This is a genomic window from Azospira sp. I09 (genome assembly GCF_009177135.1).
Classification (GTDB): Bacteria; Pseudomonadota; Gammaproteobacteria; order Burkholderiales; family Rhodocyclaceae; genus Azospira; species Azospira oryzae.
Window position 1 is genome coordinate 1 of sequence record NZ_AP021844.1, and the last position, 54,495, is coordinate 54,495.

At 67.0% G+C, this 54,495-nt stretch carries 57 protein-coding genes and 1 other RNA gene (1 of these 58 only partly in view); 34 read left to right on the forward strand and 24 right to left on the reverse strand.

What is annotated here, in order from left to right:
- The first annotated feature begins 246 nt into the window (after positions 1–246).
- From ffs to ybiB, 11 genes are all read left to right on the forward strand, one after another.
- Positions 247–345: signal recognition particle sRNA small type (gene ffs, locus AZSP09_RS00005), an RNA gene on the forward strand.
- A gap of 59 nt (positions 346–404) precedes the next feature.
- On the forward strand, positions 405–2,051 hold the full coding sequence (gene dnaX, locus AZSP09_RS00010) for a DNA polymerase III subunit gamma/tau (protein WP_152088795.1): 1,647 nt from the start codon (positions 405–407) through the stop codon (positions 2,049–2,051).
- A 15-nt stretch (positions 2,052–2,066) separates the two neighbouring features.
- Complete coding sequence (locus tag AZSP09_RS00015; RefSeq protein WP_014236884.1) at positions 2,067–2,390, forward strand: YbaB/EbfC family nucleoid-associated protein; 324 nt, start codon at positions 2,067–2,069, stop codon at positions 2,388–2,390.
- Positions 2,390–2,992 (forward strand): recombination mediator RecR, encoded by a 603-nt coding sequence (gene recR / locus AZSP09_RS00020; protein WP_152088796.1) that lies wholly within the window; start codon positions 2,390–2,392, stop codon positions 2,990–2,992. The genes AZSP09_RS00015 and recR overlap by 1 nt, the downstream gene beginning before the upstream one ends.
- Before the next feature lie 209 nt (positions 2,993–3,201).
- Positions 3,202–3,798: a ubiquinol-cytochrome c reductase iron-sulfur subunit gene (petA, locus tag AZSP09_RS00025; RefSeq protein WP_014236886.1), complete on the forward strand. Its 597-nt coding sequence runs from the start codon at positions 3,202–3,204 to the stop codon at positions 3,796–3,798.
- A 3-nt stretch (positions 3,799–3,801) separates the two neighbouring features.
- A complete protein-coding gene (locus AZSP09_RS00030) occupies positions 3,802–5,106 on the forward strand; it encodes a cytochrome b (protein ID WP_014236887.1) in 1,305 nt (434 codons plus the stop codon).
- Between the two features lie 13 nt (positions 5,107–5,119).
- The gene (locus tag AZSP09_RS00035; RefSeq protein ID WP_014236888.1) at positions 5,120–5,833 is read left to right on the forward strand and encodes a cytochrome c1; all 714 of its coding nucleotides are present in this window, start codon (positions 5,120–5,122) and stop codon (positions 5,831–5,833) included.
- A gap of 82 nt (positions 5,834–5,915) precedes the next feature.
- A complete protein-coding gene (locus AZSP09_RS00040; protein WP_014236889.1) occupies positions 5,916–6,512 on the forward strand; it encodes a glutathione S-transferase N-terminal domain-containing protein in 597 nt (198 codons plus the stop codon).
- Positions 6,513–6,620: 108 nt separating this feature from the next.
- Positions 6,621–7,040 (forward strand): ClpXP protease specificity-enhancing factor, encoded by a 420-nt coding sequence (locus tag AZSP09_RS00045; protein WP_152088797.1) that lies wholly within the window; start codon positions 6,621–6,623, stop codon positions 7,038–7,040.
- Between the two features lie 222 nt (positions 7,041–7,262).
- Entirely contained in the window at positions 7,263–10,028 is a 2,766-nt protein-coding gene (locus AZSP09_RS00050) for a nitrate reductase (RefSeq protein ID WP_152088798.1), read from the forward strand.
- 31 nt (positions 10,029–10,059) lie between these two features.
- Entirely contained in the window at positions 10,060–11,043 is a 984-nt protein-coding gene (ybiB, locus tag AZSP09_RS00055) for a DNA-binding protein YbiB (protein WP_014236892.1), read from the forward strand.
- Positions 11,044–11,143: 100 nt separating this feature from the next.
- Here ybiB and AZSP09_RS20715 read toward each other — a convergent pair whose 3' ends face one another.
- Positions 11,144–11,566 carry a tautomerase family protein gene (locus AZSP09_RS20715; protein WP_332066712.1) on the reverse strand — a complete coding sequence of 141 codons (423 nt, stop codon included), beginning with the start codon at positions 11,564–11,566 and terminating at the stop codon, positions 11,144–11,146.
- A gap of 46 nt (positions 11,567–11,612) precedes the next feature.
- On the opposite strand from AZSP09_RS20715, the gene AZSP09_RS00065 reads away from it, so the two are divergent.
- On the forward strand, positions 11,613–12,746 hold the full coding sequence (locus AZSP09_RS00065; protein WP_152088799.1) for an ABC transporter substrate-binding protein: 1,134 nt from the start codon (positions 11,613–11,615) through the stop codon (positions 12,744–12,746).
- Between the two features lie 93 nt (positions 12,747–12,839).
- On the opposite strand, the gene AZSP09_RS00070 is transcribed toward AZSP09_RS00065, so the two are convergent.
- A complete protein-coding gene (locus tag AZSP09_RS00070; protein WP_152088800.1) occupies positions 12,840–13,757 on the reverse strand; it encodes an alpha/beta hydrolase in 918 nt (305 codons plus the stop codon).
- Positions 13,758–13,887: 130 nt separating this feature from the next.
- On the opposite strand from AZSP09_RS00070, the gene AZSP09_RS00075 reads away from it, so the two are divergent.
- On the forward strand, positions 13,888–14,223 hold the full coding sequence (locus tag AZSP09_RS00075) for a DUF1294 domain-containing protein (protein WP_152088801.1): 336 nt from the start codon (positions 13,888–13,890) through the stop codon (positions 14,221–14,223).
- A 30-nt stretch (positions 14,224–14,253) separates the two neighbouring features.
- Entirely contained in the window at positions 14,254–15,144 is an 891-nt protein-coding gene (gene blaOXA / locus AZSP09_RS00080; RefSeq protein ID WP_232058824.1) for a class D beta-lactamase, read from the forward strand.
- A 118-nt stretch (positions 15,145–15,262) separates the two neighbouring features.
- On the opposite strand, the gene AZSP09_RS00085 is transcribed toward blaOXA, so the two are convergent.
- A complete protein-coding gene (locus AZSP09_RS00085) occupies positions 15,263–17,194 on the reverse strand; it encodes a sensor domain-containing diguanylate cyclase (protein ID WP_172974660.1) in 1,932 nt (643 codons plus the stop codon).
- 455 nt (positions 17,195–17,649) lie between these two features.
- On the opposite strand from AZSP09_RS00085, the gene nirB reads away from it, so the two are divergent.
- The 5 genes from nirB to AZSP09_RS00110 all read left to right on the forward strand — a co-directional run bounded on the left by nirB (position 17,650) and on the right by AZSP09_RS00110 (position 22,168).
- Positions 17,650–20,088 carry a nitrite reductase large subunit NirB gene (gene nirB / locus AZSP09_RS00090; RefSeq protein WP_152088804.1) on the forward strand — a complete coding sequence of 813 codons (2,439 nt, stop codon included), beginning with the start codon at positions 17,650–17,652 and terminating at the stop codon, positions 20,086–20,088.
- A gap of 73 nt (positions 20,089–20,161) precedes the next feature.
- Positions 20,162–20,470, forward strand: a complete 309-nt coding sequence (gene nirD / locus AZSP09_RS00095) for a nitrite reductase small subunit NirD (RefSeq protein ID WP_014236900.1) — start codon at positions 20,162–20,164, stop codon at positions 20,468–20,470.
- A 211-nt stretch (positions 20,471–20,681) separates the two neighbouring features.
- Positions 20,682–21,050, forward strand: coding sequence for a sirohydrochlorin chelatase (locus AZSP09_RS00100; RefSeq protein ID WP_130458066.1), 369 nt, complete (start codon positions 20,682–20,684; stop codon positions 21,048–21,050).
- Positions 21,051–21,074: 24 nt separating this feature from the next.
- Positions 21,075–21,650, forward strand: coding sequence for an ANTAR domain-containing response regulator (locus AZSP09_RS00105; RefSeq protein ID WP_014236902.1), 576 nt, complete (start codon positions 21,075–21,077; stop codon positions 21,648–21,650).
- 122 nt (positions 21,651–21,772) lie between these two features.
- Positions 21,773–22,168 (forward strand): hemerythrin domain-containing protein, encoded by a 396-nt coding sequence (locus tag AZSP09_RS00110; RefSeq protein ID WP_152088805.1) that lies wholly within the window; start codon positions 21,773–21,775, stop codon positions 22,166–22,168.
- Between the two features lie 45 nt (positions 22,169–22,213).
- Here AZSP09_RS00110 and AZSP09_RS00115 read toward each other — a convergent pair whose 3' ends face one another.
- Positions 22,214–22,813: a Yip1 family protein gene (locus AZSP09_RS00115; protein WP_165397422.1), complete on the reverse strand. Its 600-nt coding sequence runs from the start codon at positions 22,811–22,813 to the stop codon at positions 22,214–22,216.
- Positions 22,814–23,333: 520 nt separating this feature from the next.
- Here AZSP09_RS00115 and AZSP09_RS00120 point away from each other — a divergent pair.
- The 3 genes from AZSP09_RS00120 to AZSP09_RS00130 all read left to right on the forward strand — a co-directional run bounded on the left by AZSP09_RS00120 (position 23,334) and on the right by AZSP09_RS00130 (position 26,453).
- A complete protein-coding gene (locus tag AZSP09_RS00120) occupies positions 23,334–24,611 on the forward strand; it encodes a CmpA/NrtA family ABC transporter substrate-binding protein (RefSeq protein ID WP_014236905.1) in 1,278 nt (425 codons plus the stop codon).
- Positions 24,612–24,759: 148 nt separating this feature from the next.
- On the forward strand, positions 24,760–25,650 hold the full coding sequence (gene ntrB / locus AZSP09_RS00125) for a nitrate ABC transporter permease (RefSeq protein ID WP_152090797.1): 891 nt from the start codon (positions 24,760–24,762) through the stop codon (positions 25,648–25,650).
- A gap of 2 nt (positions 25,651–25,652) precedes the next feature.
- Positions 25,653–26,453: an ABC transporter ATP-binding protein gene (locus AZSP09_RS00130; RefSeq protein WP_014236907.1), complete on the forward strand. Its 801-nt coding sequence runs from the start codon at positions 25,653–25,655 to the stop codon at positions 26,451–26,453.
- A 187-nt stretch (positions 26,454–26,640) separates the two neighbouring features.
- On the opposite strand, the gene AZSP09_RS00135 is transcribed toward AZSP09_RS00130, so the two are convergent.
- Entirely contained in the window at positions 26,641–26,910 is a 270-nt protein-coding gene (locus AZSP09_RS00135; protein WP_014236908.1) for a hypothetical protein, read from the reverse strand.
- 140 nt (positions 26,911–27,050) lie between these two features.
- Entirely contained in the window at positions 27,051–28,247 is a 1,197-nt protein-coding gene (locus AZSP09_RS00140) for a glycosyltransferase (RefSeq protein WP_152088806.1), read from the reverse strand.
- A gap of 241 nt (positions 28,248–28,488) precedes the next feature.
- On the opposite strand from AZSP09_RS00140, the gene AZSP09_RS00145 reads away from it, so the two are divergent.
- Positions 28,489–29,634 (forward strand): HD domain-containing phosphohydrolase, encoded by a 1,146-nt coding sequence (locus AZSP09_RS00145; RefSeq protein WP_232058825.1) that lies wholly within the window; start codon positions 28,489–28,491, stop codon positions 29,632–29,634.
- Between the two features lie 11 nt (positions 29,635–29,645).
- Here the strand turns inward: AZSP09_RS00145 and AZSP09_RS00150 are convergent, their stop codons facing one another.
- The 5 genes from AZSP09_RS00150 to AZSP09_RS00170 all read right to left on the reverse strand — a co-directional run bounded on the left by AZSP09_RS00150 (position 29,646) and on the right by AZSP09_RS00170 (position 31,913).
- On the reverse strand, positions 29,646–29,972 hold the full coding sequence (locus tag AZSP09_RS00150) for a DMT family transporter (RefSeq protein ID WP_014236911.1): 327 nt from the start codon (positions 29,970–29,972) through the stop codon (positions 29,646–29,648).
- Position 29,973: 1 nt separating this feature from the next.
- On the reverse strand, positions 29,974–30,738 hold the full coding sequence (locus tag AZSP09_RS00155) for a fused MFS/spermidine synthase (RefSeq protein WP_014236912.1): 765 nt from the start codon (positions 30,736–30,738) through the stop codon (positions 29,974–29,976).
- Between the two features lie 84 nt (positions 30,739–30,822).
- Positions 30,823–31,218 carry a hypothetical protein gene (locus tag AZSP09_RS00160; RefSeq protein WP_014236913.1) on the reverse strand — a complete coding sequence of 132 codons (396 nt, stop codon included), beginning with the start codon at positions 31,216–31,218 and terminating at the stop codon, positions 30,823–30,825.
- Between the two features lie 11 nt (positions 31,219–31,229).
- Positions 31,230–31,424 carry a hypothetical protein gene (locus tag AZSP09_RS00165; RefSeq protein ID WP_014236914.1) on the reverse strand — a complete coding sequence of 65 codons (195 nt, stop codon included), beginning with the start codon at positions 31,422–31,424 and terminating at the stop codon, positions 31,230–31,232.
- Positions 31,425–31,490: 66 nt separating this feature from the next.
- Positions 31,491–31,913 (reverse strand): hypothetical protein, encoded by a 423-nt coding sequence (locus tag AZSP09_RS00170; protein WP_130458073.1) that lies wholly within the window; start codon positions 31,911–31,913, stop codon positions 31,491–31,493.
- A gap of 869 nt (positions 31,914–32,782) precedes the next feature.
- On the opposite strand from AZSP09_RS00170, the gene AZSP09_RS00175 reads away from it, so the two are divergent.
- Positions 32,783–33,103, forward strand: a complete 321-nt coding sequence (locus AZSP09_RS00175; protein ID WP_043798011.1) for a hypothetical protein — start codon at positions 32,783–32,785, stop codon at positions 33,101–33,103.
- Positions 33,104–33,164: 61 nt separating this feature from the next.
- Here AZSP09_RS00175 and AZSP09_RS00180 read toward each other — a convergent pair whose 3' ends face one another.
- The 9 genes from AZSP09_RS00180 to AZSP09_RS00220 all read right to left on the reverse strand — a co-directional run bounded on the left by AZSP09_RS00180 (position 33,165) and on the right by AZSP09_RS00220 (position 41,027).
- On the reverse strand, positions 33,165–33,818 hold the full coding sequence (locus tag AZSP09_RS00180) for a DUF47 domain-containing protein (protein WP_014236918.1): 654 nt from the start codon (positions 33,816–33,818) through the stop codon (positions 33,165–33,167).
- Between the two features lie 11 nt (positions 33,819–33,829).
- On the reverse strand, positions 33,830–34,873 hold the full coding sequence (locus AZSP09_RS00185; RefSeq protein ID WP_014236919.1) for an inorganic phosphate transporter: 1,044 nt from the start codon (positions 34,871–34,873) through the stop codon (positions 33,830–33,832).
- 101 nt (positions 34,874–34,974) lie between these two features.
- Entirely contained in the window at positions 34,975–36,135 is a 1,161-nt protein-coding gene (locus AZSP09_RS00190; RefSeq protein WP_152088807.1) for a phospholipase A, read from the reverse strand.
- A 61-nt stretch (positions 36,136–36,196) separates the two neighbouring features.
- A complete protein-coding gene (arsN2, locus tag AZSP09_RS00195; protein WP_152088808.1) occupies positions 36,197–36,649 on the reverse strand; it encodes an arsenic resistance N-acetyltransferase ArsN2 in 453 nt (150 codons plus the stop codon).
- Positions 36,633–37,688 carry an ACR3 family arsenite efflux transporter gene (gene arsB, locus AZSP09_RS00200; RefSeq protein ID WP_152088809.1) on the reverse strand — a complete coding sequence of 352 codons (1,056 nt, stop codon included), beginning with the start codon at positions 37,686–37,688 and terminating at the stop codon, positions 36,633–36,635. Before arsB ends, arsN2 begins: the two co-directional genes overlap by 17 nt.
- Positions 37,689–37,725: 37 nt before the next feature.
- Positions 37,726–38,205 (reverse strand): arsenate reductase ArsC, encoded by a 480-nt coding sequence (locus AZSP09_RS00205; RefSeq protein ID WP_130458077.1) that lies wholly within the window; start codon positions 38,203–38,205, stop codon positions 37,726–37,728.
- Positions 38,206–38,208: 3 nt separating this feature from the next.
- Complete coding sequence (locus AZSP09_RS00210; RefSeq protein ID WP_152088810.1) at positions 38,209–38,592, reverse strand: ArsR/SmtB family transcription factor; 384 nt, start codon at positions 38,590–38,592, stop codon at positions 38,209–38,211.
- A 317-nt stretch (positions 38,593–38,909) separates the two neighbouring features.
- Positions 38,910–40,334, reverse strand: a complete 1,425-nt coding sequence (locus AZSP09_RS00215; RefSeq protein ID WP_152088811.1) for an ATP-binding protein — start codon at positions 40,332–40,334, stop codon at positions 38,910–38,912.
- Between the two features lie 3 nt (positions 40,335–40,337).
- Positions 40,338–41,027, reverse strand: coding sequence for a response regulator transcription factor (locus AZSP09_RS00220; protein WP_014236926.1), 690 nt, complete (start codon positions 41,025–41,027; stop codon positions 40,338–40,340).
- Positions 41,028–41,242: 215 nt separating this feature from the next.
- On the opposite strand from AZSP09_RS00220, the gene AZSP09_RS00225 reads away from it, so the two are divergent.
- The 3 genes from AZSP09_RS00225 to AZSP09_RS00235 all read left to right on the forward strand — a co-directional run bounded on the left by AZSP09_RS00225 (position 41,243) and on the right by AZSP09_RS00235 (position 44,399).
- On the forward strand, positions 41,243–41,809 hold the full coding sequence (locus tag AZSP09_RS00225) for a Spy/CpxP family protein refolding chaperone (protein WP_152088812.1): 567 nt from the start codon (positions 41,243–41,245) through the stop codon (positions 41,807–41,809).
- Position 41,810: 1 nt separating this feature from the next.
- The gene (locus AZSP09_RS20085) at positions 41,811–43,076 is read left to right on the forward strand and encodes an alpha/beta hydrolase family protein (RefSeq protein WP_197739031.1); all 1,266 of its coding nucleotides are present in this window, start codon (positions 41,811–41,813) and stop codon (positions 43,074–43,076) included.
- Positions 43,077–43,460: 384 nt separating this feature from the next.
- On the forward strand, positions 43,461–44,399 hold the full coding sequence (locus AZSP09_RS00235) for an EF-hand domain-containing protein (RefSeq protein ID WP_152088813.1): 939 nt from the start codon (positions 43,461–43,463) through the stop codon (positions 44,397–44,399).
- 102 nt (positions 44,400–44,501) lie between these two features.
- On the opposite strand, the gene AZSP09_RS00240 is transcribed toward AZSP09_RS00235, so the two are convergent.
- Both AZSP09_RS00240 and AZSP09_RS00245 read right to left on the reverse strand, forming a co-directional pair.
- On the reverse strand, positions 44,502–44,711 hold the full coding sequence (locus AZSP09_RS00240) for a 2-hydroxymuconate tautomerase family protein (RefSeq protein ID WP_152088814.1): 210 nt from the start codon (positions 44,709–44,711) through the stop codon (positions 44,502–44,504).
- A complete protein-coding gene (locus tag AZSP09_RS00245) occupies positions 44,699–45,598 on the reverse strand; it encodes a DMT family transporter (RefSeq protein WP_152088815.1) in 900 nt (299 codons plus the stop codon). Before AZSP09_RS00245 ends, AZSP09_RS00240 begins: the two co-directional genes overlap by 13 nt.
- A 153-nt stretch (positions 45,599–45,751) precedes the next feature.
- Between AZSP09_RS00245 and AZSP09_RS00250 the strand changes: the two genes are divergently transcribed.
- Together AZSP09_RS00250 and AZSP09_RS00255 are read left to right on the forward strand one after the other, a co-directional pair.
- Positions 45,752–46,636, forward strand: a complete 885-nt coding sequence (locus AZSP09_RS00250) for a LysR family transcriptional regulator (protein ID WP_152088816.1) — start codon at positions 45,752–45,754, stop codon at positions 46,634–46,636.
- Positions 46,637–46,654: 18 nt separating this feature from the next.
- Positions 46,655–47,008: a hypothetical protein gene (locus tag AZSP09_RS00255; protein WP_130458086.1), complete on the forward strand. Its 354-nt coding sequence runs from the start codon at positions 46,655–46,657 to the stop codon at positions 47,006–47,008.
- Positions 47,009–47,021: 13 nt separating this feature from the next.
- On the opposite strand, the gene AZSP09_RS00260 is transcribed toward AZSP09_RS00255, so the two are convergent.
- Entirely contained in the window at positions 47,022–48,671 is a 1,650-nt protein-coding gene (locus tag AZSP09_RS00260) for a methyl-accepting chemotaxis protein (protein ID WP_152088817.1), read from the reverse strand.
- A 324-nt stretch (positions 48,672–48,995) separates the two neighbouring features.
- Between AZSP09_RS00260 and AZSP09_RS00265 the strand changes: the two genes are divergently transcribed.
- Complete coding sequence (locus tag AZSP09_RS00265) at positions 48,996–49,394, forward strand: Hpt domain-containing protein (RefSeq protein WP_152088818.1); 399 nt, start codon at positions 48,996–48,998, stop codon at positions 49,392–49,394.
- Between the two features lie 15 nt (positions 49,395–49,409).
- Here AZSP09_RS00265 and AZSP09_RS00270 read toward each other — a convergent pair whose 3' ends face one another.
- Positions 49,410–50,063: a response regulator gene (locus tag AZSP09_RS00270; protein WP_014236936.1), complete on the reverse strand. Its 654-nt coding sequence runs from the start codon at positions 50,061–50,063 to the stop codon at positions 49,410–49,412.
- Between the two features lie 191 nt (positions 50,064–50,254).
- Between AZSP09_RS00270 and AZSP09_RS00275 the strand changes: the two genes are divergently transcribed.
- From AZSP09_RS00275 to AZSP09_RS00290, 4 genes are all read left to right on the forward strand, one after another.
- A complete protein-coding gene (locus AZSP09_RS00275; protein ID WP_152088819.1) occupies positions 50,255–51,295 on the forward strand; it encodes an HD domain-containing phosphohydrolase in 1,041 nt (346 codons plus the stop codon).
- Positions 51,296–51,336: 41 nt separating this feature from the next.
- Entirely contained in the window at positions 51,337–52,500 is a 1,164-nt protein-coding gene (locus tag AZSP09_RS00280) for an FIST signal transduction protein (protein WP_152088820.1), read from the forward strand.
- A gap of 5 nt (positions 52,501–52,505) precedes the next feature.
- Positions 52,506–53,552, forward strand: coding sequence for a PAS domain-containing protein (locus AZSP09_RS00285; protein ID WP_152088821.1), 1,047 nt, complete (start codon positions 52,506–52,508; stop codon positions 53,550–53,552).
- 87 nt (positions 53,553–53,639) lie between these two features.
- Positions 53,640–54,495, forward strand: partial view of a hybrid sensor histidine kinase/response regulator gene (locus AZSP09_RS00290; protein WP_152088822.1) — the 5' portion only. It continues 1,091 nt past the right edge of the window; only the first 856 of its 1,947 coding nucleotides appear in the window; it begins with the start codon at positions 53,640–53,642; its stop codon lies off the right edge, out of view.

Here is a 54,495-nt window from a genome sequence, read left to right on the forward strand (position 1 = left end):
TAGGTCACCGCCAGGCTCCCCTTACAACACCCCAGCTACTATGTGGCTGGGGTGTTTCTATTTGTACCCCTCCCAATCCCCCCCCCCACTTAAAAACGGCTTAGATGCTCTGCCGTCGGCTCTTGCCGAATCTAGATATCGGCTTGCGACATCGAGATTTGGAGGATGACGACTTACTCGTTCGAGTGACGGAAAAAAAGCGCTGGTGGGCGAGAAACGCCGATCAGCTATGTTAGAATTCGCACCGGCGGGTCTCCCCGCATTGCAGGGTGGTGAACCTGGTCAGGTCCGGAAGGAAGCAGCCACAGCTACTTACTGCAAGTGCCGGGGGTAAGGCTCGCCACTTTCATTTCCGGCAGCCGCCATGGGCGGTCGGGTGCCGCTGTCGTGCGAGACTATTCGGCATGAGCTATCAGGTTCTGGCGCGCAAATGGCGCCCTCGAAGCTTTTCCACCCTGGTCGGCCAGGAGCATGTGGTCCGTGCGTTGACCCATGCCCTCACCGAGCAGCGGCTCCACCACGCGTATCTCTTCACCGGCACCCGTGGTGTTGGCAAGACCACCTTGGCCCGCATCCTGGCCAAATCCCTCAATTGTGAATCCGGTATCTCGGCGACTCCCTGCGGGCAATGTTCTGCCTGCCAGGAAATCGATGCGGGGCGTTTTGTAGATCTTCTCGAGGTCGATGCGGCCACCAATACCCGGGTCGATGAGATGCGCCAGCTGCTCGAGAACGCGGTGTATGCGCCTACCCGGGGCCGCTTCAAGGTCTACGTGATCGACGAAGTGCACATGCTTTCCAATTCGGCCTTCAATGCCATGTTGAAGACCCTGGAAGAGCCACCCGAGCACGTCAAATTCATCCTGGCGACCACCGATCCCCAGAAAATTCCGGTGACGGTTCTTTCCCGTTGTCTGCAGTTCAATCTGAAGCAGATGCCGCCCCAGGCCATCACCGGCCATCTTTCCCACATCCTTGAGGCTGAATCCGTTCCTTTCGAGGCGCCGGCGTTGGCTCTGCTGGCCCGCTCTGCCAACGGCAGTATGCGTGACGCTCTGTCGCTGCTCGACCAGGCGATTGCCCATGGCACCGGCAAGGTGGGGGAGTCCCTGGTGCGCGACATGCTCGGCACTGTGGATCAGGATTACCTGTTCACCCTCTTGGAAGCCATGGCCCAGGGCGATGTCAGTGCCATGCTGAGTGTGGCCGATCTGATGACGGAGCGCAGCCTCTCCTTCGACAGTGCCCTGCAGGATCTGGCTGCCATGCTGACCCGTCTGCAGGTGGCTCAGCTGGCCCCGGCCGCCATTGCCGAGGATACGCCGGACCGCAACCGCTTGCTCGCACTGGCAGGTGCCATCGACGCCCAGACGGTGCAGTTGGCCTACCAGATCAGCGTGCATGGTCGCCATGAATTACCCATGGCCCCTGACCCCCATGCCGGTTTCGTCATGACCCTGTTGCGTCTGCATGCCTTTGCGCCGCGCCAGCCTGGGGAGGGCCCATCCCCGGGAAAAGCGTTGGCCGCCCCGCGGGCGCAGGCTCCCGCGGTTAAGGCGGCTCCTTCCCGAATTTCCGTCCCGGCCCGAGCTGCAGAAGCCCCCGTCGTACAGCCGCTAGCCATTCCTGCGGAGACGATGCCGGCGGCACAGGCTGTCGCCGCTGACAGCGAGGCTCCAGGTGACTGGCAGTCGATTCTTGACAGCTTGCAGTTGTCCGGTATGGCGCGGGCCCTGGCCCAGCATTGCGAGTTGCTGAAGCTGGGCGGGGAGGTGGTGCAATTGCGCTTGCCGCCGGCCCATCGCCACCTGATCATGAAGGCGGCCCAGGATCGGCTGCAGCAGGTCCTGGGCGAATACTGTGGCCGCCCGCTGCAGTTGCAGATCGAAGTGGCCGAAGTAAGCACGCTGACGCCGGCAGCGATTCTCCAGCAGGAGCGGGAGGAGCGCCAGGACCGGGCTGTCGCCGCCATCGAGCAGGATCCCTTTGTGCGCGAGGTGATCGACATCTTCGACGCCACGCTGATTGAATCATCCATCAAACCCATCTAGTCGAGGACCACGAAAATGATGAAAGGCGGCATCGCCGGCCTGATGAAGCAGGCCCAGCAAATGCAGGAAAACATGAAGAAGGCCCAGGAAGAGCTGGGTCGCGTCGAGGTGGAAGGCCAGGCCGGTGCCGGCATGGTCAAGGTGCTGATGACCTGTTCCCACGACGTGCGCCGTGTCACGATCGACCCCTCGGTCATGGATGACAAGGAAATGCTGGAAGACCTGATCGCCGCCGCCGTCAATGACGCAGTTCGCCGTGGCGAGGAGCTGAGCAAGGAACGCATGTCCGGCTTTACTGCCGGCCTTAATCTGCCCCCCGGATTCAAGCTGCCCTTCTGATGAGCACCCCATCCAGCCTCGAAGAACTGATCGAGGCCCTCCGCTGTTTGCCGGGGATCGGGCCGAAATCGGCCCAGCGCATGGCCTACCATCTGCTGCAGCGGGACCGCAAGGGCGCCCGCCGCCTGGCAGACGGCATGTCCCATGCGCTGGAGGCCATTCGCCATTGCAGCCGCTGCAACACCTTCACCGAGTCCGATATCTGCGAGCGCTGCGCCTCCACCAAGCGGGATGCCAGCCTGCTGTGCGTCGTCGAAACGCCGGTGGACATGAACATGATGGAGCAGACCCAGGCCTACAACGGGCTCTACTACGTCATCATGGGGCGCTTGTCGCCGCTGGACGGTGTCGGTCCCCGGGAGCTGCAGCTGGACCGTCTGCTGGCCCGGGCCTGTGATGGCGAGGTCCAGGAAGTCATCCTGGCCACCAATTACACCAACGAAGGCGAAGCGACCGCTCACTACGTCAGCGAACTGCTGCGCAGCAGGGGCATCAAGGTGACCCGGATCGCCCGGGGGGTGCCGGTGGGTGGGGAGCTGGAATACGTGGATGCCGGCACCCTGGCCCAGGCCATGCGGGAGCGGAAAAACGTGGAAGCCTAGCCCTGGCGGGTCCGATTCTTGACCGGGCTCAGGTTTGGAGCGGCTTTCGACGCATTTGACGACATTGAGTTCCCGGCCCGGTTCCAGTCCGTAGGTGGATTCGAGTATAATCTTCCGGTTTTGTTCGGCCAGGATCGTTTTTGCCTCGCCGAAGGCGTTACCGAATTGCTGTTCTGAATTTTAATTTCAACGTTCTAGGGATCTGCGCTATGAGCAAAGAGAACAAAGTGGACTGCGGCAGGCGGCGTCTGATCGTCGCTACCGCGGCCGTGGGCGGGGCCGGGGCGGTGGCGGCACTCGTGCCGTTCGTCGCCAGCATGCTGCCGTCCGAACGCGCCAAGGCAGCCGGCGCTCCGGTAGAAGTGGATATTTCCAAGCTGGAACCGGGTCAGATGATGACCGTGGAATGGCGTGGCAAGCCGGTGTGGATCATCAACCGCACCAAGGACATGCTGGACACCCTGCCCAAGCTGGCCGATGCCGTTGCCGATCCCAAGTCCGAAAAAGAGCAGCAGCCCGCCTACTGCCAGAACGAAACCCGCTCCATCAAGCCCGAAGTGCTGGTGGCCGTGGGTATCTGTACCCACCTGGGCTGTTCTCCTTCCGCCAAGTTCAAGCACGGCGCCGAAGAGGGCATGTCCGGTGACTGGCTGGGCGGCTTCCTGTGCCCCTGCCACGGTTCCACCTTCGACTTTGCCGGCCGCGTTTACAAGGCCAAGCCGGCTCCGACCAACCTGGAAGTTCCGCCGCACATGTATCTGTCCGATACCCGCATCCTGATCGGCGAAGACAAGAAGGGGGCGTAAGGAATGGCTGCCAATACCAATTTCGAAAAGTACAAGTCCGACGGTTCCATCGGCGGCAACGTGCTGGAGTGGGTCGATGCCCGCTTCCCCGCCACTTCCATGTGGAAGGGCCACCTGTCCGAGTACTACGCACCGAAGAACTTCAACTTCTGGTACTTCTTCGGCTCCCTGGCCCTGCTGGTCCTGGTGCTGCAGATCGTCACCGGTATCTTCCTGGTGATGCACTTCAAGCCGGATGCTTCCCTGAACGCCGCCGGCGTGCCCGTGGCCTTCGCCTCCGTCGAGTACATCATGCGCGACGTGCCCTGGGGCTGGCTGATCCGCTACATGCACTCCACCGGTGCTTCCGCCTTCTTCATCGTCGTCTTCCTGCACATGTTCCGCGGCATGCTCTACGGTTCCTACCGCAAGCCCCGCGAGCTGATCTGGCTGTTCGGCGTCGGCATCTTCCTGTGCCTGATGGGCGAAGCCTTCTTCGGCTACCTGCTGCCTTGGGGCCAGATGTCCTTCTGGGGCGCCCAGGTGATCGTGAACCTGTTCTCCGCCATTCCCCTGATCGGACCGGACCTGTCCGTCTGGCTGCGCGGTGACTTCGTGGTGGGCGATGCAACCCTGAACCGCTTCTTCTCCTTCCACGTGATCGCCATGCCCCTGGTGCTGATCGGCCTCGTCGCCGCCCACATCCTGGCCCTGCACGAAGTCGGCTCCAACAACCCCGACGGCGTCGAGATCAAGAAGCTGAAGGACGAGAACGGCCATCCCCTGGACGGCATTCCCTTCCATCCCTACTACACCGTCAAGGACATCGTCGGCGTCGTGGTCTTCCTGATGGTCTTCTCCTGCGTGGTGTTCTTCGCACCCGAAGGCGGCGGCTACTTCCTGGAATACAACAACTTCATTCCGGCCGATCCCCTGAAGACCCCGCCCCACATCGCTCCGGTGTGGTACTTCACCCCCTTCTACTCCATCCTGCGCGCCATGGTGTGGCCGATCCTGGGTCTGGATGCCAAGTTCTGGGGTGTGGTGGCCATGGGCGCTTCCGTGGTGATCTTCGCCTTCCTGCCCTGGCTGGATCGCAGCCCGGTCAAGTCCATCCGCTACCGCGGTCCGATCTACAAGACCTTCCTGACCCTGTTCGTGATCTGCTTCGTGATCCTGGGCTACCTCGGTACCCAGCCGCCCTCCTACTGGGGCGAGAAGGTCTCCCAGGTTTGCTCCCTGATCTACTTCGGCTTCTTCCTGCTGATGCCGTGGTATTCCAAGGTGGACAAGTACACGCCGGAACCCGAGCGTGTGACCATGAAATAAGGACGAGAGCGACATGAAAAAACTGCTTACTGCATTGCTCTTCGCGCCCCTGATGGCGCTGGCCAGCGGCGCCGCCGTGCATCTGGACAAGGCTCCGGACGTTTCCGGCGACAACGCGGCCCTGCAAAACGGCGCCAAGCTGTTCGTGAACTACTGCCTGAACTGCCACGGCGCCTCCTTCATGCGCTACAACCGGCTGACCGGCATCGGTCTGACCGAGCAGCAGATCAAGGACAGCCTGCTGTTCACCGCCGACAAGGTGGGCGAACCCATGCGCGTCGCCATCCGTCCGGACGAAGCCAAGCAATGGTTCGGCGCCACCCCGCCCGACCTGACCCTGATCGCCCGTGCCCGCGCTTCCGAAGCCGGTCCCGGCGCCGACTGGCTCTACACCTACCTGCGTTCCTTCTACCGTGACGACAAGCGTCCCACCGGCTGGAACAACGTGGTGTTCGAGAACGTCGGCATGCCGCACATCCTGTGGGAACTGCAGGGGCAGCAAGTGCTGAACCACGAGACCCACAAGCTGGAACTGGCCGTACCCGGCAAGCTGTCCGCCGCCGAGTACGACAAGCAAATCGCTGACCTGGTCGGTTTCCTGGTGTACATCGGTGAACCCGTTTCCGGTCTGCGCAAGCAGCTGGGCATTGCCGTCCTGCTGTTCCTCGGCGTGCTCTTCGTCGTTGCTTACGCTCTCAAGCGCGAGTACTGGAAAGACGTGCACTAACCCGCCTGACATTCAGGCTACGGCATCGCCGATCGGGGCTTTTCCCGGCGGCGGTGCCGATTCCTTTTTGAGGTAACGAGTCATGATGAACCTCTACTCCGGCACCACCGATCCCTTCAGCCACCGCTGCCGCATCGTCCTGTTCGAAAAGGGCATGGACTTCCAGGTGATCGATGTGGACCTCTTCAACAAGCCCGAAGACATCGCCGTCATCAACCCGTACAACCGGGTGCCGGTGCTGGTCGAGCGCGAGTTGATCCTGTACGAACCCAACATCATCAACGAATACATCGATGAGCGTTTCCCCCATCCCCAGCTCATGCCGGCCGACCCCATCATGCGGGCCCGGGCGCGCCAGCTGCTGTCCACCATGGAACGGGAAATCTTTGCCTACATCGAGCCCCTGGAAAAGAACGCCAAGACCGCCGACAAGGCGCGGACCGAAATCCGAAACCGCCTGACCGAGCTGGCTCCCATGTTCGCCAAGCAGAAGTTCATGCTGGGCGACGAGTTCTCCATGCTCGACGTGGCCATCGCCCCCCTGCTGTGGCGCCTGGACCACTACGGCATCGACCTGCCGAAGACCGCCGCGCCGCTGATGAAGTACGCCGAGCGCATCTTCAGCCGCCAGGGCTTCATCGACGCCCTGACGCCTTCCGAAAAGGTGATGCGCAAGTAACGAACTGACGGGGGCGCCGCCACGGTGTCCCCGTCTTTTCTCCAGGCCGGCGCCTGCGGTGCCGGTGCGTCGGCCGGACCGGTCGGCGCCATTCAGCGGAAGACTGTCATGCAACTGCCCTCCACCAAGCCCTACCTGATCCGCGCCATTTACGAATGGTGCGTGGACAACGGCTTTACCCCCTACATCGCAGTGGCCGTGGATGACCGGACCCTGGTGCCCCGCGAGTACGTGCGGGACGGCCAGATCGTCCTCAACATCAGCGGCGACGCCACTTCCCACCTCAACATGAGCAACGAGCTGATCAGCTTTGCCGCCCGTTTCGGCGGTGTGGCCCGGGATCTGTCGGTGCCGGTGGGCAATGTGGTGGCCATCTACGCCCGTGAAAACGGGGCCGGCATGGCCTTCGAGGTGGATGAAGAAGTGGAAGGCGAGGGCGAAGTGGTGGCGGATGCCGGCGACGAGACCCCGCCGGAGCCGCCGGCCGCACCGCCCAGCGGCCGTCCCCACCTGCAGCGGGTGAAGTGAGCGGGGGCTTTCCCTCCCGGGTACTCCCCGCCGCTCCACCGGAAACCGCCTCGCGCCCCAAGCCGAGGCGGTTTTTCTTTGGCGCACCAAGCTGGCGCGGGATGCGCCAAGCTGGGGCCGAAATCCAGCCGTTCGTCTGGCGGATTCGCTGTTGTTTATTAGTAACCCATTGATTATTAATGGTGGCATGGCTGTTGCTGTGTTGGGGCAGGAGCCCAGACCATGCCAAATGAAAGCCACTTCCCCCCCAGTGTCACCCCTTCCACCTGCTGCTACTGCGGCACCGGCTGCGGCGTCCTCATCGACAGCCGCGACGGCCGCATCACCGACGTGCGCGGCGACCCGGAGCACCCGGCCAACCAGGGGCGCCTCTGCGCCAAGGGGGCGACCCTGCACCTCACCGCCGCCCCCGGCACCCTTCAGGCCAACCGGGCCCTCTATCCGGAAGTGCGCACCCGCCGCGACCAGCCGCGCCAGCGGGTGAGCTGGGAGGAGGCCATGGCCGTGGCGGCCCGCCGTTTCGCCGCCGTCATCGCCGAGCACGGACCGGAGGCGGTGGCCTTCTACGTCTCCGGCCAGCTGCTGACCGAGGACTACTACGTCTTCAACAAGCTGGTGAAGGGCTTCATCGGCAGCAACAACATCGATACAAACTCCCGCCTCTGCATGTCCTCCGCCGCCTCCGGCTACAAGCTGACCCTGGGCGTGGATGCGCCGCCCAACTGCTACGAGGACATCGGCCTGGCCCAGTGCCTGTTCATCACCGGCGCCAATCCGGCCGCCGCCCATCCCATCGTCTTCCGCCGCATCGAGGATGCCCGGGAGGCCAATCCCGAACTCAAGATGATCGTCGCCGACCCCCGTCGCAGCGAGACGGCCGCCATCGCCGACCTGCACCTGGCCCTGAAGCCCGGCACCGACATCGCCCTCTACAACGCCATGCTGCACGTGCTGCTGGCCGAGAACCTGGTGGACCGGGACTACATCGCCGCCCACACCGAAGGCTTTGCCGCCCTGGAAGCGATTGCGGCGGACTACAGCCCCGCCGTGGCGGCCCAGATCTGCGGCATCCCGGCCGAAGACATCGTCCAGGCGGCGCGCTGGTTCGGCCTCTCCAAGGCCAGCCTGTCCCTCTGGTGCCAGGGCCTCAACCAGTCCCGCCACGGCAGCCACAACAACGCCGCCCTGATCCACCTGCACCTGGCCACCGGCCACATCGGCCGGCCCGGCGCCGGCCCCTTCTCCCTCACCGGCCAGCCCAACGCCATGGGCGGCCGGGAAGTGGGGGGCATGGCCAACCTGCTCTCTGCCCACCGGGATCTGGGCAACGCCGAGCACCGGGCCGAAGTGGCCCGCTTCTGGGGCGTGCCCGAAGTGCCGGCCAAGCCCGGCCTCACCGCCGTGCAGCTGTTCGAGGCCGTGGGCCGGGGCGAGGTCAAGGCCCTGTGGATCGCCTGCACCAACCCGGCCCATTCCCTGCCGGACCAGGCCCGGGTGCGGGCCGCCCTGGAGACGGCGGAATTCGTGGTGCTGCAGGAAGCCTACGGCGATACCGACACCGCCGCCTACGCCGACCTGCTGCTGCCCGCCGCCAGCTGGGGCGAGAAGGAGGGTACGGTGACCAATTCGGAGCGCCGCATCTCCCGGGTGCGGGCCGCCGTGGCGCCGGCCGGCGAGGCCCGGGCCGACTGGGCCATCGCCGTCGATTTCGCCCACCGTCTGGGGGACGAGCTGGGCCGGGGCGACGAGGCCCGCCGCCTGTTCCCCTACCGCCGCCCCGAAGCCATCTTCAACGAGCACCGGGACAGCACCCGGGGCCGGGACCTGGACATCACCGGCCTCTCCTACGGCCTCCTGGAGCAGCGCGGGCCCCAGCTGTGGCCCTTCCCCGAAGGGGCCGAGGCCGGCCTGCCCCGACTTTACGCCGACGGCCGCTTCCCCACGCCCAGTGGCCGCGCCCGCTTCGTCCCAGTGCAGCACCAGGAGGTGGCCGAGCCCACAGATGTGGATCAGCCTATCAGCCTCCTTTCCGGCCGCCTGCGGGACCAGTGGCATGGCATGAGCCGCACCGGCACCGTGCCGCGCCTGTTCCACGGCGCCGAGGAGGCGGTGCTGGCCATGCATCCCTGCGACCTGCGCCACCGGGGTCTGGAGGACGGCGACCTGGCCCGGGTCAGCAACGGCCGCGACAGCCTGGTGCTGCGGGTGGCCGCCGTGGCCGGCCTGAAGAAGGGCAGGGCCTGGCTGCCCATGCACTGGGGCAGCCGCTTCATGCACGGCGCCGGCGCCAATGCCTTCACCGGCCCGGCCTGCGATCCCATTTCCCTGCAGCCCGAGCTGAAGCACGCCCCGGTGCAGGTGGAAAAGGCCGACCTGCCCTGGCCCCTGGCCGTGGTGCGGGCCGGGGAGGGGCCCGACGCCCTGGCCTCCAGCCTGGCCCTGCTGCAAAGGGCGCGCCGCCTGCTGTCCCGCTTCCCCTACGCCAGCGTCGGCCTCTATGGCCGCGGCCAGCCCCTGGTGGTGTTCCGCGCCGCGGCAGAGGCGCCCCTGGACGAGGCCCAGATCCGGGAGATCGACGCCCTCTTCGACCTGGAGCGGGAGGAGGGCGCCATCGTCTACGCCGACCGCCGCCGCCACATCGGCAAGCGGGCCCTGGCCCGGGACGGCCACCTGCTCGGGGTGCGCCTGGCCGGCGAGACCCAGGCCCTGGCCTGGCTCAAGGACGCCATCTCCGACGACGTGCTGGACCCGGACCTGCTGCGCTGGGCGGTGGCCCCCATCAGCACGCCGCCGGCCAAGCTGCTGCGCGCCAGCCCGGTGGTGTGCAAGTGCGCCGACATCACCCAGGCCCAGATCGAGGCCGGCATCGCCAGGGGCCTGGACCTGGACGGCCTGCAGAACGAGCTAAAATGCGGAACCTTCTGCGGCGGCTGCCTGCCCGAAGTGAAGAAAATCATCGTTGCCAAGACATCCCCCCAGGCTGCCTGAGGGAAAGACAAGGAAAACCGGGGAGACGCCCATGAATTACGCCCACTTCATCAAGGAACTCGGCCGCGGCGCCGAGGGCGCCAAGGACCTGACCCAGGAGGAGGCCCAGCTGCTCTACGGCGCCATGCTCGACGGCGGTGTGCCCGAACTGGAACTGGGGGCCATCACCATCGCCCTGCGGGTCAAGGGCGAGAGCGCCGAGGAAATGATCGGCTTCCTGGCCGCCGCCAGTGAGCGGGTGCATGCCCTGCGGCCGCCCCCCGGGCGCATCCGGCCGGTGGTCATTCCCAGCTACAACGGTGCCCGCAAGGGGGCCAACCTGACGCCCCTGCTGGCCCTGCTGCTGCAGCGCTTCGGCGTGCCGGTGCTGGTGCACGGCCTGCTCGAAGGCTATGGCCGGGTTACCTCAGCCCACGTCTTCCGCGAACTGGGCCTGATGCCCTGCGCCAGCCATAGCGCCGTGCAGCAGGCCATGGACGGCTACGGCGTGGCCTTCGTGCCCCTCAACGTGCTCAGCCCGGGGCTGCACAACCTGCTCTCCCTGCGCAGCCGTCTGGGCCTGCGCAACAGCGCCCACAGCCTGGTGAAGATGCTCGACCCCTTCAAGGGCGGCGGCGTCCTGCTGGGGGCCGCCACCCATCCGGCCTACATGGACCTGATGCGCGACATCCTCTCCTATGGCGGCGGCCGGGCCCTGCTGCTGCGGGCCTCGGAAGGGGAGCCCTTCGCCAACCCCAAGCGCCGCCCGCGCATCGAGTACCTGCACGAGGAGCAGTGCGAGGTGCTGTTCGAGGCCGAGCACGAAAGCCTCAAGGCCCTGCCCAACCTGCCGGAGGAGTGCGACGCCAAGGTCACCGCCCAGTGGATCCGCAAGGTTCTGGACGGCCAGGCCAGCCTGCCCCTGCCCCTGGCCAACCAGCTGGCCTGCTGCCTCTACGCCAGCGGCTATGCGGAAGACTTCAACCAGGCCAAGGCCATCGTGGCCGTGGAAGGCAACGGCCTGACCACGGTCTAGGCCCCGTCCCGGCCCTGGCCGTGGCGCGATTGCGCCACCGGCCGCCGCCGTGGGGCCGCGCCCCGCCCGAACCCGCCGCCAGGCGGGTTTTGTTTTGGGCTCAGCCCTGGCGCCGCTTCCAGTCGTCGGTGAGCAGGCCGGCAAAGCCCCAGTTTTCCTCGGCGATTTCCTGGATCACGATGTGGGTGTGTTCCGGCTTTTTGCCCAGCACCCGCACCAGGCTGTCGGTAACTTCCGCCACCAGGCGGGCCTTCTGTTCCCGGCTGGCACCGGCGGTGATCTGGATATTGACGTAGGGCATGGGATCTCCTCGGGTCGGTTGGGGGCCGGCCATGGTGCCATGGAAAAGGCGCCGGCGGATGCTCCGGTCATCGCCGCCAGTCCTTGCCGGCTCCCCGCCGCCCGCCGCCAATGCAGGCCCGGCGGGGCCTGGGGCCAATTGTCGTGCAGATGACAATCTCCCGCTGCGTCCCTTCCTAGACTGTGACCAGCCCGTCAGCGAACGAGGCCCGAACCGGAGCATACCGGTCCCCTACCAGGCGGCATCGAGACACCAAAGGAGATTGTGGATGAAGGCGCTACGGCGAGCCCTCACGGGGCTCTATTTCGTTTGTGGGGCCCTGCTGGCGACGTCGCTTCATGCCCAGCAGGGCAATGTCATCAAGCTGGGCCAGTCCCTGCCCCTCAGCGGGCCCCTGGCCGAACTGGGCAGCGAGTACCGGGACGGGGCCCTGGCCTATCTCAAGTGGATCAACAGCAAGGGCGGCATCCACGGCCGCCGTATCGAGCTGGTGACCCTGGACGACGGCTATGTGGTGGAAAAGAGCGTGGAGAACGCCAAGCAGCTGCTGGACAAGGAGGGCGTCTTCGCCTTTCTCGGCATGTTCGGCAGCGCCAACTACACGGCCCTGATGCCCCTGGTGAACGAGCGGGGCGTGCCTTCGGTGGCGCCATACACCGGGGCCGACGAGCTGCGGGAGCAGGCCTCGCCCCAGACCTTCTGGCTGCGGGCCAGCTACGGCGACGAGACGGAAAAGATCGTGGACCAGCTGACCACCCTGGGCATCAACCACATCGCCGTCTTCTACCAGAACGACGCCTTCGGCAAGGCCGGCCTCAAGGGTGTGGAAGTGGCCCTGAAGAAGCGCAACCTGAAGGTCATCGCCAGCGGCAGCTTCGACAAGGTGAAGAACGATGTCACCGAGGCGGTCAAGACCATCGCCGCCGCCGACACCCAGGCCGTGGTCATGATCAGCACCTACAAGCCCACCGCCCTGTTCGTCAAACAGATGCGGGCCACCGGCAAGCAGCCCCAGTTCTTCGCCCTCTCCGTGGTGGGCTACAAGGCCCTGCAGGCGGAGATGGGGGCGGAGGCGGCGGGCATCGCCATCTCCCAGGTGACGCCCTATCCCTGGAGCGCCTCCAGCGGCGTGGTGCGGGAGTTCGACGCCCTGCCGCCGGCGCTGAAGCCCAAGGGCGGCATCACCTACACCAACCTGGAAGGCTTCATCGCCGCCAAGGCCATGGTGGAAGGCCTGCGCCGGGCCGGGCCCCAGCCGACCCGGGAAAAGCTGGTGAGTGCCCTGGAATCCATGGCCCCCTGGGATGCGGGGGGCTTCCTCCTGGATTTCTCCGGCAAGCACCTGGGCTCCCGCTTCTCCGAAGTGACCATCGTCGGCAACAGCGGCCGGCTGCTGCGCTGAAACAGGGCCTGCCCTGGCAGCCAGCAGGGACGGGCTTGAACGACAAGGGGCGGCTGCAAAGGCCGCCCCTTCTGCTTTCCAGGCCGGTGCTCCTCAGCCCCTGGCGTACTGGCGGATGAAGGCGCAGCAGTCGGCCAGGGCCGCCGTGGCTTCGGGGAACAGGGGTGCCACCGCCGGGTAGCAGTGGAACATGCCTTCCCCCAGCTCCAGCCGCACCTCCACGCCCGCCGCCCGGGCCTTGGCGGCGAAGCTGATGGCGTCGTCGCGCATGATCTCGGCGCCGCCGGCGTGCAGCAGCAGGGGTGGCAGGCCCTGCAGGTCGCCGAAGAGGGGCGAGATGAGGGGCTCGCGCCGGTCCCGCTCGCCGGCGTAGTAGCGGCTGAAAACCTCCCAGCAGCCGTCCGGCGCCAGGGGGTCCGATTCCTGGTAGGAGGGGCCGCTGCTGGTGAGGTCGGTCCACGGCGACAGGGCCACCGCCGCCGCCGGCAGGGGCCGGCCCTTGTCGCGCAGGGCCAGCAGGGCCGCCAGCAGCAGGCCGCCGCCGGCCGAGTCGCCGGCAAAGACGGCCCTGGCCGGGTCCTGGCCCCGGGCCAGCAGCCACTCCCAGGCCGCCAGGGCGTCGTCCAGGGCGGCCGGGAAGGGATGCTCCGGGGCCAGCCGGTAATCGAAGACCAGGGCCGGCACGCCGCTGCCGGCGACGAACTTGGCCACCGCCGCCCGATGGGAGCGGTGGGAGCCCATGACGTAGCCGCCGCCGTGGAAATAGAGCATGGCGCTGCCGCCGGCGTCGTCCCGGGGACGGATCCACTCCAGGCTCATGCTGCCCAGGTTGAAGCTGTCCACCGCGATGTCGGGGGGCAGCTTGCCGAAGATCACCCCGGATTTTTCCACCTGGGCCCGCAGGGCCGGGATGGAGGTGTCGAAGGTGATGCTCTCGCGCCGGGCCTTGAGGCGGAACCAGTGGCGGTGCTTGAGCAGGAAGATGACGGCGCGGGCTTTGAGGCTGGGCATGGCGGATCCGGTGGGCAGGGCAGGGTGCGGCGGTGGCCTCCCGGTTGTGCGGGAGGGGCGGGAAGGCGCATTATCCGCCAGTTTTCCCGGCGTCATGCGCCCCATGCCGAACCCTTGCCGCGAGCCTGCCTTGTCATCCGCCCCGATCCTCTCCCTGCTGCCGCTCCATTACGCCGCCCTCAGCCTGCTCACCCTGCTGGTGTACGCCTGGGACAAGTCGGCGGCCCGGCGCCGTGCCTGGCGCATCAGCGAGGCCACCCTGCACGGCCTGGCCCTGCTCGGCGGCTGGCCGGGAGCCTGGCTGGCCCAGGCCTGGCTGCGTCACAAGAGCCGCAAGCAGCCCTTCCGTACCTGGTTCTGGCTGACGGTGGCGGCCAATCTGGCGGTTTTGGCCCTGCTGCTGTGGTGGCTGGGGCCGGGCGGCGGCTTTCCCTTTTCCATGCCGGCCATCCCCCTGCCGGGCTGAGGTCGTGAGGCGCCCATGATGAAATTTTGCATGCTTCGGTCCCTGGTTTTCTGTCTGCTCCTGCTGGGGGGCGGCGTTGCCGCCCGGGCGGAAACCGCGGACGAGCGGCCCGAGTGGGGCGCCTTCTTCGCCGCCGCCGAGGCCCGCGGCACCATGGTGGTGGCGGACCGGCGCGGCGGCGGCCACCGCCTGTGGCGCTACGATGCGGAGCGGGCGGCGCGGCGCTATGTGCCCGCCTCCACCTTCAAGATCGCCCATGCCCTGATGGCCCTGGAGAGCGGCGTGCTGCGGGACGAATTCCAGGTCCTGCCCTGGGACGGGGTACAGCGCTCCATCCCGGCCTGGAACCGGGACCAGGACCTGCGTTCCTCCATGCGCGCATCCGTGGTCTGGGTGTACCAGGACTTTGCCCGGCAGATCGGCGAGGCCCGGGCCCGGCGCCTACTGCAGGCCATGGACTACGGCAACGCCGAGCCGTCCGGCGGCGAGGACGGCTACTGGCTGGACGGCAAGTTACGCATTTCCGCCGAGGAGCAGGTGGCCTTTCTCGAGCGCCTCTACCGCAATCAGCTGCCGCTGGCCCTGGCCCACCAGCGGCTGGTGAAGGACGTGATGATCGTGGAGGCCGGCCGCGACTGGATCCTGCGGGCCAAGACCGGCTGGGACGGCCGTATCGGCTGGTGGGTGGGCTGGGTGGAGTGGCCCCAGGGGCCGGTGTTCTTCGCCCTCAACCTGGATACGCCGGGGCGGATGGCGGATCTGCCGAAGCGGGAAGGGGTGGCCCGGGCCATCCTGGCGGCCATCGGCGCCCTGCCGGCGGCGCCGGCTTTGCCGAGTGGGGCGAGTGGAGCGAATGCCTCGGGTGCGATGACCGGGGCCGTGTCTCCCGCCCCGCCCGGCACCGCCCTGCCAGGCAAATAGGACTTGCCTAAGGGGCCTGCCATGGCGGTGAGGCCCGCGGGATAAGGCTCCCGGCGATGCCGCCGCCGTCAGGTCCGTCCCGCCTGGCTCCCAGCCGGGTGCTGCCCGAGCCGACGGTTTACAGCCCCAGGCCCTGGCCCAGAGTCGTTTCCCCCACCACGTGCCGGTAGCGCCGGTAGCCGTTGCGGCCGCCGGACTTGGCCTGGTACATGGCCCAGTCGGCGTGGCGCAGCAGGGTTTCCGCGTCCTTGCCGGCCTCCGGGTAGAGGGCGATACCGATGCTGGCGGAAACGTGGCCCTCGCCGTTCGGCAGGGGGAAGGGCCGGTTCATGGCGGCGACGATCTTTTCCGCCACCTGTTCCCCATCCTCGGCCCCTGCCACCTCCGCCAGGAGCACGGCGAATTCGTCACCCCCCAGGCGGGCCACGGTGTCGGCCTTGCGCAGGCAGCCCCGCAGGCGGGCCGCCGCTTCCTGCAGCAGCCGGTCGCCGGCGGCGTGGCCCAGGGTGTCGTTCACTTCCTTGAAATGGTCCAGGTCCACGAAGAGCAGGGCGAAGGCTCGCTCCTGCCGTTCCGACTGGGCCAGCAGCTGGCCCAGGAGGTCGTTGAAGAGGACCCGGTTGGGCAGGCCGGTGAGGCCGTCGTGCAGGGCCTGCTGGCGCAGCTTCTCCTGGTAGGCCTGGCGCTCGGTGACGTCCCGGGCCAGGGTCAGGATTAGGCGGCGGCCGCCGGAGGCGAAGGCGCCGATGCGCATCTCCACCGGGAATTCGTGGCCCAGGCGGTGGCGGTGGCGGCCTTCCTGGGTCACCGGGGCGTTGGTGTCCAGGTTGTGCCACAGCTGGTGCAGTTCGGCGGCGGGAATGCCGGCCTCGAAGGCGTCCATGTTGCTGCCGATCAGCTCCTCCCGGGGCAGACCCAGGCTGTCGCAGGCCTGCTGGTTCACGTCTTCGATGCGGCCGCCGGGGTCGTGCAGGAAAAGGGCGTCGCCGGCCCGTTCCACCAGGTTGCGGAAGCGCCCTTCGCTTTCCCGCAGGGCCCGGGCCTGTTCCTCCAGGCGCTGCAGCTGGCGCCAGATGAGGCCGATGAAGAGGGAGCAGAGGACGATGCTGCCCAGGCCCATGAGGATGATGTGCAGGGTGGTGGCGCGCCAGGGGCGCAGCAGTTCGCTTTCCTCCTGGGAGACGGAGACCAGGATGGGATAGCGCTTGGCCTCGCGGAAGCTTTTCAGGCGCTGGCGCCCGTCCATGGAGCTGGTTTCCAGCAGGGTGCCGCTGGCGCCGCGGCCGGGAGTGCGCAGGAACAGGTCCTGTTCCGGGTAGGCATGGCCCAGGCTGTCGGGCATTTCCGGGTAGCGGGCGAGCAGGGTGGCGTTGCTGTGGTAAAGGGCCACGGCGCCGCCGGGCAGGTGCAGCACGGAGCGGTAGAAGGAGACCACGTCGGCCAGGCTGACGCTGGCCAGGATGACGCCGGCGAAATGGCCCCGGGGCCCCACCAGACGGCGGGAGAAGATGAGCCGCTGGGAGCCGTCGAGCAGGGTGCGGGTGGGGGGCGAGATGAGGGGCTCGGCTTCGGCCGTGTCGCGCAGGCGGCGGAAGTATTCCCGCTCCCGCACGTTCATGGCGGGTACCGGGTGGCGGGCCGAGTGGGCCAGCACATTGCCCTGGGCGTCCACCAGCACCAGGTTGGTGACGAAGGGGGTGGCGGTGACCTGGCTGCGCAGCAGCTGGTGCAGGCGCCGGGCCTGTTCCTCGCGCCGGGCCGGGTTTTTCTCCGCCACCAGGGGCGGCATGGCGGCCACTTCCTGGCGGGCGTTGAGCAGGGCCTGGTCGGTGGCGGTGATGGCCCGTTCCATCTGTTCCAGAAGGGCCAGGTTGAGGGTGCTGAGGTTGTCCCAGGCGGCGTTGTAGAGGCGTTCCCGGGTTTCGCCGATTTCCCGGAAGACCAGGCCGATGATGATGGCCACCAGGAGCAGCCAGCCGATCAGCAGGCTGCGTCCGGGACGCACCAGGGGCGGGCGGCTGGGGGGGGCGGTACTGTTTTCGGGAGCCATGGCGTTCTCCATTGGGATGGGGCGCACGAAGCACTCGTCTGTTGGCCCATTCTGGCATGGGCCCGGACTTCCTCAAATAGGCCTTTGGGCCAGCAGGGGACCGGCGGCGGGCGGCAGCCGAGGGACGGTGCCGGGCGCCCGCTGGCGGGGCAGGGCGGGGCAGCGATGCACCAGTTGTGTGCGGCGGTGCGGGGGGCGGGTTTGGTGTTATCCCATTGAAATCATGTGCTTACGGAATGGCATGGCGATTGCTAAATCTCCGGCGTACTCCTGTCGCCTGGGCGGCGGGACTGCCGGTGGTGTGGCCTTCGGGGTCAACGTGAAGCACTGCCCTTCAATGTTTTCTCTCGCTGCCTGATGGCGTTGCGGGAGGGCACGACGGCGTACCGCAATGGCGCGGGCGCAGTCCGAGGCCCGTCCCGCACCCCGGAAGCCGGCGACCGAAGGAGTGCTTCATGAACAAACCCAAACTGGTGCTGGTGGGCAACGGCATGGCCGGCGTGCGCACCCTGGAAGAGCTGCTGAAGATCGCCCCGGACCACTACGACATCACCGTCTTCGGCGCCGAGCCCCATCCCAACTACAACCGCATCCTGCTTTCCCCGGTCCTGGCCGGCGAGATGACGGTGCCCGAGATCGTCCTCAACGATCTGCAGTGGTACGCCGACAACGGCATCAAGCTGCACCTCAACAAGAAGGTGACCAAGGTGGACCGGGTCAGGCGCCAGGTCGTCGCCGAGGATGGCACGGTGGAGTCCTACGACCGCCTGCTGCTGGCCACCGGCTCCAACCCCTTCATGCTGCCCATCCCCGGCAACGACCTGCCGGGGGTCATCGCCTATCGGGACATCGCCGACACCGACGCCATGATCGAGGCGGCCAGGACCCATCGCCACGCGGTGGTCATCGGCGGCGGCCTGCTGGGCCTGGAAGCGGCCAACGGCCTCAAGCTGCGGGGCATGGACGTGACCGTGGTGCACGTCGGCCCCTGGCTGCTGGAGCGCCAGCTGGACGAGGTGGCCGGGCGCATGCTGCAGCAGTCCCTGGAGGAGCGGGGCCTGAAATTCCTGCTGCAGAAAAACACGGAAGCCCTCATCGCCGGCGAGAGCGGCCGGGTGGCAGCCATCCGCTTCAAGGACGGCATGCAGATTCCCGCCGATCTGGTGGTGATGGCGGTGGGCATCCGCCCCAACACGGCCCTGGCCGAGTCTTCCGGCATCCACTGCAACCGGGGCATCGTCGTCTCCGACACCCTGCAGACCTACGATCCCAAGATCTACGCCGTGGGCGAGTGCGTCAGCCATCGCGGCATCGCCTACGGCCTGGTGGCGCCGCTGTTCGAGCAGGCCAAGGTCTGCGCCAACCACCTGGCGGGCTACGGCATCGGCCGCTACCAGGGCTCGGTGACTTCCACCAAGCTGAAGGTCACCGGCATCGACCTTTTCTCCGCCGGCGACTTCATGGGCGGCAGCGACACCGAGGACATCGTTCTGCATGACCCGGCCGGCGGCGTGTACAAGCGCCTGGTGCTGAAGGACAACAAGCTGGTGGGCGGCGTGCTCTACGGCGACACGGCGGACGGTTCCTGGTACTTCCAGTTGCTGCGGGAGGGCAAGGACGTCAGCCAGATCCGCGACCACCTCATGTTCGGCCAGAGCAACCTGGGGGACACGGGCCACCAGGGCCACAACAAGGCCGCCGCCATGGCCGACAGCGCCGAGGTGTGCGGCTGCAACGGCGTCACCAAGGGCGTCATCGTCAAGGCCATCAAGGAGAAGGGGCTGTTCACCCTGGACGAGGTGCGCAAGCACACCAAGGCTTCCGCCTCCTGCGGCTCCTGCACCGGCCTGGTGGAGCAGATCCTGGCCTCCACCGTGGGCGGCGCCTACCAGGCCGCCAGCAGCGCCGAGAAGCCCATGTGCGGCTGCACCGAGCACAGCCACGGGGCCGTGCGCCAGGCCATCCGGGAGCGGCACCTGACCTCCATTCCGGCGGTGATCGAAGCCCTGGCCTGGAAGAATCCCAACGGCTGCGAGAAGTGCCGCCCGGCCCTCAACTACTACCTCATCTCCACCTTCCCCCACGAGGCCAGGGACGATCCCCAAAGCCGCTTCATCAACGAGCGGGCCCACGCCAACATCCAGAAGGACGGCACCTATTCGGTGGTGCCGCGCATGTGGGGCGGCGTCACCACGCCCAACGAGTTGCGGGCCATCGCCGACGTGGCGGACAAGTACCAGGTGCCCATGGTCAAGGTCACCGGCGGCCAGCGCATCGACCTGCTGGGGGTGAAGAAGGAGGACCTGCCCCATATGTGGGCCGATCTGGCCCAGGCCGGCATGGTCTCCGGCCACGCCTACGGCAAGTCCATCCGCACCGTGAAGACCTGCGTCGGCAGCCAGTTTTGCCGCTTCGGCACCCAGGACTCCACCGGCATGGGCATCGAGCTGGAGAAGATGCTGTTCGACATGTGGAGCCCCCACAAGGTGAAGCTGGCCGTCTCCGGCTGCCCGCGCAACTGCGCCGAATCCGGCATCAAGGACGTGGGCATCATTGCCGTCGATTCGGGCTGGGAAATCCACGTCGCCGGCAACGGCGGCATCAAGACCGAGGCGGCCCAGTTCCTGTGCAAGGTGGCCACCGCCGAAGAGGTCAAGGAATACTCCGGCGCCTTCCTCCAGCTCTACCGTGAGGAGGGCTTCTACCTGGAGCGCACCGTGCATTACGTGCAGCGGGTGGGCCTGGACCACGTCAAGCGCCTGGTGGTGGAGGACGAGGACAACCGCAAGGCCCTGCACGCCCGTCTGCTCGATTCCCTGAAGGACGCCGCCGATCCCTGGGCCGAGCACCAGGAAGCCCCGGCCCGCCGCGAATTCGAGCCCCTGGCCTTCTGAGCCGGCAGGCCGGCACGATTCTCTCGGTGTTCTCTGTGCCCTCTGTGGCAAAAACGGTTTTAAGGAACGAAAAATGAGCCAATGGAAAAACCTCTGCGCCCTGGAAGACATCCCCCTGCTGGGTTCCCGGGTGGTGCAGCACCCGGGCGGCGATATTGCCGTGTTCCGCACCGACGGCGATGCCGTCTTCGCCCTCCACGACAAGTGCCCCCACAAGGGCGGGCCCCTCTCCCAGGGCATCGTGCACGGCCAGCGGGTGACCTGCCCCCTGCACAGCTGGAACATCGAGCTGGCCAGCGGCGAGGCGGTGGCGCCGGACCAGGGCTGTACCGCCCGCTTCCAGGTGAAGGTGGAAGACGGCCGGGTCTGGCTCCAGGCCTGACGGGGAAACGGCCATGCCCGGAGAGGCAGAAGGGACGGGCCTGACGGCCATGCCATGGTGGAGAAGTCCGTCCCTGCTGCCTCCTGGCAATGGCATGGAACCAATGGCCGTTCCGGCGGCCGAAGCAGGGGGCGTCGCGGCCTTTGCCGGCTGCGGCAAAAGGCGATATCGATCAATTCCCTCGCCCCTTGCCTTCACCCATAATCCAGACATGACCCAAACTGCCCTCATCCTTTTCGGCCACGGCGCCCGGGACCCCCAGTGGGCCGAGCCCATGCAGCGCGTGCAGCGCGCCATCCAGGCGCGGGAGCCCCAGCGCCGCGTCGCCCTGGCCTTCCTCGAATTCATGGAACCGACCCTGGAACAGTGCGTCGCCCAGCTGGCCGACGAGGGCGTCACCAGCATCCGCCTGGCGCCCATGTTCATGGCCCAGAGCGGCCACCTGAAGCGGGATTTGCCCTTACAGGTGGAAGCCGCGGCACGCCAGCATCCCCAGCTCAGCATCCACATCGCCGGCGCCATCGGCGAAGCTCCGGGCGTGATCGACGCCATGGCCGAGCACATCCTGGCCCTCGACTAGGCCTTTTCAGGAATCCTCCGACCCATGCTGCGCGTTCTCGTCATCGATGAATCCCAGAGCCGGGCCGCCGACATCTGCGCCGGCCTGGTCAAGGCCGGCCACCAGGTGGCGGCCGTGCTGGCCTCGTCCCTGGACCTGGCGGGAAGGGTGGAGGAACTGAAGCCCGACGTCATCCTCATCGAAACCGACAGCCCCAGCCGGGATACTTTGGAACACCTTTCCGCCATGAACCGGGACATGCCCCGGCCGGTGATCATTTTCGCCAACGACGACGATTCGGGCCTGATCCGGGAGGCCATGAAGGCCGGCGTCTCCTCCTACGTGGTGGACGGCCTGGACCCGGCCCGCATCAAGCCCATCGTCGAGGTGGCCCGGGCCCGCTTCGAGGAAACCCTGGCCCTGCGTCGGGAGCTGGCGGAAACCACGCAGAAGCTGTCCGACCGCAAGATCATCGAACGGGCCAAGGGCCTGCTCATGAAGACCCGCAAGATGGAAGAGGAAGAGGCCTACCACGCCCTGCGCCGCCTGGCCATGGACCGGGGCCAGAGCATCTCCCGGGTCTCCCGGGACGTCATCGAGATGGCCAAGGTCCTGCTCTGAAGGCCGGGCTGCCGGCCCACCCCTGGCTTTGACCCGGGTGATGCCGGGTTTGATTTGCATCCTGGCCCTGGTTCCCCGTCCGGCGCCATACTGTCTCCCATCACCCTTTCCGGGAGTCCGCCATGAAACGCCATCCCGCCCTGTTGCAGTTGTCCCGCGAACACCACACCGCCCTCAAGCTGTCCCTGGATTGCCGCAAGGCCGTGCTGGCGGCCGACCAGGAGGCCATGAACGCCCTGGCGGGCCAGATGTCGAGCCTCTTCGCCACCGAGCTGGAACCCCACTTCCAGCGCGAGGAAGAGGAATTGCTGCCCTGGCTGGAAGCCGCCGGCGAGCACCAGCTGGTGGCCCGTACCCTGGCCGAGCACGCCCAGCTGCGGGGCCTGGCCGAGCGCATCGGCCGGGGCGACCGGGGCGCCCTGGAAGCCTTCGCTACAGCCCTGAGCGACCACGTGCGTTTCGAGGAACGGGAGTTGTTCGAGAAGGCCCAGGAATATCCGGCCTTCACCGTCGGCTGAGGTTGTGCCGGGGCGTGGCCCCGGCGGGGGCGATGGAGCCCTGGTCTAGTGGATCAGGACCAGGGCCAGGATGACGGTCCACGCCGGCAGGGCGCAGACCATGATGACGCCGCAGAAGAGGGTGGCCAGGCAGTCGTCCTCCACCGCCAGCAGGCGGCGGATGCAGCGGTACATGGCGTAGCTGGAAAGGGCCAGGGCGACCATGCCGGTGATGAGGATGAAAATCAGGCTGGGCACGGCCAGGGCCAGGGAGGCCAGCCATAGGGGAATGGTGCTGAGGGTCACCACCAGGAAGGCCTGGCGCCGGTTCACCGGCACCTGGAAGAAGCGCCCGGCCAGGTGGGCGACGCCCGCCAGCAGGGGCACCATCAGCAGTTCCCAGGCCAGGATGAGCAGCAGGCGTTCCCAGCTGGGGGCAATGAAGCCGGCGATGATGCGGTTGCCGTAGGCGTTGCCGGCGAAGTTGGCCATCACCGGCAGCAGCAGGGAGAGGGGCAGGGCGATGAGGAGAAAACTGACGGCGGCGGAGGGCAGATGCTCCACGTCGTCCCAAAGGATGTCGTGGTTTTCCTGCGTGCCTGCACTGCCCATCATCCAGCCCGACAGTAAACGCGGGGCTTCCATGGGCTGTTGCTGGATATCCATGTTTCCCTCCCGCTCCCGATACGTGCGGGAGCATTGTTTTGTGTTGCATGCCATCAACAACCCGATAATCATAAGAACATCGGATGCCAGTGTCTTTAGGCGTTTGGTCATAGATGGGGGCGGCGCTTTCGCCGTTCCCCTTTCCTCTCCCGCCGCCGCTCCCCATTCCGCTGTCCTTCCGCCGCTGTCGCTGCAACCGCCGGCCCGGGTTCCCCCTTCTTGTGCGGCGGTCACGCCATGGCGCACCGCAGCAGTGCGCTCCGGTGCCGCGAATGGATTTTTTCGGGGCGGTGAAGATCTATCTATCTTTATGAATTAAAACTGTATTTTTGATATTTTCGTTGCCTGGCACGGTGGTTGCTGAACTAGCTCGTAAGTCGGACCAATGGCGGTTCGAGCAACGCCGGACAGAGCAGTGAAGCCCTGACCGGCAAACGGACAAAGGCGTCCATCCGCGTGTTCTCTCTCCTCTCACGCGGGTGTGACGCCTTTTCTTTTTTCTGAGGTCAAGGAGCATGGAATGTCCAAGCAAAAGCAATTCGAGGCACCCGATGCCGTGGCGGCGGAACGCCGCGAGTTCGTCAAATCCGCCGGCCTCCTGGGCCTGGGAGCAGCGCTCATGGGCCTGACTCCCGGTCTGCGTGCCGCCGCCTTTGCCGCCGGTTCCGACGCACCGGAAAAGACCGAGGTGAAGATCGGCTTCATTCCCCTGACTGACTGCGCCTCCGTGGTCATGGCCGCGGCCAAGGGCTTCGACAAGAAGTACGGCATCAAGATCGTGCCCACCAAGGAGGCCTCCTGGGCCGCCGTGCGCGACAAGCTGGTGAATGGGGAACTGGATGCGGCCCACGTGCTGTACGGCCTCATCTACGGCGTGCACCTGGGCATCGGCGGGCCGAAGAAGGACATGGCCAGCCTCATGACCCTCAACAACAACGGCCAGGGCATCACCCTCTCCAGCCAGCTGAAGGACAAGGGCGTCACCGACGGCGCCGCCCTAAAGAAACTGATCAGCAGCGAGAAGCGGGAATTCACCTTCGCCCAGACCTTCCCCACGGGCACCCACGCCATGTGGCTCTACTACTGGCTGGCGGCCCACGACATCAACCCCATGAAGGACGTCAAGACCATCACCGTGCCGCCCCCCCAGATGGTGGCCAATATGCGGGTGGGCAATATGGACGGCTACTGTGTCGGCGAGCCCTGGAACGCCCGGGCCATCATCGACAAGGTGGGCTTCACCGCCGCCACCACCCAGGACATCTGGACCGACCATCCGGAAAAGGTGCTGGGCACCACCGCCGACTGGGCGGCCAAGCACCCGAAGACCGCCGTGGCCGTCACCGCCGCCATCCTGGAGGCGTCCCGCTGGATCGACGCCTCCCTGGCCAACCGCCGGGAGACGGCCGAGACCATTGCCGCCAAGGCCTACGTCAATACGGATGTGGACGTGATCCTGGACCGCATGCTGGGCCGCTACAGCAACGGCATCGGCAAGACCTGGGACGACAAGAACCACATGAAGTTCTTCAACGACGGCCAGGTGAATTTCCCCTACCTCTCCGACGGCATGTGGTTCCTCACCCAGCACCGCCGCTGGGGCCTGCTCAAGGACGATCCGGACTACCTGGGCGTGGCCAAGGCCATCAACCAGGTGGGCCTGTACCGTCAGGCGGCGGAGAAGGCCGGGGTGGCCGTGCCCAAGAGCGACCTGCGTTCCTCCAAGCTGATCGACGGCGTGGTGTGGGACGGCAAGGACCCGAAGAAATACGCCGCCAGTTTCAAGGTGCGCGCCTAAAAGCAACCGGCGGCCGTCCCGGCGGGGCCGGGGGCCGCCTCCATCCGTGCATGGGGGAATGATCATGACGACGATGACTTTGATTCAGGGCAACACCGCGCTGGCGGCCAGCCCGACGAACGATGCAACAGACCAGGGAGCAGCCGCCATGGCCATGAATGACAGCAGTGTGGGGAGCGGCCCGGCCGCCTCCGTGACGGCGGCCCCGGTGTCGCCATCGGCGCAGGAGCCGGGCCGGGCTGCCGCCGGCCGGCGCAGCAACGAGGCCCTGGTGGGTGTGCTCAAGGTGGTGCTGCCGCCCCTGATCGGCCTGGCCGTCTTCGTCGGCCTCTGGTACCTGGTCTCCATGACCAGCCCCCAGCTGCCCGGCCCGGCCAAGACCTGGGCCTCGGCGGTGCAGCTCTTTGCCGATCCCTTCTACCAGAACGGTCCCAACGACATGGGTATCGGCTGGAACATCCTCAACTCCCTGCAACGGGTCGGCATCGGCTTCGGCATGGCCGCCCTCATCGGCATTCCCGCCGGTTTCCTGCTGGGCCGTTTCGATTTCCTCAACCGCATGATGTCGCCCATCATCAGCCTGCTGCGGCCCGTCTCGCCCCTGGCCTGGCTGCCCATCGGCCTGCTGGTGTTCAAGGCGGCCAACCCGGCGGCCATCTGGGTCATCTTCATTTCCTCCATCTGGCCCATGATCATCAACACCGCCGTGGGTGTGCAGCGCATTCCCAAGGACTACCTGAACGTGGCCCGGGTGCTGGACCTGCCGGAGTGGAAGGTGTTCACCAAGATCCTCTTTCCCGCCGTGCTGCCCTACATGCTCACCGGGGTGCGCCTTTCCATCGGCGTCGCCTGGCTGGTGATCGTCGCCGCGGAAATGCTCACCGGCGGCGTCGGCCTGGGCTTCTGGGTGTGGGACGAGTGGAACAACCTCAACGTCGAACACATCATCATCGCCATCTTTGTCGTCGGCCTGGTGGGGCTCCTGCTGGAGCAGGCCCTGGTGCTGCTGGCCAACCGCTTCAGCTACGAGGAGAAGTAAGCATGGAAAAATTCGTCCAGATCGAAGCCGTCGGCCAGACCTTCGACACCAAGAAAGGCAAGTTCGTCGCCCTGCGCGACGTGGATCTGTCCATCCGCCAGGGGGAGTTCATCGCCCTCATCGGCCACTCCGGCTGCGGCAAGTCCACCCTGCTCAACCTCATCGCCGGCCTCACCCGGCCCACGGATGGTGCTCTCATCTGCGACGGCCGGGAGATCGCCGGCCCCGGGCCGGAGCGGGGCGTGGTCTTCCAGAACCATTCCCTGCTGCCCTGGCTGACCTGCTTCGACAACGTTTATCTGGCGGTGGAGCGGGTCTTCGCCGCCAAGGAGGGCAAGGCCAAACTGAAGCAGCGCACCCACGACGCCCTGGCCCTGGTGGGCCTGACCCACGCCGAGACCAAGTTTCCCCACGAGATTTCCGGGGGCATGAAGCAGCGGGTGGGCATTGCCCGGGCCCTTTCCATGCAGCCCAAGGTGCTGCTCATGGATGAGCCCTTCGGCGCCCTGGATGCCCTGACCCGGGCCAAGCTGCAGGACGAGCTGATGAAGATCTGCGATGCCACCCAGGCCACCGTGGTCATGGTCACCCACGACGTGGACGAGGCGGTGCTGCTGTCGGACCGCATCGTCATGATGACCAACGGCCCGGCCGCCACCATCGGCGAAATCCTCAGCGTGGACCTGCCGCGGCCGCGCAATCGCCTGGCCCTGGCCAACGACCCGAAATACATCGCCGCCCGGGCGGCGGTGCTGGAGTTCCTCTACGAGAAGCAGGCCCACAAGGAAGTGCTGGCGGCCTGAAGCGTGGCCCCGGGTCTCTGCCGCCGGGCGGCGATCCGGGGCTCACGGGCCGGATCGCCGCTGCCGGCGCAGGTGGGTGGAAGCGGCGCAAGGACTGCCGCAGGGTGCGGGAAGAAGGTGGGATTCGGTCGCCGGGGAGAGTAGAAGGCGCCGAATCCCGGCCGGCTTGGGGCCGGTCAATAGCGCCTCAGGCTCTGGGCGCCAAAGGGTGGCTGGTCTGGAAGTGCTGGTAGGTGCGGGATAGCTCGTTGGCCCGTTCCACTTCCCCGTGTTCCAGGGCGGTGGCGATGTTGTCCAGGAGCATGGAGTGCAGATCGCGCACCCCTTCTTCCGTATGCAGCAGGGTGTCGCACAGCTCGGCGGCGACGATGACGGGAATGTGTTCGTGCTGGGCGATGGCAGAAATTTCTTCCTGCTCCATGTCGCAGAAGTCGAGGCAGTCTTTTAAGGACAGCATGGGATTCTCCTCCTGTGTTGCTAAGACGGTCTGTCGGGCTCGGCCCCGGTGTTGCCGGTCGGGCGGCCAGGAAAGCATTTTGTTGTTGTAGGACCGTCCCCCCTTTGTGCGGGTGTAATGGGTGGGAGAACACCCTCATGTTAGTCCACTGGCGAAGATGTGCAAGGGGTCAGGGCCCCTGTATTCATGCGGCTCTGCAGCAATTCTGCCAGGGCCTGGCGCAGGCGCCCGGTACAGGCCGGGGCCGACCATTCCTGCACGTATTCCCGGGCTTCCCGGGCCAGCCGCTGGCGTTGTTCCGGGTTCTGCAGCAGGTTGGCCAGGGCCTCGGCGAACTCCGCCGGATCGTCGGGCGGCGAGATGGCGCCCCGCGCCGGCATGAGGATGTCCCGGGTACCCATGATGGAGAGGGCCACCACCGGCACCCCCTCGGCCATGGCCTCCAGCAGCACCAGGCCCTGGGTCTCGGTGCGGGAGGCGAAGACGAAGGCGTCGGCCGCCGCATAGCAGGCCGGCAGCTCGTCCCGGCGGTGCAGGTAGCCGACGAAACGGACCTTGTCGCTGGTGCCCAGGGCTTCCGCCAACCGTCGCAGACCCGCCAGGGCCGGGCCCTCGCCGGCCACCATCAGGTGCAGCTCCGGCAGGCGCAGCAGGGCCAGGCGGTGGGCCTGAAGGAGGAAGTCGATGTTCTTTTCTCCCGCCACCCGGCCGACGAACAGGGCCACCGGCGTTTCCGGCGCCAGGCCGAGGCGTTGGCGGAAGGCGGCGCCGTCACCCTGGCCGAACTGTTGCAGGGGAATGCCGGTGGGCACCACCCGCAGGGGCGTGGTGACGCCGTAGCTTTGCAGGCGCTCGGCCATGGCGATGGAGGGGACGATGACCCCGTCCAGGGCGTTGCACTGGCGCCGGGAAAAGCGCCGGGTCAGCCCCCGCAGCATGCCCTTGGGCAGGAAGGGGATGTAGTGGTGGAAATATTCCTCGAACAGGGTGTGGTAGGTCTCGACGCAGGGAATGCCCAGTTTCTTGGCCAGGGCGGTGCCGGCGTAGTGGGCGATGAAAGGGGTCTGGATGTGGATCAGGTCGATGTCCATGCCCCGAAGTTGTTCCTCGTGAGCCAGGATGGTGCGCAATTCCATGCGCCGGTCTTCCGGGTCCAGGGGCAGGCGATGGGAGGCGATGCGGATGATGCCGGGCTCGGCCTGGGCGCCCGGGTAGTCGGGCACCATGAGGGTGACCCGGTCCCCGGCGGCCTCGAATTCCCGACGGAAAGTCTCTATGGAGGTGGAAACCCCGTTGATGCGCGGGAAATAGACATCGGAAAGCATCAGTACGTGCATGGCGTCTTCCCAGGGAAAAATCCGACCATACGATGCGGGGGTTACGCTGCCGTTTCCGTTTTGTGGCAGGTTTTTTGCTGCATTTTTTCCCGGCGCCTGTCTGCTTGCGCCGGTTAATCCAGCTTGTCAGCAACCCGTCATATTGCGGCTTGATGATTATGATTCGTATAATGCCTTTCGCTCTGTGTGGTGGTATCCGACCGTGACCGTGGTTTCTTCCCTTGTCCAGCCTCCAGCGCTGTTGCCGGACCTGCCTGTCTTCTCCCATGAAGACGGGCTGGACCTGTTGCACCAGTCCCTGCCCCTGCAGGAGAAGCTGGAACGGATTCACGACCACCTGCGCCAGTCCCTGCCATTCATCGACCGTATCGCCGTCGCCTCCTACGAGCCCCTGACGGACAACCTGAAAACCTTCCTCCATTCCAGCGACGGGGAAGCGCCTCTTTCCTTTTACGAGAGCAAGCTGTCGGCCTCCTCGTCCCTGACGGAAATCGCCACCTCCCGGCGCCCCCGGGTCATCAACGACATGGACGTGCTGTCCCAGGATCTGGTGCGGGAGCATTCCCGGCGGGTGCGCAGCAGCGGCTACGGCGCCAGCTACACCATGCCGGTGGCCCATAACGGCGCTCTCTACGGCTTTCTCTTCTTCAATTCCCGGCAGAAGTGGGTGTTCGACGCCCAGGCCCTGCACCACCTGAACATGGTGGGACACCAGCTGTCCCTGGTGGTGGTCAACGAACTGGCCTGCCTGCGCACCCTGATGGCCTCGGTGCGCACCGTGACCCAGATCGCCCAGATCCGGGATTTCGAGACCGGGGCGCACCTGGAGCGCATGGCCCACTACTCCCGCATCATTGCCCAGGAAGTGGCACCCCGCTTCAAGCTGGACGATGCCTTCGTCGAGTACCTGTACCTTTTCGCACCCCTGCACGACATCGGCAAGGTGGCGGTGCCAGATTCCCTGCTGCTCAAGCCGGGCCGGCTGGAACCCGAGGAGTTTGTGCAGATCCAGCAGCACACGGTGAAGGGGCGGCAGATCGTCGATTCCATGCTGGAAAATTTCGGCATCCAGGGCATGCAGCGTTCGGAAATGCTGCGCAACATCGTCCTGCACCACCATGAGTCCCTGGACGGCAGCGGCTATCCCCATGGCCTGCGGGGCGACGACATCCCGGTGGAGGCCCGCATCGTCGCCGTGGCCGACGTCTTCGATGCCCTCACCAGCGAGCGCCCCTACAAGGAGGCCTGGAGCAACGACCAGGCTTTTTCCATGCTGGCCGAGATGGCCGGGCGCAAGTTCGACCACGACTGCGTCGATGCCCTGCTGCGCAACCGCAGCGAGATTGACCGCATCCAGGGCCAGTTCGCCGAGGATTTCCTCGGCTGAGGGGCCGCCCCCTAGTGGGCGGTGCGGGAGAAAAGCTGGATCACGGCGACGCCGGCGACGATCAGGCCCATCCCCAGCAAGGCAGGAGCGTCCAGGCGCTGGTCGTACACCAGCCAGCCGATGAGGGAGACCAGGGCGATGCCAACGGCCGACCACACGGCATAGGCGACGCCCATGGGAATGACCCGGAGGGTCAGGGAGAGAAAGTAGAAGGCGAGGCCGTAGCCGGCCACCACCACCAGGGAGGGCAGGGGCCGGGTAAAGCCGGCGGCGGCTTTCAGGGCCGAGGTGGCGATGACTTCGGCGACGATGGCGATGGCCAGGTGCAGCCAGTGCATGTCACAGACTCAGGCGTCCGCCGGCCAGGCTGCCGGCCATCTGCAGGCGGGTCACGGTGGGCAACAGGTTGAGTCCGGTTTCCCGCTTCAGCGTTTCGGCCCGGGTCCGCAGTTCGTCCAGACCGACGGCGACCGGATTGCCGGATGCGGCGAAGGCGATGGCGTTGCCGCTGTCGCAGGAGGGGAAAACCAGGGCGCGGCCGTCGAAGGCCTGGCGCAGGCGTTCGGCGCTGGCGGCAAAGCCCCGGTTGCGTCCCAGCAGGTTGATGCTGAGCAGGCCGTCGGCCGTCAGCCGTTCCCGGCAGTGCTGGTAGAAGGGGGCGGTATCCAGGCCGCCGGCCCGGGCGTCGGGATCGAAGCCGTCCACCAGGATCAGGTCGTACTGTTCCTGGCTGGCAGCCATGAAGGCGGCGCCGTCATCGATGTGGATGGTCAGGCGTGCCGGGTCCTGGGGCAGCTTGAAGTGGAAGCGGGCCACCAGCTCCACCTCGGGATTGATCTCCACCACGGTGATGCGGGTCTGGGGCAGGTGGCGGTAGATGTATTTGGTCAGGGAGCCGGCGCCCAGGCCGATCAGCAGGGCGTGGCGGGGCCAGGGCGTCTCCTGCCGCAGCAGCAGACCGGCCATCATTTCCCGGGTGTAGGCCAGTTCCAGGTTCCACGGTCGGGCGATGCGCATGGCCCCCTGGACCCAGTCGGAACCGAAATGCAGATAGCGGACGCCGGCTTCTTCGCTGACGTCGATGTCATGACGCGGATGGCTCATGGGAGTGGTCGCTGGTCAAAGGGGCCACATCTTGGCCCGGATGGCCGCTTTTGGCTAGTCCCGGCGGGGAGGAGCCGTTCCGCCTCAGTTGATTCGGGGCAGGCCGGTGCTTTGCACGGTGCGGGCCAGGGGCGGCGAGAGCTGGGAGAGGAAGTGGACCTGGATCAGCAGGCCTTCACCCGCCGTACTGACGGCCAGCATGATGTCCCGGTAACGGGGGCCTTCGGGGCCGTTGAGAGGGTTCTCGTCGAAGACGCACAGGTCGATGCCGCTGCCCGGGGAAAAATCCTCCCGGTTCCTGGTCAGGGGGCCGAAGATGCGGGACTTGATGCCCATTTCCGCCAGCAGGGCCACCGCCCGGTTGGCCGCGGCGGCACTGCGCTCGCGGCAGAGCCGGTTGCGGTACTGCTGCCGCTTGTCGCCCGGGCCAAAGTCGCCGCCGGGCAAGGCTTCCTGAATCAATGGTGCCGGAGAGGTCATGGTGGTATCGCCTAGTTGAGCATGGCCATGGCCGAGAGGGTGAAAAAGGCTCCCCCCAGGGCCAGTAGCACCAGCCAGGTGCGGCGATAGCTCTTGTTCAGCAGCGCGTCGATTTCGGCAAAGTCGAACAGGTGCCCGTCCTTGCCGGTGGTGACCGCTTCATTCCCTTTTCTGCCTTGCCGGTGGCGGCTCCGGTGTTTGGCCATGACTCCCTCCCGTATCTGTGGCGGATGAATCCATAACTGGGTACTCGAACTGCCAGAAGTGTCGTTTTAAGGTGAGTTGCAAGGGCTGTCATTGCCTGCGCCCAGGCTACTGCGGCCGTGCTCGAGGATGTGCAGGCGCATCTTCGGCGTCAGCTGCTCCAGCCACAGGACGCGCACGCCCAGGGGGCCGGCCACGTCGCGGATGGTCTGGCCAACGGTGGAGGCCAGTTCCCCGTCCGCCGCCGCCGGCTCCACGATGCAAAGTTCGATGGGGGAGGGATAAGGCAGTTTTTTGCCGGGCTGGGTCAGTTTTCCGAAAACCCGGGCGGAAACGCCAATATCCTTGAGGGCGTCCAGGGTCTGGTTGGCGGCCACCCGGCAACGCGCGTGGTGGATGCGGTCCCGGTAGGCCAGCACCTGGTCGATCTTGATCACCAGGGGGGAACCCTGGTCGTCCAGCCCCGTCAGTCTTGCGCTTGTGACTGGCATCGGCCGGCTCCTAGCGGAGAACAAAAAGCAGGGACATCAGTCCAAAAGAGGCGAGAAAGCCCGCGATCATGTACCAGGTGTGGCGGATGCACTGCCGCACCATGAGCTCCACCGCCTCCGGGTCCAGAGGGGGATGGGGAAGCTGCTGCGGTTTTGTCGCGGAGGGCGGACTGCTGTTCTGCCTGGCATTCATCGCGGGGACCTCGACCTGTCGAAATGTTCTTTTGATCCTGATCTGCGTTCGGTGGTGGCTGGTGGCCTGTTGCTATAATCGATTGCGAATATTCATCTGCCGCTTCCGGTCATCTTTTTCCGTGTTATATGCCGAAGAAATTGGGGAAGCAGTGCCCCGTCTCCCATCGCTGGAAACTGTCGCAACAGTGTGATTCAGGGGGAAAGCCCGTGTTTCTTCGGGATTACCTAAGGTTTACCCGAGTTGTTGGGCGGGGGAAAAAGGCGATACATTGAACTGCCTGCGGAGGCGCAGCGCCGGAGGCCGGCAAACTAGGCTGGCCGGCCTTCCTGTCTGTGCTCCCTTGAACAGTCTGGGAATCGGTGTTGCCGATTCTTGCTGTCTTGCTCTCCCGGTGCCCAGGTAACCCTTGTGCGAAAAGTCGGCATGGGCCGATTTTCCTGATAACAAAGGATAACTATGACCACGATAGTATTTAATGCCAAATATGGAATGTTGTCAATGCCATATTTGGATGCATACGGGTTGGCGCCCGGGGCCTTCATTAATTGTTAACAATCTGATTTATAAAAAGATAATAATGGCTCCTGGAATATTGCTTGGGCAAAGGTTGAAGGAAGTGCGGGCAGTCTTAGGCCTGAAACAGGTCGAGATATGTTCCATATCTGGTATTCCTTTGAGCACCTACCGCAAATACGAGATCGAACTGGCTCTGCCCGGCGCCGAAGCCATCGCCGGCCTGATCCGCGCCGGGATCAATGCCAACTGGCTGCTTACGGGCCAGGGCTCGATGCATCTGAACGACCAGTCGGTGCCGCCCGAATCCCTGCGCCTGGCCCGGGCCATACAGTCCGTGGAGGAGCGGCTGGCGGTCCTGGGGGCCACCATCCCGCTGCAGAAGCGGGTGCATCTGATCCTGCTGGTCTACGACCTGCTGGGGGAGGATGGGGAATTGAAACCGGAGCGGGTCAACAGCCTGGTCGAGCTGGCCGTGTGAGGGGACAGCCGGCAGGCTGGGCTGCCGACAGGGGCCGGCTGGGGGCCGGCCCGGGGCGCCGTCAGGTGATCTTCACCACGATGTCGTGCAGGGTGTTGGCGCAGTTTGCCATGCGATCGGCAGCGTTGGAGAGGTGACGGTAGATTTCCCGCCGCTTGAACATGGTGATGTAGTCGTCGCCCTGGAAGAGGGCGGCGATGGCGCGGCGGTAGGACTTCTCCGCCTTGCGCTCGGCCTTGCGCGCCATGTCCGCATCGAGGGCGGCGGCGCCGGGCTGGGTGGCCAGCTTGGTGAAGCCGGCGACCAGGGCATCCACCCCTTCCTTCAGGTGCAGGGCCATTTCCAGGTCGAACTTGTCCGGCGTCACTTCCAGCACGCTCATTTCACTGACCGTGGTCTTGCAGTAGTTCACCACCTCGTCCATGTCCAGAATCGCCCGGTAGATGTCTTCCCGGTCGATGGGGGTGGAAAAGGCTTCGTTCAGGGTGTGTAGGTTGCGGATCTTCAGCCGGTCCGCCTCGTGCTCGTCCTGGCGGATCTGCTGGCCGATGGCCGCATCGCCGGTCTCCATGTATTCCACCAGCAGGTTGGCCGTGTGGTTCACCTGGATCGCCTGTTCCGCCAGCAGGCGGAAGAAATCCGGCACCTTGGGAAAGACCCGGTCGAAGAGGCGGCGGAAGATGGGCTTCTGGCGGTCGTCGTCGTTGCTGTCCATGGTGGTTCTCCTTAAGCCGGCCCGAGGAACAGGCGCAGCACGGCGTAGATCAGGATGGCGGCCAGCGCGGCGCCGGGGATGGTGATGACCCAGGTGGTGGCGATTTCCTTGGCCTTGTTCCAGCGCACCGCCCGGGGCCGCTCCGAGGCGCCGATGCCCATGATGGAGGTGGCCACCACGTGGGTGGTGGAGACCGGGGCGCCGGCCAGGGAGGCGGCGAAGATGACGGCGGCCGAGGTCAGCTGGGAATTGAGGGCGTGCAGGGGGCGCACCCGGTAGATGGCGAAGCCCAGGGTGCGCACGATGCGCCAGCCGCCGGAAAGGATGCCCAGGGTGATGGCCGAGGCGCAGGCCAGGATGACCCAGAAGGGCACCGTGAAAGTGGGGATGAAGCCGCCCAGCAGCAGCACCAGGGTGAGGATGCCCATGCTCTTCTGGGCGTCGTTGGCGCCGTGGGAAAAGGCCAGGCCGGCGGCGGTGAGGAACTGGGCGCCTTTCAGGCCCCGGTTGGCGGCAGGCTTGGCCGCCAGCAGCAGGGCGTGCATCAGGCGCTGCACGGCGTAGCCGCACCAGAAGCCGATCAGCGGGGAGAGCAGCAGGGCCAGCAGGACCTTCATCACGCCGCTGACATGGCCGTTGTGGAACAGTTCGCGAAAGCCCCACACCACCTGGTCGGCGCCGGCGGACACCACCACCACGCCCACCAGCCCGCCCACCAGGGCGTGGGAGGAGGAGGAGGGAATGCCGCGCCACCAGGTCAGCAGGTTCCAGACGATGGCGCCGAGCAGGCCGCACAGCAGGATGGTCAGGGCGCTGGCCGGATCGATGCCGTCGAGGCGGACGAAGGAGCCGATGGTGTTGGCCACCGCGGTGCCGCCCAGGAGGGGGCCGAGGAATTCGAAGATGCCGACGATGATCACCGCCTGGGCCGGGGTCATGGCCCGGGAGGCGATGACGGTGGCGACGATGTTGGCGGCGTCGTGGAAGCCGTTGGTGTAGTCGAAGCAGAGAACCACCACGACGGTGGCGACGGCGAGCCAGAAGAGGAGGTCCACGTTGTTGTTCTCATTGTGTCGGTGGTATGACGGACATTACCCCAGGATGGCCGTCCTGCAAATCCCCCGACCCGGTGCTGCGCCGCACCAGAAGCCGATCTTCAGCGCACGATGGAGAAGCCTACGCGGACCTGGGTCTCCCGTTCCCGGTTGTAGTCCAGCAGGCTCTCGCCGTAGCCGGAGAAGAGCTGGAAGTGGAGGAAGCCGCCGGCCCGGGCGAAGATGCTTTCCCGCAGCGGGTAGGAGAGGTCCAGCTGGGCGTTGCCCTTGCCCGCCGTGCCGCGCCGCACCTGGGCCGCCAGCATCCAGCCGTCGTCCTTGCCGTAGCGGGCGATCCAGTCGGCGTGGCCCCGGTAGCGGGCGATGTCCGGATTGTCTTCCTTGTCCAGATAGCCGTAGAACTTGGGCGAGAAGCTGAGGCTGGTGCCGCCGTTGAAATCCCAGCGCCAGGTGGGCTGGGCGAAAAGCATGTCGATGGAGCGGGAACTGCTGCCGTCCTTGCCGTTGGATTCGTGCTCGTAGCCGGCCCGCAGGCGGGTAGGGCGCAGGCCCGAATTGCCTTCCCCCAGGTTCCACTGCCAGAACAGGCTGGGGCGGTAGCTGGTGTCGCGGAAGGGCTTGGATTCCTCCGCCAGGTCCCAGATGGAAGTCTGGGTGTAGCCGAAGTGCAGGTTGCGCAGCCAGGGCAGGGCCTGGCCGATGGCGCCGTCCGGTTCCACCAGGCGGTACTTGAAGCTCAGCTGGAAACGGGCATTGACGCCGCCGCGGCTGCCCAGCACCAGGTACATGGGCTCGTTGGCGGAAATCACCGGCTCGTCCGGATAGTCGTTGGCGGCGACGCCTTCAGGCTGGGGTTCCGCCGCCGGTGCCGGCGTGCCGGGGGCCGGCGCCGCCGCCAGCAGGGCCAGGCGGTTGGAATCCCGGTCCGCCAGTTCGACCCGCACCAGGCCGGCGATGTCCTCCGGCAGCTGGGCCAGGTAGGGGCGCCGGGCACCGTCGGGAGAGACGGCGCCGGCCGGCCGCAGGGGTAGGTTGAGGATGCGTTCGCCAACCACCAGGCGCAGGCTCATGGCGCCGGGCCAGCCTGCAGCCGCTGCCGGCTTGGCGATTTCCAGGCGCAGCGCCCGGCCGGCGGTGGCGTTTTCGTCGTCGCTGGCGATGAGCCAGGCGGGCGCCGCCTGGAGCGGGCCGGCGGCCGCCAGGGCGGCCAGCAGGAACAGGCGGGGAGCGGCGCTCATCTTCTTGGGGCGGCGGGAAGTCATGGCCGGATGATGGCAGAGGATGGCCGTCGGGCAAAGCCCCGACTGCCGTAAAAGCAGGTAATCAGGCCGGCAGCAGGCGCTTGTGCATCAGCACGGCGCTGCTCGGGCAGGTGCTGCGAAACTGGGCGTGGGCGGCGATGCCGGCGGGGGCCTGGCTGCGGGGTGCCACGCTGTAGCCGCGGGCGGCAAACCAGTCCTGGGCCGTGGTGGTGAGGAGATAGACATCGGTGATGCCGGCCTGGGCCGCCTCGGCCTCCAGGCGGCCTACCAGGGCCTGCGCCAGCCCAGTGCCCCGGGCCTCCGGGCGGACGGCCAGGGAGCGCAGCAGGGCTGCCTGCTGCCGGTATTCCATGGCGCCGCAGGCCAGCAGCTCCTGGCCCCGACGATAGAGGCGGAAGGCCGGCATGAGGTCCGGGCCGAGATCGTCCGCGGCCAGGCCGCAGGCCTGCAGCAGGGCTCGCACCGACTCCAGGTCGGGCTCGCCGCCGCGGCGGAAATCAGCTGCGGCGCTCATACCAGTCCTTGCTGCCGTTGGCGATGCGCACCACCAGCAGCATCACCGGCACTTCGATGAGCACGCCCACCACCGTGGCCAGGGCGGCGCCGGAGGCAAAGCCGAACAGGCTGATGGCCGCCGCCACCGCCAGTTCGAAAAAGTTGGAGGCGCCGATGAGGGCCGAGGGACAGGCGATGTTGTGCTTTTCTCCCAGGGCCCGGTTGAGGCCGTAGGCCAGGGCGGCGTTGAACAGCACCTGGATCAGGATGGGCACGGCGAGCAGGGCGATGACCAGGGGCTGGGCCAGGATGGCCTCGCCCTGGAAGGCGAAGAGCAGCACCAGGGTGGCCAGCAGGGCGGCCATGGACCAGGGGCCGATGCGCGCCATGGCCGCGTCGAAGGCCGCCGGGCCCCGGGCCAGCAGGGAGCGGCGCCAGGCCTGGGCCAGCAGCACCGGGATGACGATGTAGAGCACGACCGAGGTGATGAGGGTGGCCCAGGGGACGGTGATGGCGGAGAGTCCGAGGAGAAAGGCCACCAGGGGGGCGAAGGCCAGCACCATGATGCTGTCGTTCACCGCCACCTGGGACAGGGTGAACAAGGGGTCGCCGTTGGTCAGGCGGCTCCAGACGAAGACCATGGCGGTGCAGGGGGCCGCCGCCAGGAGGATGAGGCCGGCGATGTAGCTGTCGATCTGTTCGGCCGGCAGCAGGGGGGCGAACAGCTGGCGGATGAACAGCCAGCCGAGAAAGGCCATGGAGAATGGCTTGACCAGCCAGTTCACCAGCAGGGTGACGCCGATGCCCCGCACGTGCTGGCGCACTTCGCCGAGGGCGGAGAAATCCACCTTGACCAGCATGGGGATGATCATGACCCAGATCAGCAGGCCCACCGGCAGGTTCACCCGGGCCACCTCCAGCCGGCCGACGGCCTGGAAGAACTGGGGCAGGGCCTGGCCGAGGAGAATGCCGGCGACGATGCACAGGCCCACCCACAGGGTCAGGTAGCGTTCGAAGAGGTTCATGGCTGGCCGGGGGGCCAGGCAGGGCTGGTTCATGGCGGTGCTTTCGTTGATGGGGCGGGGCTGGCGGCGGTCAGGGGAGGAGCTGGCCGATGCGTTGCAGTTCGGCCTTGAAGCGTTCCGGATCGGTCGCCAGTTGCTGCAGGGGCAGGGCGAAAAAGGCTTCGATGCGGTGGCGCAGGATGCGATAGGCCGTGGCGAAGGCGGCCTCGATTTCCGCCTCGCTGCCGCTGGCATGGGCCGGATCCTCCACCCCCCAGTGACAGCGCAGCGCCGGCCCCAGGTAGGCCGGGCAGGTCTCGCCGGCAGCACTGGCGCAGACGGTGATGACCAGGTCCGGCACTTCGGGCAGCTGCTCCCAGGACTTGCTGTGGCAGGCGGCGGTTGGGATGCCTTCCCGGGCCAGCAGGGCCAGGGAGCGGGGATGGACCTGGCCGGTGGGCTGGCTGCCGGCGCTCATGGCCCGCCAGCCGGCCGGGGCCAGATGGTTGAAGGTGGCCTCCGCCAGGATGGAGCGACAGGAATTGCCGGTGCAAAGGAAAAGGACGTTCATGGCTCAGACTTGCTCCTGGTCGTTGGGCGGCTGCCCCTGCAGGGCCGGCAGCAGGGCGGGGGAACAGCCGGTCGCCTGGCCCAGGGCGGCGCACTGTTCCGGATGGCCGCCGCAGCACTCGGCGGTGAGGTAGGCGATCAGTTCCAGCATCAGGGGCAGGTTGGCCCGGTAGCGCTGGAAGCGCCCTTCCTGGGTGACGCTGACCAGCCCGGCCTGGGCCAGGCCCTTGAGATGGAAGGACAGGTTGTTGGGCGGCAGCCCCAGGGTGGCGGCAATTTCCCCCGCCACCATGCCAGCGGTGCCCTGCTTCACCAGCAGGCGGAAGGCCTCCAGGCGGATGCCGGAGGCCAGGGATTCGAAAACGGTGGTGGCGATGTCCTGGTTCATGCTGCGATTATACAAGAACTATTGAAATGTATGTATGAAGGTGGCGATGAAGGCGGGGACGGCGGCAGGGGCCGACGGTGAATGGTCCGGACAGGCGGGCGGCGCAGGAGGAAAGATGGCCGGCAACTGGCTCGGCAGCCGGCCCCGCAAGCGGGGCGAGCAATGGGCCGGCAAGTGATCTGCTGGTTGGGCTGGGGCAGGGCTGGAGCAGTAGGCGTCTGGGGAAAAAAGTGCGGAAATCGGTGACGGGTCACCGGCCACGCCAGGGGCCCTGCTGCGGATGCTCCGACGGCGCAGGGGCCGTCGGGGCGAGGGGCTCAGGCCGGGATGGGCTGCAGGGGCAGGCGGATTTCCACCTGGAGTCCGCCGTCGGGGCGGTTGCTGGCCCGGATGCTGCCGCCGTGGGCCTGGATGGCGCGGCGGGCGATGGCCAGGCCCAAGCCGTAGCCCCGCTGCTGCTCCCGGTCGGTGCCGCGGAAGAAGGGGACGAAAATGGCGTCCAGTTCCGCTTCGGGCACGCCCGGGCCGGCATCGGCGACGCGGACCCGGAGGCTGTCCCCGTCCCGTTCGGCCTCCACCGTGACCCGGGTGCCGGGGGCGGTGTACTTGATGCCGTTGCGGATGACATTTTCCAGGGCCCGGCCGAGCAGTTCCGGGCGGCCGCGGATGAAGGCCGGGGCCTCGCCGCAGCGGTCCTGGAAGTCCACGTGGCGGCCCTGGGCTTCGGCCTCGAAGGCGGCGTCGTCCACGATGCTGTGCAGCAGGGCCGGCAGGTCGATCTCGTCTTCCAGGGGGCCGGAGGTGCCGGAATCGAGGCGGGCCAGGGTCAGCAGTTCATCCACCATCTCGTCCAGGCGCTGGGTTTCCCGCTCGATGCGCTCCAGGGCGCCGGCGATGCGGCTCGGGTCCTGGTGCACCAGGCCCACCGCCGCCTGCAGGCGGGCCAGGGGCGAGCGCAGCTCGTGGGAGACGTCGTGGAAGAGGCGGCTCTGGGTGGCCATCAGGGCTTCCAGCTGTTGGGCCATGGCGTCGAATTCCTGGCCCAGTTCGCCGATCTCGTCCCTGCGCTTGGCGAACTCCTGTCCCAGGCGGGTTTCCAGGCGGCCGGCGGCGACGGCGCGGAAACCCTGGCGCAGGCGGCGGATGGGGCCGACGATGGTCCACGCCAGGAGGGCGCTGAAGGCCAGGCTGGCCACCAGGCCGGTGGCGATGAGCAGCCAGGGCAGGGGGGGCTTGGGACCCATGTTCCGGTGGGGCGGCGGCGGGCCGCCGGGTTCCCCCAGCAGGTGCGCTTCCGGCGGGCCGCCGCCGGGGCCGAACAGGTCCTCCGGGCGGAAGGGGCCGCCGGGCATGAAGAGGAGAATGGGGGAACTCATGGAGCGCTGCGCCAGGCGCCAGGGACCGGGCTGTCCGTCACGGATGCCCTGGCGGGCCTTATCCAGCGCGCCTTCCGGGACAGGCCGGCCGAGGAGGTCCGTCCCTTGGGCGTCTACGGCATAGATAGGTTCCGGATGGCTTTGCTGCCAGTCCCGCAGCAGCTGCTTGAGGGACTCCTCCCCGTCGTGCTGCAGCAGGCTGGCGGCGACGCCGAGCATGAAGGTCGGCGGCTGGCCGGGCCGGCTGCCCTGCTGCTGCTCGAATTCGGCGGAACGGTGCAGCCAGATGAGACCGCCGACGATGATGTTGGCGGTGAGCAGGGTCAGCCAGAAGGTGACGAAGAACTTCCAGAAGAGGCGGCTCAAACCCTACTCCCGGGTGAGCTGGTAGCCGATGCCGCGCACCGTCTGGATCCAGGTGCGGCCGTCTTCCCGCAGGCCCAGCTTGTGGCGGATGCTGCTCATGTGCACATCGATGCTGCGGTCGAAGCGGCTCAAGGGCCGGCCCATGGCCTGCTCCGAGAGGTCCGGCTTGCTTACGGCCTTGCCGGCGTTGCGGGCCAGGACCTGGAGCAGGTTGAATTCGGTGCTGGTCAGGGTCAGGGGCGCCTCGCCCCACTGGGCGGCGCGGCGGGCGGGCCACAGGGTCAGGGGGCCGACCCGGATCTGGGCGGGAATGTCGTCCGCGCTCTCCCTGGTCTGGAAGCGGCGCAGCACCGCCCGGATGCGGGCCACCAGTTCCCGCGGCGTGCACGGCTTCTGCACGTAGTCGTCGGCGCCCATCTCCAGGCCGATGATGCGGTCGATGTCGTCGCCCTTGGCGGTCAGCATGATCACCGGCATGTCGCTGGCGGCACGGATGCGGGAGAGGGCGTCCATGCCGCTGGCCTTGGGCATCATCACATCCAGCACCGCCAGGGCGTAATCGCCGGAAAGGGCGGCGGCGGCCCCCGCTTCGCCGTCGTGGGCCAGGGTGACGGAAAAGTCCTCCCGCTCCAGATATTCCCGGAGCATGTTGGCCAGTTCGGTGTCGTCGTCTACCAGTAGCAGCTTGGTCATGCTTGTCTCGAATTAACAGGGGATTACGGACGCCATGATAGCCACCGCAAGTGCCTCTCCGGCCTTGCGGTTACAAGTTTTACCAGCCTTTACAGTGGGCGAACCGCCCTTTACCGCCGCCGGTATGACCATGGCTCCATGTCGAGACCGCCACCTCCGTCACGGAGCAGCCAGCGTCCCGACCTTCCCACCGTTTTCCCCTGAGGAGTCCGATCATGAATCTGCGATCCACCGTTGTCTCGGTCCTGCTGGCGCTCAGCCTGGCCGCTTCCTTCTCTGCCCGCGCCGACGGCCCCATGGCCGCACCGGGCCATTGCCCCATGCTGCCGCCCGAGGGCGAACACCGCCACGGCGACGGCCTGGGCCCGGGGGGCTTTCCCGGCGCCGATTTCGGCCCAGCCATGCCCTTCCCCCGGGAGATCCAGCTGAGTGAGGCCCAGAAGGACAAGCTGTTCGACCTCTTCCTCAACCAGGCCCGGGTCATGCGCGACAAGGGCAAGGCCCTGCAGAAGGCCGACGCGGACCTGCGCGCCGCCGCCGGGGGCGACGAAGGTCGCCTGCGCAGCCTGGTGGATGCCCGGGCCAAGGCCTGGGCGGAAGTGACCCTGCTGCGCCTGCGCGGCGAACGCCAGGCCCTGGAGGTGCTGACGCCGGAACAGCGGCGCCAGGTCGAGGAACTGCGGCAGAAGCGGGAGCGGCAATGGGAATCCGGTCGGGGCGGCGAGCCTGTCTCTCCGCGCGAGGGTCGTCCCGAATCCCGGCCCGAACCCCGCCGGAGCTGACATGGCCTTGCGCAATCCTCCCTTCGTGCCGCGCCGGCGCTTCCTCTCCCTTGGTGGCGGTGCGCTGCTGCTGAGCATGCTCGCCGCCTGCGGCAATTCCCGGCCCCGGCCCGACGACAGCGCGGAACGGCGCCTGGCCGAGCGGGGTTATCGCCCGGAACGGCATTTCGGCAGCGAAAGCCTGCGCCAGACCTGGTTCCTGGAGGAGGACAGCGTCGATGTGGCCCTGCTCATGCCCAGGGAAAGCGGCCCCTTCCCCCTGCTGCTCTACATGCCGGGCCTGGGGGAGAGTGCCGATGCCGGCCTGGCCTGGCGCCAGCAGTGGGCGGAGGCGGGCTATGGCGTGCTCTCCCTGCAGGGTGAAGAGCAGGGGCCGGCGGCCCTGCGCAGCGAACGGGCGCGCAATGCGGATTTCCAGAACCTGGCCCGGGAAGCCTTTGCCCAACCTGCCCTGCAACGCCGGGCGCGCCTGGTGACGCGGGTGCTGGCCGAAGTCCGCCGGCGCCAGGGCGCCGGTCAGGGGCCCTGGACCCGGCTCGACGCCAGCCGTCCGGTGCTGGCCGGTTACGACCTGGGCGCCCAGACGGCCCTGGCTTTGGCCGGGGAGCGGGGGCGCAACAGCACCGCCCTGGTGCCGCCCCTGGAGCGGGTGGCCGCGGTGCTGGCCCTGAGCCCCCATGTGGACGGCCTGGCCGGCGGCTTCGCCCAGCGCTACGGGGCGGTAACCGCGCCGGTGCTGCTGGTGACCGGCTCCGACGACAGCGACAGCTACGGCCTGGTGACCAATCCGGCGGCGCGGCAGGCACCCTTCCGCTATTTGCCGGAAGGCCGGGCCACCCTGCTGCTGCTCTACGGCGCCAACCACCGCCTCTTTGCCGGTGGTGCGGATGACGCTGGGGCAACGGCTGGCAAGGGGGCTCCCGATGGCGCATCCGGCGGTGCAGGTGGTGGCATGGGCGGCGGACGGGGTGGCGGCATGGGTGGCCCCGGAGGCGGCATGGGGGGCGGCATGGGCGGTCCCGGTGGCGGTATGGGTGGCGGTCCTTCCGGCGGCATGGGTGGGCCGGGTGGCGGCATGGATGGTGGCGAGCGCGGCGGTCCGGGCATGAGTGGCGGCAACGACGGCAAACGCCAGCGCCTCTACGTTCAGCACGTCAGCACCGCCTGGCTGGACGAGCAGGTGCGGCAGGACCCCATCGCCCGGGAATGGCTGGAACGCAATGCTCCCGCCTGGCTCGACGAAGCCGCCCGGCTGCAACGGCGGTGAGCGGCAATATTCTCCAGCCATTCGGCAAGTATTGCCGTTTATTCGCGATAGACGGATTTTGTCGATTGTTAAGTTTTGTTAAGCATTTCAATTTATTGATTTATAAAGAATCGTTGTTTTTGTTAGTCGTATCCGAGTGTCTAAGTAGGAGCCTTTTCCGGCGCTTGAGTCTTTCAAGTAATCACGGTTTTTCGACGATCGGATTTCTCTTAACCATTCTTAACCATCATTTACCTTTTTAGGCCTAAATTCATGCCTTTTCAGGCCGAATCCTTGCGTAGGAACTGTAGCGACGGAACTCCCGGTGGCAGTTGTTCTTTGCCCATGGCGGCGAGGCCGTCCATTGCATGAATCCGCTTGAGTCATTCCCTGAAAGGAACTGTCATGTCCAGCATTTCCAGCGTAGGCAGCAGCGCGGCGCAATACGCCGGCGTCAGCAGCCATCGGCGTCCCGATCCGTCGAAGATGGTCGAGGATATTTTTTCCAAACTCGATACCAAGGGGCAGGGTTACCTGGAGAAGAGCGATCTGGAGTCCGCCCTCAGCGGTCTCGGTTCCGACTCTTCGGCCAGCGTGGACGACGTCTTCAGCACCCTGGACGGGGACGGGGACGGCAAGGTCACCAAGGACGAGATGTCCTCCACCCTGCAGAAACTGGCCGACGAACTGGACAGCCAGTTCAACGCCAGTCGCATGAGTGCCGCCCAGGGCGGCGGCATGCGCCCGCCGCCGCCTCCGCCTGCAGAAGGCGAAGAAGACGAGGGCTACACCCAGGACGAACTGAGCGCCATCGCCAGCTCCACCGACGACACCAACCTGTCGGAGCTGATGAACAGCCTGGCCGCCAACTTCGATGCGGCCGATGCCAACGGTGACGGCAAGGTGACCCAGCAGGAAGCCATGGCCTACCAGGAGTCCGCCGATGCCGCCGGTTCCGGTAGCGCCACGGCTGCGGCCAACGGCATGCCGCCCCCGCCTCCCGGTGGTCGCGGTGGCGACGAAGGCCTGACCCTGGATCAGGTGAAATCCATGGCCAGCGACACCTCCGACAGCAAGCTGTCGGAACTGCTCAACACCATCTCCAGCAACTTCGATGCGGCCGATGCCAATGGCGACGGCAAGGTGACCCAGCAGGAAGCGATGGCCTACCAGGAGTCCACCCAGACCTCCAGCGACAGCTCCTCCTCCAGCGATTCCGGCAGCACTTCGGCCTCCAACGAAGCCGCCGTGCTGAAGCGGATCATGGACCTGGTGCAGTCCTACGGCAGCGGCAGTGGCAGCAATTTCTCCCAGCTGCTGAGTTCCATTTCCACCTCTGCCTGAGCGGCCTGCTGCCGCAAAAAAAGGGCGCCCGCCGGGGCGCCCTTTTTTCATGGAGTGTTCCATCCCCGGCGAGCAATTCTGTCGCCATGGGACGGGCCCGCCTCAGCCCTTTTTTTCCCGGGCCCGGCGCACGGTGACGCTGTCGCCGCCGATACCCCAGTTGTCCGTGTCCACCTCGTCGATGGTGACCACGGTGGTTTCCGGGTTCTTGCCCAGAATGTCCCGCAGCAGCAGGGTGACGCCCCGGATCAGGGTGGCCTTCTGTTCGGCGGTGGCACCCTCCCGGGTGATCTTGATATTTACGTAGGGCATACGGCGTTCCTTCTGACAAAAAAACGGGTCTGGCTGCCGACCCAGGCGCCCAGGCTGACCAGCACCAGGCCGGCCATCAGCCAGGGGGACAGGGGCTCGCCCAGGAGCGGGGCGGCGGCCGTGCCGGCGATGGCGGGAATGAGGGCCATCAGGGTGCCGACCTTGGTGGGGCCCAGGATGGCCACGGCGCGCATGAAGAACATCATGGCCACGATGACCGCCAGGACGCCCTGGTAGGCGGCCTGCAGGGCAATGGTGGAAAGGCTGGCAGCGGCCAGGTTGTGGGGCAGCCACAGCAAGTAGACCGGCAGGTAGAGGGCGGCCGAGACCAGGCCGACGCCCAGGGTGGCATCCCAGGGGGCCACCTGCCAGCGCCGCACCAGCACCGTGTAGATGGCCCAGGAGAGGCTGGAGGCCAGGATCAGCAGGTCGCCGCGCCAGTCGCCGACGCTGCTGCCGAAGCTGTCCGTGGCCAGGCAGGCGATGCCGGCGGCGATGCCCACCAGGCCGAGCCAGCGCTGGGGCGAGGGACGTTCCCCCAGCACCAGCCAGGCCATCAGGGCCACCAGGAAGGGCAGCATCCCGGGCAGCAGCACGGCGCCGTGGGCGGCGGAGGTGAGCTTGAAGCCGGCATAGACCAGGACGCCGTAGCCGCAGCCGCCGGTGACGGCCAGGATCACCATGCGCCAGCTGAAGTTCAGCCGGGGCCGCCGCCACAGCCACACGGGCAGGAGGATCAGGGCGGCGGTGCCGAAGCGCAGGGCGGTCACGTCCCAGGCGGTGAGGGGGCTCTTGCCGCCCAGGCGCGAGACGAGGATGAAGCCGGACCAGACGGCGACGGTCAGGGCGGCGTAGAAATAGCCGCGCCGGAGATGCTGGTTGTCCATGGGTTGTCTCCTGGGGTTGGGGTGTTTTTATGGTCTTGCCAGGAGCACTGTAGCGGCGCATCATGTTCTTGAAAAATGAATTATTAAGATTTTTATATTCTTCTTTTGAGATTTGAATCGTGGCCCCGGACAAAGGGGCAAGGAGCGGCGTTCATGGAACTGGCAGACCTGCACATCTTTCGCACCGTGGTGGCGGAAGGCGGCATCACCCGGGCGGCGGTGCGCCTCAACCGGGTGCAGTCCAACGTCACCACCCGGGTGCGCCAGCTGGAGGCGGACCTGGGGGTGGAACTGTTCGTGCGCGAAGGGCGGCGCCTCAACCTCTCCGCCGCCGGCCGCCAGTTGCTGGCCTATGCGGAGCGCCTGCTGGACCTGGCCGAGGAGGCCCGCCATGCGGTGCAGGACGCCACGCCCCGGGGCCGCCTGCGCCTGGGCTCCATGGAGAGCACGGCGGCGGTGCGCCTGCCCGGGCCCCTGGCCGGCTTCCACCGGGCCTATCCGGAAGTGCGTCTGGAACTGAGCACCGGCGACACCCGCCGCCTGGTGGCCCAGGTCCTGGCCGGCGAACTGGATGCCTGCCTGGTGGCCGAGCCGGTGGACGATCCACGGCTGGAGAAGCGGGCCCTGTTCGAGGAAGAGCTGGTGATCGTCACCGAGGCCGGTCACGGCCCGGTGCACTCGGCCCGGGACCTGGCGGCCAGCACCATCATCACCTTTGCCCCCGGCTGCGCCTACCGCAAGCGCCTGGAAGACTGGTTGGCCCGGGACGGCATCCTGGCGGAACGGGTGGTGGAGGTTTCCTCCTACCACGCCATCCTCGGCTGCCTGGTGGCCGGCATGGGGGTGGCCCTGCTGCCCCGGGCGGTGCTGGAGAACTATCCCGGCGCCGACCTGCTGGCGGCCCATCCCCTGCCCGGGCGCAGCAGTCTGGTGAACACGGTGGCCCTGTGGCGGCGCGGCGCCGCCATCCCCGCCGTCAGCGCCCTGGTGGAGCAGCTGGCCGGCAGCGTTGATCAAAGTCTGGAACAGGCCGCCTGAGGCGGCCGGGAGTCGGAAATGAGCGGTTTTGAAAACTTTCAGAGCGATGCCAACGAGCTGGAGACGGAAATCGTCCGCCGCGGCATCGTCCTCGGCATCGACTGGAACAACGAGACCCAGGTGCGCCTGCTGGCCCGGGAGGCCCTGGACCATGCCCGGGATGCCAGCCGGGCGGCAGCTGCCTGCTGCAACCACCAGGAACAGGCCAAGGCCGAGCTGTTCGCCTTTGCCGCCCTGATGTTGCGCACCATGCAGGAAAGCGCCGAAGAGGGCGTGCTGACCCACGGCGGGCCGGCCTGGAAGGCCTTCGCCCGGGCCCTCTGGGCCGAGTCGGGCCAGGGCAACCGGGCGGGCGGCCAGCCGCCGGCCTGAGGCAGTTGCCGCCCTAGGTGCGGAAGCGCTGCACCAGGGCGTCGAGGCGGCTGGCGATCTGCTCCACCGCCTCCGCCGTTTCCACCGTGTTCTTCATGGCGGCGCTGGTTTCCTCCACCATCTGGGCGACCTGCTCCACCCGCTGGGCAATGCTGGTGCTGGCGCTGCTCTGTTCCATGGTGGCCTCGGCCACGTCGCGCACCCGGTGCAGGGTCAGTTCCGACCCTTCGCGGATCTGGCGCAGGGACTGGGCCGCCTCCTCGGCCAGGGCGACGCCGCTCTCCACCTGGGGCAGGGCCGCCCCCATGGCCTGCACCACCATGTCCGTGTCGGTCTGGATGTGGCTGATCATCTGTTCGATCTCCACCGTGGCCTTGGCCGTCCGTTCCGCCAGCTGCCGCACTTCGTCGGCCACCACGGCGAAGCCCCGGCCCTGTTCCCCGGCCCGGGCCGCCTCGATGGCGGCGTTGAGGGCCAGCAGGTTGGTCTGGGCGGCGATGGCGCTGATCACCGAAGCGATGCCGGAGACTTCCCGGGTCTGGGTTTCCAGGTCCCGGATGCGGCCCGAGGCGTCGCTGACGGTGCCGGCGATGGCCTTGATGGCGCCGCTCGCATTGGCCACCCGGGTTTCCCCCTCGGCCGCCAGCTGGGCCGATTCGCTGGAATTGCGTTCCGTATCCCGACTGTTGTCGGAAATGTGATTGATGCTCACGGTCAGCTCCTCGATGGCGGCGGCCATGGCGGACGTGGCGTCGGACTGCTGTTCCCCGGCCAGGGATACTTCCCGGGCGGCGGTGCTGATGCGCTCGGCGTTGTGGGTCAGCTGGCTCGAATTGCTGCCGATCTCCTTCACCACCTGGCGCAGGGAGGCCACCATGTGGCTGAAGGAAGCCAGCATGGACCCGGCCGGCGCCGTCTCGACCCGGACCGTCAGGTCGCCGTCGGCCGCCTGGCGCATGAGGTCGATGGCCACACCCGGTTCCCCCCCCACCTGCTGCAGCACGCTGCGGCCCACCAGGTAGGTGCCGGCGGCGACCAGGGCGAGCAGCACCAGCGCCATCAGGGAATCCTCGAGGGTCCGCTGGCGCACTTCGGCCTGCACGTCGTCCAGGTAGATGCCGCTGCCGACCACCCAGCCCCAGGGGGCGAACAGCTTCACGTACTGCAGCTTGTCCACCGCCTTCTCCGCCGGCTGGCCGGGGTGGGGGAAGAGGGTCTCGACAAAGGCGCCGTCCGGCTGCTTGATGGCGCCGTCGATGATGATGCGCAGGGTCGGCCGGCCCTTGACGTCCCGGACCTCGCCAGTGACGTCCTTGCCTTCCCATTCGGGGCGGATCGGGTGCATCACCGTCACCCCTTCCGGGGTCCAGATGTGGAAATACTCGGAGCGCCCGTCGGCGCCGCCGTAGCGGGCCATGCGCACGCTTTCGGCGGCGGCCTTCTGGGCCTCGCTGCGGCTCATCTTGCCGGCCTTCTCCAGGGCCTGGTAGCCGGCGATGATGTTGTAGGCCGCTTCCACGGCGGCCCTGACGGTCTGTTGGTGGCCCTCGTGGAGGTCCCGGCTGACGCCCAGGGCTCCGAGGATGGTGATGGTGCCCATGCCGAATACCGCCAGGGCAATCAGGATGAACATCCGGCTCTTCAGGCGCAGATTGGCAAACACGATGGTAGTCTCCTCCGGTGGGACTGCAGGACGGCGTCCCCGTGGCGGGGATCTTGTCGATGCGGTGGAGGATGCCAGCGGAAAAGGCGCGTGCCAGCTCGGGTAACGCCCCGGTTAGGCCCTAGGTGATACCCCAGTTCCCCTGCTATTCATCTTTGGCAAAACTGCACGAACTTGTCGCAGGAGCGTTGCGGATGAGATGAGGGCATCGTTGCCATCCCGGTCGGATGACGCCTGTTTCCGGCAGGGCCGGAGCGGCCTGCCGTCGCCCTGATGCCGTTGCCGTAAAATTCCGAGCGCACCCCCCTTGCTGGAGCCCATGCCATGACCGATTCCGTTGCCCCCCCGTCTTCCTCGCCAGCCTGCGATCCGGAAGGGCTGTTGCGCATGCTCAACGGCGACCGGGACAGCGTGCGGGATCTGGTGCAGACCTTCCTTGACAACTTCCCCCAGCTGCTGGGCGAGCTGGACCAGGCCCTGGCCGAGTCGGCCGAGTCCGGTATGTCGGAGCCGTTGCACCGCACGGTGCATCGCATCAAGGGGGTTTGCGCCATTTTCGCCACCGGGCGCATCGTGGCGCGGGCGCGGGAGATCGAGGCCCTGCTGCTGGCCGGGGCGGTGCCGGCCGGGGTGGATGAAAGCGCCCTGTGGCGGGAGGAATTGCAGCAGGTGGCGGCGGAAATGACCGCCTTCAACCGCACCCTGGCAGCCGGGGACGACTGAGGGGCGGCCGCGCTTTCAGGAGACCATGCCGTGCTGCATCGCATAGCGGGTCATGCCCGCCACATCCCGCACGCCGAGGCGCTCCATCAGTTGGGCCCGGTGGAATTCCACGGTCTTGGGGCTGATGCTCAGTTCCCGGGCGATTTCCTTGGTGGTGCGGCCCAGGGCTACCAGCCGCAGGATCTGCTCCTGGCGCGGCGTCAGCTGAGGCGGCGGCAGCATTTCGCGGCGGTCCGTGCGCATGGCGTCCAGCAGTTGCTGCTGGATCTTCGGCGACAGGTAGCAGCTGCCGTCCATCACCTTGTCCAGGGCCAGCTGCAGCTCGGCGAGGACGAAATCCTTGAGCAGGTAGCCGTGGCACCCCGCTTCCAGGGCCGCCTCCACCACCTCGCGGCGGTCGATGCCGGAGAGCACCATCAGCTTGGTTTCCGGCGATACCGTGCGGATCTGGCGCATGGCCTCGATGCCCGACAGGTTCGGCATGTCGATGTCCAGTACCGCCACGTCGGGTTTCAGGGCCTGGGTCCGTTCCAGGGCTTCCAGGCCGTCGGCGCATTCGGCCACCACCACGTATTCGGGCAGGGTCTGGATCAGGGAGCGGATGCCGGCACGCACCAGCAGTTGGTCGTCGGCGAGCAGCAGGCGGATGGCAGGCGTTGTGTCCGTCATAGGGGCTGGCAATCGGATGGGGGCCGTTGGAGGGATGGGAACCTGATGGCCAAGTGTAGCATCCTGTCAGGTGCCCGGCATGTTCCCACAGGCCGCGGCAGCCCGGCAGGAAGTTATGCACAATCGGCCCGGGGGGCCGGTTCCATAATGGGCGCATCTGCCATCGCCAACGTAGCCAGGAAGGTCGCGCCGTGCAACTGAATCTGATCGTCATCGACGATTCCGAAATCAACCTGACCCTGTTCCGCGTCCTCGCCGAACGGATCGAGGGGGTGCGGGTCCACGGCTTCCTTTCCTCCAGCGAGGCCCTGGCCTGGTGCGAACAGGGGCAGGCGGACGTGGTGGTGGTCGATTACATGATGCCGGCGCCGGACGGCCTGGAGTTCATCCGTCACTTCCGCCAGCTGCCAGGCATGGCCGAGGTGCCGCTGATCATGGTCACCGCCAACAACCTGCGGGACGTGCGCAACCGGGCCCTGGAGCAGGGCGCCTCCGATTTTCTCAACAAGCCGGTGGACAAGGACGAGTTCCTCGCCCGGGTACGCAACATGTGTGCCCTGCGCCGCAGCCAGCGGCAGCTGGCGGACCGGGCGGCCTGGCTGGCCGAGGAGGTGGCCAAGGCCACCGCCGGCCTTCTGGAGCGGGAGCGGGAGACCATCGTCTGCCTGGCCAAGGCCGCCGAATACCGGGACCCGGAGACGGGCGCCCACATCCTGCGCATGGCCCACTATTCGGTGCTCATCGGCCGCCAGCTGGGGCTGGCGCCGGCGGAGCTGGAGATGCTGCTGGAAGCAGCGCCCATGCACGACGTGGGCAAGGTGGGGACGCCGGACCTGATCCTGCTCAAGCCCGGGCGCCTGACCCCGGCCGAATTCATGATCATGCAGCAGCATGCCGAGCAGGGTTACGAGATACTGCGCCAAGCCCGTTCCCCGGTCCTGGCCGTGGCGGCGGAAATCGCCCGGGCCCATCACGAGAAGTGGGACGGCAGCGGCTATCCCCAGGGCCTCAAGGGCGAGGCCATTCCGCTCCTGGGGCGCATCGTGGCGGTGGCGGACGTCTTCGACGCCCTGACGTCGCCCCGTCCCTACAAGCAGGCCTGGCCCCTGGCCCAGGCCCGGGAATACCTGGAGCAGAATGCCGGCAGACATTTCGACCCCCGCTGCGTCGAAGCCTTCCTGGCGGCGTGGGATGAAATGCTGGTAATCCGGGAGCGCTTCCAGGACCAGTAGCATCGAGAGAAGACAAGAAAAGAACAGAGGAGGAATCAGTCATGCGCGTTCTTCAGATCCACCTTCCCGTGGCCCGGGAGCCGGCCCACATCCTGGCCGCCCTGGCGCCCCTGCAGGCCATCGAGCCCCAGCTGCTGCTGGTGTTCTTTGCCGCCGAACGTCTGGCCGATGGCGCTTTCACCGCTCTCCTGGCCGAGGCCTTTCCCGGTGCCCTGCGCATCGGTTGCAGCACTGCTGGCGAGATCGTCGGCGAGGAAGTGTGCGAAGGCAGCATCGTCGTCACCGCTGTCCATTTCGACGCCACCACGGTGCGGGAAGTGACCACGGAGCTGGCCTGCATGGCCGATTCCGGTGCCGCCGGCGAGCGCCTAGCGGCCCAGTTGCCGGGAGAGGGGCTGCGGGCGGTGCTGGTCTTTGCCCAGGGCGTGGCCATCAACGGCAGCGCCCTGGTGGCCGGCATGAGCCGCCAACTGCCGCCCGGCGTGGCCGTCAGCGGCGGCCTGGCCGGCGATGGTGGCGCCTTTTCCCGCACCTGGGTGCTGTCCTCCCAGGGCGTGGCCGAGCACCGGGTGGTGGCGGTGGGGCTCTACGGCCAGGCCCTGCGGGTGGGCCACGGCTCCTTCGGCGGCTGGGAGCCCTTCGGCCCGGCGCGCAAGGTCACCCGCTGCGAGAACAACGTGCTCTACGAACTGGACGGGGAGCCGGCCCTCGACATCTACAAGCGCTACCTGGGCGAATACGCCCGGGACCTGCCGGCCTCGGGCCTGCTCTTCCCCTTTTCCATGGCCGACAAGGACCGCTCCAGCGTCGGCCTGATCCGCACCATCCTGGGGGTGGATGAAGCCTCCGGCAGCCTCATCCTGGCCGGCGAAATCGATCCGGACGGCTACCTCAAGCTCATGCACGCCAATCCCAATGCCCTGGTGGACGGGGCCCAGCGGGCGGCGGAAATGGCCCGGGCCATGGTGCCCGGGGAGGCCCTGGCGATCCTGGTCAGCTGCGTCGGACGCAAATTGGTGCTGGGCGGCCGGGTGGACGAGGAGGTGGAAGCGGTGGCCGATGTCTTCGGCCGCAACTGCACCCTCACCGGCTTCTATTCCTACGGCGAGATCAGCCCCTTCAATGCGGCCCCCGGCGCCGTTGGCCCCGATTCCTGCCGCCTGCACAACCAGACCATGACCATCACCCTGCTGACCGAGGTCTGAGGGCCATGCACCGCCTGCTGCTGCGCCAGTTGAAAGGCTCCCTCGGGGTGGCGGGCGAGGCGGAGCTGCAACCCCTGTGCGACAAGCTGCTGCACCTGGCGGCCCGGGAGGACATCGCGCCGGATGTGGCGGTGGCCCTGGCGGGCCTGCCCGCCTTCCTGCGCCGGGTGGGGGAGGCCTATGCCCAGGCGGAGCGGGACCAGGCCCTGCGCACCCGCAGCCTGGAACTGTCGTCGGAGGATCTGAACCGGGCCTATGCCCGCCAGGAGCAGGAGCTGGTGGCACGGGAGCAATCCATCGCCTCCCTGCGGGAAACCGCCAACCGCCTCCTCGGCCAGATGGGCCTGCCGGCCCTGAGCCCGGAGGATGCCAGCCTGGAATCCCTCTCCCAGCTGATGGACACCCTGGTGCGGGAGCGGGAGTCGAGCCGCATCCGCCTGCACCAGGCCCATTCCAGCCTGGAGCAGCAGAAGTTCGCCCTGGACCAGCACGCCATCGTCAGCGTCACCGACGTGGAAGGCTTTATCATCGAGGCCAACGACCGCTTCTGCGAAATCAGCGGCTATTCCCGGGAGGAGCTGGTGGGGCGCAACCACCGGGTGGTCAAGTCCGGCATCCATCCCCCCGCCTTCTACCAGGAGATGTGGGACACCATCGTCCATGGCCGGGTGTGGCAGGGCGAGGTCTGCAACCGCAGCAAGGACGGCCGCCTGTACTGGGTCAGCGCCACCGTGGTGCCCTTCTTCGACGACCTGGGCGTGCCCTACCAGTACATCGCCATCCGCACCGACATCACGGCGCGCAAACTGGCCGAGGCGCGTCTGGACGAGCAACTGCACTTTTCCCGCCAGGTGCTCGATACCCTGCCGGTTCCCCTCTATTTCAAGGATACCCAGGGCCGTTACCAGGGCTTCAACAGGGCCTTCGCCGATTTCTTCGGCATCGAGCCAAGCCTCTGGATCGGCCGCCACGTGCGGGACCTGCTGCCGCCGGAACTGGCCGAGCAGCACGTGGCCCGGGATGAGGAGGTGTTTGCCCGGGGCGGGCGGTAGAGCTACGAAATCGAGCTCATCACCCCTGCCGGTGCCCGCTACGACACCCTCTACAACAAGGCGGCCCTGACCCGGCCGGACGGCAGCGTGCGCGGCCTGGTGGGCACCATCATGGATATCTCCGAGCGCAAGCGCTGGGAGGCGGAAATCCTGCGGGCGAAGGAGGCGGCCGAGAATGCCAACCGGGCCAAGAGCGACTTCCTGGCCAACATGAGCCACGAAATCCGCACCCCCATGAACGGGGTCATCGGCATGACCGAGCTGGCCCTGGATACGGAGCTGACCGAGGAACAGCGGGACTATCTGGAAGCGGTACAGATGTCCGCCAACGCCCTGCTGTCGATCATCGACGACATCCTGGACTTCTCCAAGATCGAGGCCGGGCGGCTGGATGTGGAACAGATTCCCTTCGACCTGGAGAAGGTCTGCGCCGATGCCCTGCGCACGGTGGCGGTGCGGGCCGACCAGAAGGGCCTGGAACTGCTGGCCCGGCGCGGTCCCGGGGTGCCGCGGCGATTGCTCGGCGATCCGGGGCGCCTGCGCCAGATCCTGCTCAATCTGCTGGGCAACGCCATCAAGTTCACTGAGCGGGGCGAGATCGAGGTGGCGGTGGAACTGGCTGAACCCGGGGCGGCGGGGCAGGTACTGCACTTTTGCGTCAGCGACACGGGCATCGGCATTGCCCCGGAAAAGCAGGAGCACATCTTCGAGGCCTTCGCCCAGGAAGACAGTTCCACCACCCGGCGCTTCGGCGGCACGGGCCTGGGGCTGACCATCTGCAGCCGCCTGTGCGAACTGATGGGGGGGCGCATCTGGGTGGACAGCGTGCCCGGCCAGGGCAGCGCCTTTCATTTCACCCTGCAGCTGCCGACGGACGGGGCGGCCGCGCCAGAACCGGAACGCCGCCTGTCCGGCAAGCCGGCCCTGCTGCTGGTGGTGGCCA

Coding starts and splice junctions, on each gene's coding strand:
- AZSP09_RS00050 (WP_152088798.1), top strand. CDS start 7,263: ATGCCAAATGAAAGCCACTTCCCCCCCAGTGTCACCCCTTCCACCTGC.
- AZSP09_RS00105 (WP_014236902.1), top strand. CDS start 21,075: ATGCTGCGCGTTCTCGTCATCGATGAATCCCAGAGCCGGGCCGCCGAC.
- AZSP09_RS00265 (WP_152088818.1), top strand. CDS start 48,996: ATGACCGATTCCGTTGCCCCCCCGTCTTCCTCGCCAGCCTGCGATCCG.
- AZSP09_RS00150 (WP_014236911.1), bottom strand. CDS start 29,972: ATGCACTGGCTGCACCTGGCCATCGCCATCGTCGCCGAAGTCATCGCC.
- AZSP09_RS00035 (WP_014236888.1), top strand. CDS start 5,120: ATGAAAAAACTGCTTACTGCATTGCTCTTCGCGCCCCTGATGGCGCTG.
- AZSP09_RS20715 (WP_332066712.1), bottom strand. CDS start 11,566: ATGCTCCGGTTCGGGCCTCGTTCGCTGACGGGCTGGTCACAGTCTAGG.
- AZSP09_RS00140 (WP_152088806.1), bottom strand. CDS start 28,247: ATGCACGTACTGATGCTTTCCGATGTCTATTTCCCGCGCATCAACGGG.
- AZSP09_RS00220 (WP_014236926.1), bottom strand. CDS start 41,027: ATGACCAAGCTGCTACTGGTAGACGACGACACCGAACTGGCCAACATG.
- AZSP09_RS00085 (WP_172974660.1), bottom strand. CDS start 17,194: ATGGCTCCCGAAAACAGTACCGCCCCCCCCAGCCGCCCGCCCCTGGTG.
- AZSP09_RS00235 (WP_152088813.1), top strand. CDS start 43,461: ATGTCCAGCATTTCCAGCGTAGGCAGCAGCGCGGCGCAATACGCCGGC.
- AZSP09_RS00285 (WP_152088821.1), top strand. CDS start 52,506: ATGCACCGCCTGCTGCTGCGCCAGTTGAAAGGCTCCCTCGGGGTGGCG.
- AZSP09_RS00155 (WP_014236912.1), bottom strand. CDS start 30,738: ATGAGCCATCCGCGTCATGACATCGACGTCAGCGAAGAAGCCGGCGTC.
- AZSP09_RS00245 (WP_152088815.1), bottom strand. CDS start 45,598: ATGGACAACCAGCATCTCCGGCGCGGCTATTTCTACGCCGCCCTGACC.
- arsB (WP_152088809.1), bottom strand. CDS start 37,688: ATGAACCAGCCCTGCCTGGCCCCCCGGCCAGCCATGAACCTCTTCGAA.
- AZSP09_RS00115 (WP_165397422.1), bottom strand. CDS start 22,813: ATGGATATCCAGCAACAGCCCATGGAAGCCCCGCGTTTACTGTCGGGC.
- ybiB (WP_014236892.1), top strand. CDS start 10,060: ATGAATTACGCCCACTTCATCAAGGAACTCGGCCGCGGCGCCGAGGGC.
- AZSP09_RS00270 (WP_014236936.1), bottom strand. CDS start 50,063: ATGACGGACACAACGCCTGCCATCCGCCTGCTGCTCGCCGACGACCAA.
- blaOXA (WP_232058824.1), top strand. CDS start 14,254: ATGCTTCGGTCCCTGGTTTTCTGTCTGCTCCTGCTGGGGGGCGGCGTT.
- AZSP09_RS00110 (WP_152088805.1), top strand. CDS start 21,773: ATGAAACGCCATCCCGCCCTGTTGCAGTTGTCCCGCGAACACCACACC.
- AZSP09_RS00205 (WP_130458077.1), bottom strand. CDS start 38,205: ATGAACGTCCTTTTCCTTTGCACCGGCAATTCCTGTCGCTCCATCCTG.
- AZSP09_RS00170 (WP_130458073.1), bottom strand. CDS start 31,913: ATGCCAGTCACAAGCGCAAGACTGACGGGGCTGGACGACCAGGGTTCC.
- AZSP09_RS00180 (WP_014236918.1), bottom strand. CDS start 33,818: ATGGACAGCAACGACGACGACCGCCAGAAGCCCATCTTCCGCCGCCTC.
- AZSP09_RS20085 (WP_197739031.1), top strand. CDS start 41,811: ATGGCCTTGCGCAATCCTCCCTTCGTGCCGCGCCGGCGCTTCCTCTCC.
- AZSP09_RS00120 (WP_014236905.1), top strand. CDS start 23,334: ATGTCCAAGCAAAAGCAATTCGAGGCACCCGATGCCGTGGCGGCGGAA.
- AZSP09_RS00280 (WP_152088820.1), top strand. CDS start 51,337: ATGCGCGTTCTTCAGATCCACCTTCCCGTGGCCCGGGAGCCGGCCCAC.
- AZSP09_RS00250 (WP_152088816.1), top strand. CDS start 45,752: ATGGAACTGGCAGACCTGCACATCTTTCGCACCGTGGTGGCGGAAGGC.
- nirD (WP_014236900.1), top strand. CDS start 20,162: ATGAGCCAATGGAAAAACCTCTGCGCCCTGGAAGACATCCCCCTGCTG.
- AZSP09_RS00190 (WP_152088807.1), bottom strand. CDS start 36,135: ATGACTTCCCGCCGCCCCAAGAAGATGAGCGCCGCTCCCCGCCTGTTC.
- petA (WP_014236886.1), top strand. CDS start 3,202: ATGAGCAAAGAGAACAAAGTGGACTGCGGCAGGCGGCGTCTGATCGTC.
- dnaX (WP_152088795.1), top strand. CDS start 405: ATGAGCTATCAGGTTCTGGCGCGCAAATGGCGCCCTCGAAGCTTTTCC.
- AZSP09_RS00255 (WP_130458086.1), top strand. CDS start 46,655: ATGAGCGGTTTTGAAAACTTTCAGAGCGATGCCAACGAGCTGGAGACG.
- AZSP09_RS00100 (WP_130458066.1), top strand. CDS start 20,682: ATGACCCAAACTGCCCTCATCCTTTTCGGCCACGGCGCCCGGGACCCC.
- AZSP09_RS00225 (WP_152088812.1), top strand. CDS start 41,243: ATGAATCTGCGATCCACCGTTGTCTCGGTCCTGCTGGCGCTCAGCCTG.
- AZSP09_RS00240 (WP_152088814.1), bottom strand. CDS start 44,711: ATGCCCTACGTAAATATCAAGATCACCCGGGAGGGTGCCACCGCCGAA.
- AZSP09_RS00130 (WP_014236907.1), top strand. CDS start 25,653: ATGGAAAAATTCGTCCAGATCGAAGCCGTCGGCCAGACCTTCGACACC.
- recR (WP_152088796.1), top strand. CDS start 2,390: ATGAGCACCCCATCCAGCCTCGAAGAACTGATCGAGGCCCTCCGCTGT.
- AZSP09_RS00015 (WP_014236884.1), top strand. CDS start 2,067: ATGATGAAAGGCGGCATCGCCGGCCTGATGAAGCAGGCCCAGCAAATG.
- AZSP09_RS00070 (WP_152088800.1), bottom strand. CDS start 13,757: ATGCCCAGCCTCAAAGCCCGCGCCGTCATCTTCCTGCTCAAGCACCGC.
- AZSP09_RS00210 (WP_152088810.1), bottom strand. CDS start 38,592: ATGAACCAGGACATCGCCACCACCGTTTTCGAATCCCTGGCCTCCGGC.
- nirB (WP_152088804.1), top strand. CDS start 17,650: ATGAACAAACCCAAACTGGTGCTGGTGGGCAACGGCATGGCCGGCGTG.
- arsN2 (WP_152088808.1), bottom strand. CDS start 36,649: ATGAGCGCCGCAGCTGATTTCCGCCGCGGCGGCGAGCCCGACCTGGAG.
- ntrB (WP_152090797.1), top strand. CDS start 24,760: ATGGCCATGAATGACAGCAGTGTGGGGAGCGGCCCGGCCGCCTCCGTG.
- AZSP09_RS00045 (WP_152088797.1), top strand. CDS start 6,621: ATGCAACTGCCCTCCACCAAGCCCTACCTGATCCGCGCCATTTACGAA.
- AZSP09_RS00165 (WP_014236914.1), bottom strand. CDS start 31,424: ATGGCCAAACACCGGAGCCGCCACCGGCAAGGCAGAAAAGGGAATGAA.
- AZSP09_RS00030 (WP_014236887.1), top strand. CDS start 3,802: ATGGCTGCCAATACCAATTTCGAAAAGTACAAGTCCGACGGTTCCATC.
- AZSP09_RS00135 (WP_014236908.1), bottom strand. CDS start 26,910: ATGCTGTCCTTAAAAGACTGCCTCGACTTCTGCGACATGGAGCAGGAA.
- AZSP09_RS00065 (WP_152088799.1), top strand. CDS start 11,613: ATGAAGGCGCTACGGCGAGCCCTCACGGGGCTCTATTTCGTTTGTGGG.
- AZSP09_RS00160 (WP_014236913.1), bottom strand. CDS start 31,218: ATGACCTCTCCGGCACCATTGATTCAGGAAGCCTTGCCCGGCGGCGAC.
- AZSP09_RS00040 (WP_014236889.1), top strand. CDS start 5,916: ATGATGAACCTCTACTCCGGCACCACCGATCCCTTCAGCCACCGCTGC.